The organism is Methylobacterium sp. E-012, assembly GCF_057836545.1.
The window spans coordinates 810,001-865,085 of record NZ_JBYQEY010000001.1 but is presented as its reverse complement, the minus strand read 5'-3'; the positions used below and the strand labels follow the sequence as shown (position 1 = coordinate 865,085).

The following is a 55,085-nucleotide window of genomic DNA, read 5'->3' as shown; positions in this document are numbered from 1 at the left end:
GCCTCGGTGCCGCCGACCCGCCCGGTCAGGGTCACGGGGACCGCCCCCGCCGTGAGCGTCACGGCGATCGCCCGCTCGGACCGGCCGGCCTCCGGGAGGTCGACCCGGCCGCGGATCCCGCTCAGGGGGCCGAGCAGGCGGCGGGCGAGGAACAGGAAGTGCGAGACCACCTCGCGGGTGAAGCCGCCCTCCGCCCGGGCGTCGAGCCAGCGCGCCGCATCGGCCTGCCAGGGACGCGGCCAGCGGGCGAATTCCACCGCGATGGCGAGCCGCCGCGGCGTCCCGACCACGCCCGCGCCGATCCAGCGCTCGAGCGTTGCCACGCCGGGCGACGAGGCGAACGGGAAGTTGACCGCGCCGGCGCTGCCGGCTTCCGCCACGAAGGCGCGGGCCTCGGCGAGATCGATGGCGAGCGGCTTCTCGCAGAAGACGCTCCGCCCGGCCGCCAGCGCCGCCCGGGCGTGGCCGAGATGGGAGGCCGGCGGCGAGGCGACGTAGACGCAGGCGCTCGCCGCCACGACGGCGGCGGCGTCGGCGACGCGCGGCACAGCCGGGAACGCCGCCCCGATCCGGGCCAGGGCCTCCGGGGCCGGGTCCCAGATCGCCGCGACCCGGACGGGCGCGTCCGGGGCCCCATGGATGGCGCCGAGCAGGCGCTCACCCATGATCCCCGCGCCGATGATCCCCAGGGCGAGCGTGGCGTCGGTGGTCGGCATGGGGATTCCCGTGTGGCGGACGGCCGGGCGGCGCGACCCGCCGCCTTTACGGATCCGGAATGGCACGGGAAAGGCCGCCGGCTTCCTCAACCCTGGATAAAGGCCAGCCGGGCCGCCCCCGGGGACGCGGGCGGGGTCAGGCCCGGCCCCGGCGGGCGTCGAGGCTGAACGGGCCCGCGCCGAAGGCCGCCACCTGAAGCAGCCCGCCGGCCATGGCAAGGTTCTTCAGGAAGTGGAACATCTGGTTCTGGTCACCGAGGGCCGCGTGGAAGGTCACGGCGGTGGCGACCGCGAAGACGGCGAGGACGAGGGCGACGAGGCGGGTCCGGTACCCGGCGATCAGCAGCAGCCCGCCGCCGATCTCCACCAGGGTCGCCGCCCCGTAGGAGATCGGGGGCAGCGGCAGGCCGGCGGCCGCGATGGCGGCGCGCGTCGCGGCGGGGGCGGCGAGCTTGCCGGCCCCGCTCACCAGGAAGATCGCGCTCATCAGGACCCGGCCGGTGACCGGCAGCAGGGTTGCGAATGCGGGGCCGGCGGCGGCCGGTGCGGGGGAGATCGAGGCGGCCATGGGACCAGTCCGTCCTGTGCGGTGGGGGGCTAGGCGGCTCAGGCCGCTTGCGGGTGTGCGCGGTCGTGGATCCAGTCCGCCGTGAGGCCGATCTCGGCCTGCGACAGGCCGTGGCCGGCGGGCAGGACCCGGTGCTCGACGCGCGCGCCGGATGCGGCGAGCTGCGCCGCGAGGCGGCGGGCATTCTCCACCGGCACGATCGGGTCCATCGCCCCGGAGAGGATCAGGACCGGCCGGCCCGCGAGATCGGACGCGGGGGGCTCGGCGAAGGGCACCATCGGGCGGATCAGCACGGCGCCGGCCAGGGCCTCCGGCCGCAGCATCAGGAGCGCGGCCGCGATGTTGGCGCCGTTGGAGAAGCCCAGCGCCAGGGGTGCGCTGAGACCGTAGCGCGCCCGGGCCTCGGCCACGAAGGCGGCGAGGTCGCCGGTGCGGCGGCGCAGGTCCGCCTCGTCGAACACCCCCTCCGCGAGGCGCCGGAAGAAGCGCGGCATGCCGTTCTCGAGGACCGGGCCGCGCGGGGCGAGGCGCGCGGCGTCCGGCGCGACCGCCCGGCCGAGGGGCAGGAGATCGCGCTCGTCGCCGCCGGTCCCGTGGAGCAGCAGCAGCGGGCGCGCGGCCTCCGCGCCGGGCTCGAAGCGATGGACGAAACCGAGGGCGTCCCGGGTCATGGCAAGCTCTTGGCGATGCGTTGGGGGTCCCGCCCCGCGGGTGCGGGGCGGGATCGGGGTTCAGGCGACCTTGGGCAGCACCGCCTCGATGGCGGCCCGGTGCGGCTCCAGCCCGGCGGGCAGCTTCAGGGCCTGGCCCAGGGCCTCGACCGGCTCGTCGACCGCGAAGCCGGGCGCGTCCGTGGCGATCTCGAACAGCACGCCGCCGGGCTCGCGGAAGTAGATCGAGCGGAAATACTGGCGGTCGCGCTGCTCGGTGACCTGGAGGCCCCGGGCGGCGAGCGCCGCGCCCATCGCGGCCTGGGCGGCATCGTCCGCCGCCCGGAACGCGATGTGGTGGACCGAGCCGGCGCCCGGCCGGCCGGGGAGGAAGCCCCCGACGGCCCGCAGGGTCACGAAGCCGCCGATCGCGGCGCTGCCCGCGAAGCGGATCAGGTTGCCCTCGCGGCCGGCCTCGGCGAGGCCCAGCACCTCCGTGAGGATCGCGGCCGTCGGCGCCGCCGCGTCGAGGAGCAGCGTCACCCCGTGCAGGCCGCGGATCGCGTGCTCGGCCGGCACCTCGCCCGAGGCCCACCCGGCCGTGTCGTCGCCGTCGACACCCACGAGGGCGAGCAGCATGCCGTCCGGATCGCGGAAGCGCAGGGTCGGCGCGCCCAAGACCTGGACCAGCGGCTCGTGGGCGACGCCCTTCTCGATCAGGCGATGGGTCCACCAGCCGATGGAGGCCCGGGGGATCCGGAAGGCGGTCTCCTGGGCCTCCCCGACCCCGACCCGGCCGGGCGCGGCGCGCTCGACCGGGAAGAAGGTCAGGATCGTGCCGGGGCGCCCGGCCGCGTCGCCGTAATAGAGGTGGTAGGTGCCCGGATCGTCGAAGTTGACGGTCTTCTTGACCAGCCGCAGCCCGAGCACGCGGGTGTGGAAGTCGAGGTTGCGCAGGGCCGGCCCGGAGAAGGCCGTGACGTGATGGAGGCCGGTCTGAACCATGGCGCTGTCTCCTGGCGGGCGCCGCAGGGGGGGCGCGTTCGCGATGACGGCACTATGCCCCTTGCCGTTTGTCCGTAAAACCGAAACGATGGAAACCCATCGTTTCCGGAATTGACCCATGCGGCTCCCCGATTTCGAGGCCTGGGCGGTGTTCGCCAAGGTGGTGGAGACCGGCTCCTTCGGCCGGGCCGCCGCGGATCTCGGCCTCTCGAAGGGCACGGTCTCCAAGGCGGTCGGCCGGCTGGAAGTCCGGATCGGGGCCCGGCTGTTCAACCGCACGTCGCGCAAGCTCGCCCTCACCGAGGCGGGGCAGGCCGCCAAGGCGAGCGCGGCGCGGATCCTGGCGGAGGGCGAGGCGGCCGAGGCGCTGGCCAGCGCGGGCGCCGCGGAGCCGCGCGGTCTGGTGCGGCTCGCCGCGCCGATGACCTTCGGGGTGATGCACGTGGCGGCGCTGCTGCCGGATTTTCTCCGGGAGCACCCGGCCGTCGCGGTGGACCTGCACCTCTCCGACGCGGTCGTCGATCTCGTGGGTGGCGGGTTCGACATCGGCCTGCGCATCGCGGCGCTGCCGGATTCCTCCCTGCGCGCCCGCCGGCTCTGCGGGATCCGCCGCTCCCTGGTGGCCACGCCCGCCTATCTCGACCGGCACGGCCGCCCGCAGCATCCGGACGATCTCGCCCGCCACACCTGCCTCGGCTACGCCTACCTGCCGACCCCCGACCGCTGGCGGTTCAGGGATGCGGCCGGCACGGAGGCCGTGGTCGTGCCCGGCGGCCCCCTGCGGGCGAACAACGCCGAGGCGCTGGCGCCGGCGCTCCGGGCCGGCCTCGGTCTCGCCCTGCAGCCGGATTTCATGATCTGGGACGACCTCGAGGCCGGACGCCTGGAGCGGGTCCTGCCCGACTGGTCACCGCCCCCGATCGCCCTGCATCTGGTGACGCCCCCCGGCGACCCCCGCCCCGCGCGCGTGACCGCCCTGCTGGCGTTCCTCGGCCAGCGCCTCGCCCATGCGCCCTGGGCGGATCCGCACCATCCCGCGGAGCAGCGGGACATCCGCACCCCGGATCCAAACTGACGTCCGGCAATTCAGCACGCCCGCCTGTGGGCTCCACGCCGGCGGTGGACAGGTTTCGGACCCGGCACGCGAGCGCGCGGCACGGTGTTGTATATTAAATTCCGGTGACGCCCACTGTGAAGAGGCCCGACGACGCGCGCGATCACGCGGAGAGACGATTCAAGAGCCGAAAGAACTGTTCGACAAAAGGGGAGTAATCTCAGAATATCGAATTCATCTCGCGATGAAACCGGCATGCGCGAGGACTAGATTTCAGGCCGCAGCGAAAAGACTCCGGCCTTTCGGGATGCTATATCTGCGTATCTACCCTCACGCCGAGGCTTCGACGTTGACAGCGGTCCCCGAACGCCATGTGCCCGAACGGCTGCAGCATAAGACGGTGTCGGCGGCCGTGGCGGATTCGCTGCGGCGGCGGATCCTGAACGGGGAGCTGCGCCCGGGTCTTCAGCTTCGTCAGGATGCCCTGGCCGAGGAGTTCGGGATCAGCCGGATCCCGATCCGGGAGGCGCTCCTGCAGCTCGAGGCGGTCAATCTGGTCAAGATCGTGCCGCATCGCGGGGCGGTGGTGGTGAGCCTCTCCCTCGCGGAGGTGGAGGACATCTTCAAGCTGCGCGCCCAGCTGGAACCGGACCTGCTGGTGCTCTCGGCGCCGCGCCTGACGGCGGAGGATTTTCAGGATCTTTACGCCCTGTCGAAGACGTACAGCGACGCCCTGAAACGGGGCGAGGTGTTCCGCTGGGGCGAACTGAACCGGCGCTTCCACTTCGACCTCCTGCGGCATGCGGGCCGCCCGCGCTCGCTGGATATCGTGTCGCGCCTGCTGCAGGATTGCGACCGTCCGACCTGCCTTCAGCTGTCGGCGACCGGGGATGTCGCCCGCGCCGAACAGGAACACACGCTGATCCTCCGCCTGTGCGAGGCGGGCAGGGTCGACGAGGCGGTGGAGGTCCTGCGGGCCCACATCGAGACCGTCGGGGTCTGCCTCGTGGCGATCTACCGGGACGGGCTGGCCCGCTCCTGAGCGCGGCCGCGCCGGCCCCGTCACGGGGGATCAGCCCTGCTTGTCGGCCCGGCCGCCGAGGCGGGTCAGCCGATCCTTCATCGCCAGCACCTTCTGGACCTTCGCGCCGAGGGTGAGGAGCTGGACCAAGCGCTCGGTGTCCAGGCGGCGCACGTCGGCGTACCAGCCGGCGAAGAGCTCGAACAGGTCGTGCATCTCGCCGAGCCGTGCCTGGGCGTGACGCTCCGCGTCGGTCCCGGCCTCCTGCATCAGCAACTCGCGCAGCAGGGTCAGTGTCGGGTCGATCTCCCGCTTCTTGCGCTCCTCGACCAGGGTGCGGACGATCTGCCAGAGATCCTCGGGGGTGGCGAAGTAGTCCCGCCTGTCCCCGGGTACGTGCTGGAGACGGACGAGGTTCCAGGCCTGCAGCTCCTTGAGGCCCATGCTGACGTTGGAGCGGGAGAGGCCGAGCCGCTCGACGATCGCGTCGGCGTTGAGCGGCCGCTCGGCCACGAACAGCAGGGCGTAGATCTGCCCCACCGTCCGGTTGATGCCCCAGCGCGAGCCCATCTCGCCGAAATGCAGCACGAAGGTCTGGACCAGGGGAGGAAGCTGCAAGGGGGCGATCCGTCGAACGGTGGGCCCCCGGGAAAGCCGGGGGTGTTGGCGGCTTATCAGCTCTTCAGCCAGAGGCGGAGGAGCGTCGCGACGCAGCCGAGGCCGACGATGCTTCCGGCCCAGATCGCCGCGAACCAGGCGAGGCGCTTCCAGAGCGGGAGCGGGGTTGCGGGGGCCATCAGTGATACCCGTGCGCGTCGACCTTGCCGCGGAACACCCAGTAGGAATACGCGGTGTAGATCAGGATGATCGGGACCAGCAAAGCGGCGCCGACCAGCAGGAAGATCTGGCTGGCCGCGGGGGCGGCGGCCTGCCAGATGGTGATCCGCCCCGGCACCACGTCGGGGAAGATGCTGATCCCCAGCCCCAGGAACGACAGGGCGAATAGGCCGAGCGCGATCAGGAACGGGGCCCGCTCGCCCCCGGCCCGCAGGGTCCGCCACAGGGCGACGGCGGCGAGCGCCACGAGCAGCGGCACCTGCGCGGCGAGCAGCACGTTCGGCATCGCCAGCCAGCGCTCGAAATAGCGCCCCTGCAGGAACGGCGTCGCAGCGCTGACCAGGGCGATGGCCGCCACCGTGGCCACGGTCAGCCGCAGGGCGAGGCGGCGCGCCTGGAGCTGGAGCAGCCCGTCCGTGCGCATCACCAGCCAGGTCGCCCCGAGCAGCGCGTAGGCCACCACGAGGCTGACGCCGACCAGCAGGCTGAACGGGGTCAGCCAGTCCCACCAGCCGCCGGCATAGGCCCGGCCCTCGACCGCGATGCCCTGGAGCAGCGCCCCCAGCGCGATCCCCTGCGCCAGGGCCGCCACCACGGAACCGCCCGTGAAGGCGATATCCCAGGCGGCCCGGTGACGGGGATCGCGCCAGCGGAACTCGAAGGCGACGCCGCGAAAGATCAGCCCGAGCAGCATCGCGATGATCGGCGCGTAGAGCGCCGGCAGGATCACCGCGTAGGCCAGCGGGAAGGCCGCGAACAGCCCCCCGCCGCCCAGAACCAGCCAGGTCTCGTTGCCGTCCCAGACCGGGGCGACCGAGTTCATCGCGGTGTCGCGCTCCGGCCCCGGCCGCAGGGTCGGGAACAGGATGCCGATGCCGAGATCGAAGCCGTCCATGACGATGTAGGCGAAGACCGCGAAGGCGATCACGAACGCCCAGACCACGGTGAGATCGACGCTGTCGAGCATGGCTGCCTCACGCGACCGGCTGGAGGTGGCGGTCGGGATCGACCGACGGGGCGGGGGTGATGCCGGCGGTGCGGATCGGCGCGCCGGGCTCGATCCCGGATTCGCCCGCATGCGGCGGCTGGGCCATCAGGCGCAGGATGTAGAGCACCCCCATGGCGAACACGGAGAAGTAGATCACCACGAAGGCGGTGAGCGAGGCGGCCACCGCCGGGGCGTGGAGCGGCGAGGCGGATTGCGCGGTCCGCAGCAGGCCGTAGACCGTGTAGGGCTGGCGGCCGACCTCGGTGGTGATCCAGCCGGCGAGCACCGCCACGAAGCCGGCGGGGCCCATGGCCACCGCGAAGCGGTGCAGCGGACGCCACCGGTAGAGCGCCCCGCGCCAGCGGGCGAGCAGGCTGAGCGCGCCGAGGAGCAGCATCAGCAGGCCGAGCCCGACCATGATGCGGAACGACCAGAACACGATCGGCACCGGCGGCCAGTCCGTCCGGGGCAGGCTGTCGAGGCCGGCCAGCGGCGCGTCGAGGCTGTGCTTGAGCACGAGCGAGGACAGCTTCGGGATCTCCAGGGCGTAGCGGACCGTGCCGGCCTCCTGGTCGGGCAGGCCGAACAGCACCAGGGGCGCCCCGTCCGGATAGCTCTGGTAATGGCCCTCCATGGCCATGACCTTGGCGGGCTGGTGCTCCAGGGTGTTGAGCCCGTGGGCGTCGCCCGCAAAAATCTGGACCGGCGCCACCAGGGCGGCCATCCACATCGCCATCGAGAACATCGTCCGGGCGGCCGGGTTGGCCCGGTCGCGCAGCAGGTGCCAGGCGCCGACCGCGCCGACCACCAGGGCGGTGGTCAGGTAGGCCGCCAGCACCATGTGCACGAGGCGGTACGGGAAGGACGGGTTGAACACGATCGCCCACCAGTCCAGCGGCACGAACTGCCCCTCGGCGTTGGTGCCGTAGCCGGCCGGCGTCTGCATCCAGGAATTCACCGACAGGATCCAGAACGCCGAGAAGAAGGTCCCGAACGCCACCATCAGCGTCGCGGCGTAGTGGAGGCGCGGCCCGACCTTGCGCATCCCGAACAGCATCACCCCGAGGAAGCCCGCCTCCAGGAAGAAGGCCGAGAGCACCTCGTAGGCCATCATCGGGCCGAGCACCGGGCCGGTCTTGTCGGAGAAAACCGACCAGTTGGTGCCGAACTGGTAGGACATCACCAGGCCGGAGACGACGCCCATGGCGAACGCGATGGCGAAGATCTTAATCCAGTACTTGAACAGGTCCATGAAGACCTGCCGTCCGGTGGCGAGAAACAGGCCCTCCAGCACGGCGAGGAAGCTCGCCAGCCCGATCGAGAAGGCCGGGAACACGATGTGGAACGCCACCGTGAACCCGAACTGCATGCGGGCGAGGATCAGGGGATCGAGGTTGGCGAGCACGACGGGTCTCCCGTGCGGGATCTGCGACTCGGCTTATAGCAATTTCAGTAATTTCTGAAAAGTCGATAATGCGCCGGCCGCCGCGACGCCCATGCCGGGCAGCCCGTCCCACAGGGCCTGGACGCGCGGGCCCGGACGCGGCAGGTTCGCGCCGAATCCCCCCGAGACCGGGACCGCGCAGGCACGGCGCCCGCCGCCGCGCCGCGATCGGCCCCGCCCGGACACCCCGAGAGTAGCCGCGCCCCATGGCCGAACCCGCAGCCGCGTCCCTCGATCCTGCCCCCTCCCTCGACCTCGCCGCCGCGCTGTCGGAGCGCATCCGCGGCATCGGCACGAGCCAGATCGGCCTTGTGGCGGATCGCGGGCGGGACGATCCGGAGGTGGTGAAGCTGTGGATCGGCGAGGGCGACCTGGCGACGCCGCCCTTCATCGTCGAGGCGGCCCACCGGGCGATGCTGGCCGGGCATACCCGCTACACCACGTCCCTCGGCCTGCCGGCCCTGCGGGCGGCGCTCGGCGCCTATCACGCCCGCCACTGGGGGGTGGAGATCCCGCCCGACCGGTTCGCCGTCACGGCCGGCGGCATGAACGCGATCATGCAGGCGGCCCAGGCGCTGCTGGAGCCGGGCGACGAGATCCTCATCCCCGCCCCCGCCTGGCCGAACCTCGCCGAGGCGGTCCGCATCACCGGCGGGGTGCCGGTGCCAGTGCCCTACCGGATCGGGCCGGACGGGCGCTTCTCGCTGCCGCTCGCCGATATCGCGGCGGCGCTGACGCCGCGCACCCGGGTGATCATGATCAACTCGCCCTCGAACCCCACCGGCTGGACCATGCCGCTCGCCGAGATGACGGCTTTGCGCGACCTCGCCCGGGCGCGCGGCCTGTGGATCCTGTCGGACGAGGTCTACGCGCATTTCACCTACTGCAACCGGATCGCCCCGTCCTTCCTGCAGATCTGCACGGAGGACGACCGGCTGATCGTGACCAACACCTTCTCGAAGAACTGGGCGATGACCGGCTGGCGGGCCGGCTGGCTGATCTTTCCCCGCGGCCTCGCGCCGACCTTCGCCAAGCTCGGGCAATACAGCACGACCTCGATCCCGACCTTCGTCCAGCACGCCTGCATCGCGGCCTTGGACGAGGGCGACGGCTTCATCCGCACCATGGTCGACCGCTGCGCCGAGGCCCGGGCGATCCTGGTGGAGGGTCTCTCCCGGCTGCCGGGCGTGACGGTCGCCCCGCCGGACGGCGCCTTCTACCTCATGGCCCGGATCGCCGGCGGCGAGCCGAGCCTCGCGCTTGCGTTCCGCCTGCTGCGGGAGGCGAAGGTCGGGGTAGCGCCCGGCACCGCCTTCGGGCCGGAGGGCGAGGGCCTGGTGCGGATCTGCTTCGCCATCAGCCCGGGGCTGGCGCGGGAGGCGGTGGCGCGGCTGTCGGGGGTGTTGGGGAGTCGGGGCTGATCCGGACGCCGCAGACGCGGGCTTCATCTCGGCCGCACAAGGCCGAGACCGGCGATGACGCGGCCCTGCGATCATCCCGCCCGCTCGGGCCACGAAGCGGAGCCTCGAACGGAGCGGCCTACGGGAGGCGGGGCGTCGCGAGCCGCAGACTGCACGGGGCTTGACGCCGTGTGAAGGGCTCATGGCTTCGGATCCGATCGGGCCCTCCGGACGGATGAACACATCGCGCGCGGCGATGATGCCGATCTGGAGATCGGCTGGCTCTCACGAGAGAGCGGACGGGTGCTCCAGGTCGCGACGGTCGGATCGACGACCACCTCTGTTTGAACGCGCGGCGCCTGAAGCAGCGGTTCCACACAAGAAAAACCGGCGACGACGCGAGTATATTTTTCATTATTCTCCGCATTCATCGCTTCAGCGTCTGGTCGATCTTGTTCTACTTTTGCTATTCTTTATATTATATCAATATACTTTACATTGCCGATAAAGCTTCGGGCAAGCTACGCATCTTGCCGATGGCCCAGATCATCTTATAGACGTATGATGTTTCGATCATCGGTCCGCCCATGACGCCAAAAGGGCCAACGCGATTCGAATTATGAACTATGTAATGGCTAAGAGGCAGTAGTGGCTTATATTAGATTTCAAAAAAACTACGTCGCCATGAAAAGTGCGATGACAATGCTCATTGTCCCATTGAGCGCATGCAACAGCGTCAATCCCATCACCTCCTGGGCGACCGCGGCCGTGAACGTGATTGAAGTTACACGGCTTTCTCTATACCGAAAAATCGAAGATCAATGGAAAGGGAAATCAATCGCCGATTTTCAGAATCGGTATGGGCCGCCAACAGGCAAGAACGAAGACGGAGATTCGATCTGGAGAAAAACCATCACCGCGCATATCGCTGCGCATGATGAGTCAAGCTCTACTGGGACCGGTCGGTACAGTGTTACTTATATCTGGTTCGTTCCGGCACACGACGCACAAATAAGCTGCGCAGTGACGCTGCATCGTCAAGACAATACGATCTCCCGTCTGGAAACGATAGAAGATTCGACAATCATACTTGATAATGCCCCATTTATTCACGGGCAGGAATCAACGTGCCAGCGGATTTTTGGTCTCTGACGGACCGGTGCGCCGCGATGTAGAGCATCCTCTCGCGCTCCATCGCGGCGCCGTCGGGTGGGGGGACACCAAATGGACAGGCGTTCTGTCAGGTGCCTCAAGGACGCCGCACCTCGGCATCGTGCCGTTACCGCCCCCAGCGCAGCACCAGCGCATCGTTGCGCCGCGCCAGTTCGATCAGGCCGGCCCGGGTCGCCGGGTGCAGCGGCTGGAGCGGCAGGCGGGCGGTCTCGTGGGCGATCACGCCGCCCTCGGCCATCAGCGCCTTGCAGGCGAGCAGCCCGCATTGCCGGTTCTCGTAGTTGATCAGCGGCAGCCAGCGCGCGTAGGCGTCCAGGGCGTCCGTCCGGCGCCCCGCCGTGTAGGCGTCGGTGATCTGGCGGATGCCGTCCGGATAGGCGCCGCCGGTCATCGCCCCGGTGGCGCCGGCATCGAGGTCGGCCATCAGGGTGATCGCCTCCTCGCCGTCCCAGGGGCCGACCACGGCGTCGCCGCCGAGCGCGATCAGCTCGCGCAGCTTGGCCGCGGCGCCCGCGGTCTCGATCTTGAAATAGGCGACGTTCGCGATCTCCCGGGCCATCCGCGCCAGGAACGCGGCCGGGAGCGGCGTGCCGGCCACCGGCGCGTCCTGGATCATGATCGGGATCGAGATCGCGTCCGAGACCCCGCGGAAGAAGTCGTAGACGCCGAGGTCCGGCACCCGGATCGTGGCGCCGTGATAGGGCGGCATGACCATCACCATGGCGGCCCCGGCGGCCTCAGCCCGGCGGGAGCGCTCGGCGCAGACCTGCGTGGCGAAGTGCGTCGTCGTCACGATCACCGGCACCCGGCCGGCCACGTGGTCGAGCACCGCGTCCATCACGGTCTCGCGCTCGGCGTCGGTGAGGACGAACTGCTCGGAAAAATTCGCCAGGATGCAGATCCCGTGGCTGCCGGCGTCGATCATGAAGTCGATCGCCCGGCGCTGCCCGTCGAGGTCGAGGGCGCCCGCCGCGTCGAACACCGTGGGGGCGACCGGGAAGACACCCCGGTAGATCTGGGCCGTCGAGCTCATGCGCGATCCTCCGCCGAGGCGGGCAACGCGCCCCGGTCCGTCACAGACAATGCCGTTCCGCGCCGGCCCGGGGACAGGGACGCGTCCCCGGATCGGCGCCACGCCGGCACTGTGCCGAAGGATCATCCAAGATCAACAGCCGCTCCGGCGCCCGCTCGACAAAAGCCGCGCTGTGTTTGCGCCGAGCCTGGGCAGCCGCCGCAAGCCTTGATCCGCGGGGATCATCAAAGATCGCGGGGAAAAATCTTAGTCCCGCCCGTGAACTGGACGGCTTGATCACCGCCTGATCACCGATCCCGTCCCCCCAGGGTCGAGAAGCGGAACTGCGCCTCTGGAAACACCAGCCGGTCAAGGATTTGCACCGGGCGTGGATCCGGATCCGCCCACGGCACAGTGGGATGCCGGGCCGCCGCGAGGACCGGGAGGCCGGATCCGCGGGCAACCCGCGGCGCGTTGGAAAACCCTGCGCCCGGCCGATACCCCGGGCGCGGCGCCGGACGGGGTGGCCTTCCTCGAAGCGGGCGCGATCGTGGCGCAGGGACCGCCCGCCGCCCTGTTCGGCCGGCCAATCCGCGCACCCGGCGCTTCGTCCGAACGCTGCGGGGCGAGGACGCGGACCCGCGCCGCTGAGACGTCGGGACAGACGGCTACGGAAAAGCCGGCCCCACCGTCATGCGCGCCGGATCGCTCCGCTCCCAGGCCGCGGAACGCGGTGCCGGAATCCCGGCCAGGCCAAACGTCGCGCGAATCCGGGGGGCTCCAGAGGGGGGGGACGCGCGGGTGGCGGCCGGGTGAAGCCGAGCGGCGGCCTCACTCGGCCGCCACCCGCGCCGGCTCGGGCCGCGCCTCCGCCCGCTCGCCCTCCGCGACAGCCCGGCGGCGGAAGACCCGCATCACCACGACGAAGAACACCGGCACGAAGAACACCGCCAGCACGGTCGCGGTGATCATGCCGCCCATCACGCCGGTGCCGATCGCCTGCTGGCTCTTCGAGGCGGCGCCGGTGGCGATGGCCAGCGGCACCACGCCGAAGATGAAGGCGAGCGAGGTCATCACGATCGGCCGGAACCGGAGGGTCGCCGCCTCGATCGCCGCCCGCACCACGGAGGTCCCGGGCTTCCAGAGGTCGCGTGCGAACTCGACGATCAGGATCGCGTTCTTGGCCGAGAGGCCGATGATCGTGATCAGCCCGATCTTGAAGTAGACGTCGTTGGGCATGCCGCGCAGGTGCACCGCCGCCACCGCGCCGATCACGCCGAGCGGGATCACCAGCAGCACCGAGACCGGGATCGCCCAGCTCTCGTAGAGCGCGGCGAGGCACAGGAACACGATCAGCACCGACAGCGCCAGCAGCAGGCTCGCCTGGCTGCCCGCCTGCTTCTCCTGGTAGGATTGCCCGGTCCAGGCGTAGCCGAACCCCTTGGGCAATTGGAGCATCAGCCGCTCCATCTCGGTGATCGCGTCGCCCGACGTGTAGCCGGGGTTCGGCTCACCGGTGAAGCGCACCGACTGATAGCCGTTGAAGCCGACGATCTGGCTCGGCCCCATGCCCCATTTCAGCTCCGCGAAGGACGACATCGGCACCATCGTTCCGCCAGCGTTCTTCACCGCGTAGTTGAGGATGTCGGACGCGTTCATGCGCTGGAGTTGCTCGGCCTGGACGTAGACCCGCTGCATCTTGCCCCGGTTGGGGAAGTCGTTGGGGTAGACCGAGCCGAGGTTGAGCTGGATCGTGGCGTTGATGTCCTCGAACTTCACGCCGAGCGCCGCGGCCTTCTCGCGGTCGATCACCAGCTCCGCCTGCGGGGTCGGGGGCAGGCCCTCGATCTTGACCTTCTGGAGGACCGGGCTCGCCTGCGCGAGCTTCAGGAGCTGCGCCTGGGCCGAGAGCAGGGCCGCGTAGCCCCGGTTGGCCCGGTCCTGAAGGCGGAACGAGAAGCCCGCGGCGTTGCCGAGGTTGTCCACCGGCGGCGGCTCCTGGGCGTCCACGGTGGCGTCGCGGTAGCTGGCGAGCGCCGCGTTGGTGCCGGCCACCAGGGCGGCGGCCGAGTTCTTCGCGTCGCGCTCGCCCCAGGGCTTGAGGGTGACGAAGGCCTGGCTGGTGCTCGGCGCCTGGCCGGAGAACGAGAAGCCGTTGAGCATCGTCACGGTGGCGACGCCGGGCTGCGCCAGCAGGTGCTCCTCGACCCGGCGGTTGGCCTCCTGGGTGCGGTTGTAGGAGGCCCCCGGCGGCGCCTGGATGTCCACCGTGAAGAAGCCCTGGTCCTCCACCGGCAGGAAGCCCTCGGGCAGGTTGACGAAGGCGTAGGCGGTGCCCGCCACCAGGGCGAGGTAGACCAGCATCACCCGGCCGGATTTCCGGATGAACGCCTGGGTGCCGCGGCCGTAGCGAGCGGTCTCCCGGTCGACGAAGCGGTTGAACAGCCCGAACACGCCGCCCTTCGCGTGGCCGTGGCCCCGGGCCACCGGCTTCAGGAAGGTCGCGCAGAGGGCCGGCGTCAGCGACAGGGCGAGCAGCGCCGAGAACGCGATGGAGGTCACCATGGCGATCGAGAACTGCCGGTAGATGATGCCCACCGAGCCCGGGAAGAACGCCATCGGGATGAACACGGCCATCAGCACCAGGGTGATGCCGATGATCGCCCCGGTGATCTGCTCCATGGCCTTCTTGGTGGCCTCCTTGGGGGGCAGCCCCTCCGCGTTCATGATCCGCTCGACGTTCTCCACCACCACGATGGCGTCGTCGACCAGGATGCCGATGGCCAGCACCATGCCGAACATGGTCAGCACGTTCACCGAGAAGCCCGCGATCCACATCACCGTGACCGTGCCCATCAGGGCGATCGGCACCACGATGGTGGGGATCAGGGTGTAGCGGATGTTCTGCAGGAACAGGAACATCACCAGGAAGACCAGCACCACCGCCTCGACCAGGGTGTGCAGCACCTTCTCGATGGAGGCCTCCACCGCCGGGGTGATGTCGTAGGGGATGTCCCACTTCAGGTCCGGCGGGAAGAACTGGGACAGCTCGACCATCTTGGCGCGGATCGCCTTGGCGGTCTCCAGGGCGTTGCCGTCGGGGGCGAGCGTCACCGAGATGCCGGCGGCCGGGCCGCCGTTCAGCCGCGTCGAGAACTGGTAGGCGTCGCCGCCGAGCTCGATCCGGGCGACGTCGCGCAGGCGCACGTTGGAGCCGTCGGGATTGGCCCGCAGCACAACGGCGCCGAACTCCTCGATCGTGCCGAGCTGGCCCTTCACGATGATCGGCACGGTCACGGCCTGCTTGATCGGGCTCGGCTGCGCGCCGACCGAGCCGGAGGCGACCTGGACGTTCTGGTTGCGGATCGCGTCGGTCACGTCCGAGGCGCTGAGCGAGAGGCCGCGCAGCTTGTCGGGATCGACCCAGACCCGCAGCGAGCGCTCGGTGGAGTAGAGCGTCGCGCGCCCGACCCCGGGGATGCGCCGGATCTCGTTGATGATCGTGCGATTCATGAAATCGCCGAGCCCGATCTCGTCCATCGACCCGTCCGTGGAGACGAGGGTGATGATGTTGAGCGTCGCGGCCGAGGCCTCCTCGACCAGGATGCCCTGCTGGCGCACCTCCGCGGGCAGGCGCGCCTCCACGCGCTTCAGGCGGTTCTGCACCTCGACGGAGGCCAGCGCCGGATCGGTGCCGGGCTGGAAGGTCGCGGTGATGTTGACCGAGCCGAACGAGTCGGTGGTCGACTCGAAGTTCATGATGTTGGCCGCGCCGTTCAGCTCGTCCTCGATCAGCCGGGTCGTGCCGATGTAGAGGCTCTCCACCGAGGCCCCGGGATAGGCCGTCGACAGGGCGATGGAGGGCGGGGCGATCACCGGATACTGCGCCACCGGCAGGTTCGGGATGGCCAGCGCCCCGCCGAGGCAGATGAACAGGGCCACCACCCAGGCGAAGACCGGGCGGTCGATGAAGAAGCGTGCCATGATCGGGTTCTTCCGCGGTCAGTGACGCTGGGCGGCGGCCGCCCGCTGCGCGGCCTCCGCCGGGTCGCCCGCATTCTTGGCGCCCGGAGCGTCCGGGGCCTCATCGGCATCGTGCCTCGGGCCGGCCTCGCCATGGGCCGGGGTCTGATCCAGGGGCTTCACCGTCGCCCCCGCGGTGATCTTCTGGACGCCGTCGATCACGACCTTCTCGCCGCCCTTGAGCCCCTCGCGGATCAGCCAGTTCTGGCCGACCACCGGCCCGACCTCGACGGGCTGGCGCATCACCGTATCGTCGGCGCGCACCACCCAGACCTCGGCGCGGCCGTCCTCGGTGCGCTGGATCGCCTGCTGGGGCACCGCGATGGCGTCGGAATCGATGCCCTGCTTGATCCGGGCGCGCACGTACATGCCCGGGAACAGCTCGTCATGCGGGTTGGGGAACTGCACCCGCAGGGTCACCTGGCCGGTGCTCGGATCGGCGGTGACGTCCGAGAACAGCAGGCGGCCCGCCAGGGGGTAGAGGGAATTGTCGTCCATGATCAGGTGGACGTTGGCGGTGTTCTCCTCCAGCCGGGCGAGCTCGCCGCTGGCCAGATCCCGGCGCAGGCGGTTCAATTCGCCCACCGACTGGGTGATGTCGACGTAGATCGGGTCGAGCTGCTGGATCGTGGCCAGCGCCCCCGTCGAGCCCGGCTCGATCAGGGTGCCCTCGGTGAGCAGCGCCCGGCCGATCCGGCCGGTGATCGGGGCGCGCACGTCGGTCCAGCCGAGGTTGAGCTGCGCCCGGTCCCGGGCCGCCTTGGCGCCGGCGACCTCGGCCTCCGCCTGCTTCTTGCCCGCGAAGGCGGCGTCGTACTGGGCCTGGCTGGCGGTGGCGCGGGACAGCAACTGCTCGAGCCGGTCGGCCTGCTGCCGGGCGAGCACCAGGGCGGCCTCGTGGCGGGCCAGCACGGCCTCCGCGCTGGCCAGATCGACCTGGAAGGGGGCCGGGTCGATCTTGTAGAGGATGTCGCCCTCCTTAACTTGGCTGCCCTGCTCGAACAGGCGCTTGACCACGAGGCCGGAGACCCGCGAGCGGACCTCGGCGATGCGCATCGGGGCGACGCGTCCGGGCAGGTCGCGCAGATAAGGGATCGCCTGCGGCGTCACCGTCACGAAGCCGACCTCCGGCACGGGGGGCGTCGGCGCGGCGGCCTGCTTCGGGTTGCAGGCCCCGAGGGCGAGCAGGAGCAGCGCCGCGGGCAAAGCTGCGGTCGCGCGGCGCGGCGCCCGGATAACGGACAGGGTTCTGGCGGACAGAATGCGGGTCACGGCTACCGACGCTCCTGGAAGCATGCGTCTGATGAGGCTTGCGCGACGCAGAAAGCCGCGCATCGACGGGTCGGATCTCGAACCGGCCCACGGGCCGGCCGGACGGGGATCGGGAGAGGTGCGCGTTCCAGCCGGCCGTCACGGCCGGGCGCGCGTCAGGCCGACCGGGGCGGCCGGTGCGGCGAGCCGTGCGGCACGGCGGCCGGCACGGTGTCGGACCTGTAGGCGAACGCTGCGGACAGGGTGTGACGGGGCCGGGGCGCCTCGACCGGCGCGCGGGGAAGGCCCAGTTCGGTGAGGATCTCGCTGTCGGCGGGGCGGAGATCGGTGCGGTCGAAGGCCGACCGCTCGGCCTCCTGGGCCGCATCCTGCGCACCCGACAGGACCGCCATCCGCGGGCTCTCGACGGCGCAGGCCGGGCCCGCGACCGTCATGGCCTGGGCGGGCACGGATGCCGTGGCGCCGGCCGCCGCCAGGACGAGCAGCGCCAGCACGGCGAAGCCCCGGGCGAGGCGGTCCGGCAGGCCCGCGACACGGCGGGCCAGGAGGGCGGCGGATCGGATCACGGATCCGAGATAAGCATGGCCGTCCCCCGGCGCAATCACCCACGGCGCCGCGCCATGCGGTCGGTGTTGCCCGAAGCCCACAGGGCGCCCCGGATTCATGCCCTCCCCCCGGCCGGCCTCACCCTCGCCGCGAAGTCCGGGCCGGCTCGCCGCAGGGTCGCGGCACCGCCGCGACGACCGACGCCATCGGCAAGAACCGGTCGGAGAGGACCTGACACCATGTCGAGACGGATCGCGCTGCTCGGGATCGCGGGGCTTCTGCTCGCGAGCGCCCCCGCCTCCGCCAACCCGCTGGACAGCGGGCCGCTCGCGGATTTCCTCAACGTCTTCCGCAGCCAGGCGATCCCGCGGGAGACGATCGGCTGGAACAGCACCGAGAAGCCCGGCACGATCGTGGTCTCGACCCGCCAGCGCCGGCTCTATTACATCCTCGGGAACAGCGAGGCGATCCGCTACGGCGTCGGCGTCGGCCGGCAGGGGTTCTCCTGGTCCGGCACCAAGACCGTGACCATGAAGAAGGAATGGCCGGCCTGGCGCCCACCGCAGCAGATGCTGGCCCGCCGCCCGGACCTGCCGCGCTTCATGGCCGGCGGACAGGACAACCCGCTGGGCGCCCGCGCCCTCTATCTCGGCTCCTCGCTCTACCGGATCCACGGCTCGAACGAGCCCGACACGATGGGCGCGGCGGTCTCCTCGGGCTGCATCCGCATGACCAACAAGGACGTGGTCGATCTCTACGACCGCGTCCGGGTCGGCACCAAGGTGGTGGTGCGGGACTGAGTCCGCGAGCGGGACGTTTGCCGGCAGGAGCGGGTGGTGTGTCGGCTTGGCCGCGCGAAGGTTATCGGCGCGCGTCCAGGCCAGCCCGATCACCGCGTTCCGACCCCGCATGCGTGAGGGGGGCTCCTCGCGCCCGGCATCGAACCCGCGCTGGCCAAGCGTGAGGCTCAGGCGCCCGTTCACGACCGGGCCAGCGGACGGCCCGCGGGGGCTCCGGCACCATCGCCACGGGCGGCCGTGTCGGCCATCCTCCACATCGCCCGTGGCGTCCTTCCTGCTCAACAGACCCCACGAAACGGGTTCGCGAGCCTTCGTCGGGACGCTCCGGATCTCCGCGAGGGTCCTCACACCATCTCGAACGGGGAGAGCGATTCGGCGGCGTCCAGGCGTCCGCCACCGTCGTGGGCGGGCCGTCCGCACTCGGCGCTCGACCAGGTTATGGGCGATGGCGGCAGGTCCGTCTCGAACACGGCGCGCCCCGCCACGGCGTTGACGATGACGGCGCTTCGCCAGGCCATCAGGCTGAGCTGCGGCTCCGCGATGCCGTGGCTGATCAGGCCGCCATTGAGCACGAAGACGCGATTCCGCGCCGGCCCGTCCCAGGCCGCGGCGAAGTCGGGACCGATCTGCGGGCGCCCGGTCGCGTCGAGCCTGAGACGGTCGCGCAGCGGGTCGAGGCAGGGCGGCAGCGCGAAGCGGTAACCGGTCGCCAGGATCACGATGTCGGCCTGGGCGACGTCGATGCGCCCGTCGAAGCTGTTGCGCATCAGGAGGCGGTAGGATCCGCCCGCCCGCTCGACGTCCATGACCTCGCGATGCGGCATCAGGCGCGCCGCGACCGGCGCGTCGGCGGCGTGCCCGGCGAGATGCCGCACGGTGTAGAGGCGCTGGTAGAGGGCCTGCAGGGTCGCGGGCGAGATGCCGTCGCCCGCGAGCTTCTGGTGCGCCACGGTCGAGCGGCGGCGCGCCTCCGGGAGGGCGTGGAAGCGTTCGACATAGCCGGGCGTGAACAGCTCGTTGGTGAACGGCGTCGCGTCGATCGGCTGGAAGTTCGGGCGACGGCTGATCCAGTCCACGGAGGCCGGCGCGTCCCGGCTTCGGTTCAGCAGGGTCAGGACGATCTCGGCGCCGCTCTGGCCGCCGCCGATCACCGCGACCCGCCGGCCGGCGGTGCGGTCGAGGCATGAGGCGGCCTGGGCGCTGTGGACGTGATCGCGCGGGTCGAGCTTGCCCGCGAAGGCCGGCAGGTTCGGCTGCAGGCCGACGCCGACGGCGATGGTGCGCGCCCGGACCGTCCCGCCATCGCCGCGCAGGCGGAACCCGTCCGCCGCGCAGCGGACCTCGTGGATCGCCGTGCCGAAGCGCAGGCTCGGGAGCCGGGCCGCCACCCAGGCGAGGTAGCGCGCGAATTCCTGGCGCGGTACCGCCCCGAAGTCGGCGTTGAGGAACTCATAGAAGCGCTTCTGCGCCACCAGATAGGCCATGAAGCTCCAGGGGCTCGTCGGGTTCACCGCCGTGACGAGATCCTTGAGGCAGGAGGTCTGGAGCGCGACCTCCGGCAGCATCATGCCGGGATGCCAGTCGAAGGCCGGGGCCCGGTCGAAGAACCGCGCGTCGATGTCCGCCACCGCGTCGAGCTGCGCCGCGAGGCTCAGGTTGAAGGGGCCGATTCCGATGCCGGCCAGATCGAGCGTATGGTCCGTCATGATGCGAGAAGCCCTGCCTGGGAGCCTGTCCGGGAGGCGGACCCAGGTGTCGCCTGAGCCGCCGCGGCGATGTCTGCGCGGTGGAGGGGGTTGATCAGGTCGCTGCCGAGCCGCGGCACCGGCCGCAGGTTCGAATCGCCGTAGCCGAGGGCGAGGCGGACGCGGTTGATGCAGACCCGCGGCACGGTCGGCGCGAACAGATCGAACAGGCGGAACCGGTCGGCCAGTTCGGGATGCCGGGACTGGTAGCCGCGCAGGGCCCGCGCCAGCGCACCATAGAAGGCGATCTCCGGCACGCCCTGGTCGCGCAGCAGCGCGTCCGAGACGAAGCGCAGCAGGCTCGCGAAATGGCCGGTCTGGAGATGCTGCAGGAGATGGGCGGCCGGGCGGCGCAGCAGCGTCTCCCGCACGCCCGCCGGCAGGTCGCGGCTCTCCGGGAAATCCTGGTCGACGAGGTCGGCATCGCCCTGGAAATCCTTGAGCGCCACGCCGCAGGGCACGCCGTCCCGCAGGATCAGGGTGACGTTCTGGCCGTGGGCGATGAAGCCGACGCCGTAGCGGCAGAGGAAGTGGTAGAGCGGCACCGCCACGTGGTCGAAGAGCCGCTCCAGCCACGCCTCGGCGCCGAGGCCCGAGCGGGCGACCAGGGTGCCGACGAGGGGATGGCCCTGCGCGTCCGCCTTCAGGAGCGCACCCATCATCAGGGCGGAGGTGCCGGGTTCGAGCCGGCCCTCGACGCCGTCCCGCCAGATCACGCCCAGCATCTCGCGATACTGATAGGGGGCGTCGGCGATCCGCTCGTAGACGGGGTGCGGGTAGAAGGCGCCGGCCCGCTCCCGCAGGATCACCGTGCCGCCGAGCGCAGGATCGGCGGCGGCCGTGTCGGCGAGCCAGGCCGAGAAGGCCGGCCCGATCGCCATGTACTGGCCGGGCACGCCCCGCCACGCGGAGGTGTTGAGGATCGTCAGCGCGAGCTTCACGTCGAGGCGGCCGCCGGAGTCTGCGCACGCCAGGGTGCGCAGGGATTGCAGGGGCCTGTAGGCCCGGCCGAAGGTCCCGAGCGGGACGAGGCGACCGGCCGCGATCTCACCCGCGAAATTCAGCGCGATCCGGTTCTGCCACTGCCAGGGATGGACCGGCATCAGCAGGAACCGCGCCGGATCGACGCCGCGCGCGCCGCAGGTCGCCTTCAGGCGGGATCGCTCGGGCTCGTCGAGGGCGTCGGCGAGGAGATCGTCCTCCCTAAGGCCGGGCTCGCGGTCGAAGCGGCAGGCGGCCCGGTCGGCCGCGACCCAGAACAGCTGGATCTCCGGCTGGAATTCCGGCGCGTAGGCCTCGAAATCGGAAAGCCCCCAGCCGATCCGGCCCTTGCTCGCCGGTGCCTTGGGGTGGCCGTCGAGATAGGCCTGCAGGATCCTGTCGCTCAGGGCCAGGAGCGCCGGCCCCGCCCTATCCCGGCCGATCGCCGCGATCCGGGCATCGGCCGTCAGGGTGCTCAGCAGCTCGGCGATGTAGGTGCAGAGCGTCGCGGGCGCGATTGCCAGCCCCCGGCTCGCATCGACCAGGAAGCCGGCGGCGTCGCCGGCCGGGGCCGCGCGATCGCCGGCGACGCGGACCAGGCTTGCGGGATCGATCGCGAGATTGCCCCAGATCCGGCGCTCGGCCCGGAAGCGGTAGGCGACCCCGTCGTCGAGGCGCAGCAGCCACTGCGTCCCGTCGCGATCCGTCGGCTCGGGCGCGAGCGCCTCCTCGAAGGCGAGTTCGGCGATGGCCTTGGCGATGAGCGCGCGGTTCAGGTCGAGCCAGAGCGGCGCGGTCACCGGGCCGCCCCCCGGCAGCGGTCCGGCGCTCACAGGGTCACCTCCCGGAAGAAGCGTTCGCGCTCGCAGCAGACGAGGGCCGCGCGCTTGTGGGGGAAGTCGAATTCCTTGAGCGTCTCGTAGGCCGCGTCCGCGCAGTAGCTCAGCATCTTGCGGTGCGAGGCCCGCGGCTCGCCCATGATCCGCCGGGTGCGGGGCTCGTCCAGGAACAGGTAGTGGGTCACGGCCTTAAACCACGCCAGCGTCTTCGGTCGGCCGAGATGGGCGGCGTTGCCGATGAGCCCGTGCCAGCCGCGGTCGAAATCCTCCGCGTCGTAGTAGGGGCCGAGCCGGTCCTCCTTGGCCCAGTAGAACTCGAAATAGCCGACCGGCACGTCGTCGAAGCTGCCGATCACCCCATACAGGTGCGGGTCGGCCTCCTGGTCGGCGAGGTAGCGGTCGAGCTCCGCCGCGCCCTGCGCCAACTCCCAGTAGTAGGCGACCCGGGGCTGATTCATCCATTCGTGGAACAGCGGGAGGTCGCGCCGCCGGTCGATGGAGCGGAACGACAGGGTCGTGCCGAGATGGGGCAGCCAGCGCCGGTACAGCGTGCCGTTCGGCTGGGGCGGCCGCAGGGGCGGAAGGCGGTCCTGCGGCCCGACGCGCGACCGGATCAGCGGGTAGGCGGCCCGCGTCCCCGGGCTCAGCCACAGCAGCGGAAGCTGGTGGAACTGCGCGCGCTCGATCAGCGCGTCGGGCGCGGCGCCCGCTTCCGAATGACTCTCGTCGGCTCGAGCGCTCTCCGCCGAGGTGGACGCCGGCTCGGCGCAAGAGAGCGCGTCACGACGAAGGCCTGGAGTCGTTCCCGATTGCGGTGCGATCGGGAACGACTCCAGGGCGAGCAGCGCCGGGGCACCCCCGAGACCGGCGACGCGCAGGCGTGGCACGTCCGGGCAGCGCTGGAACGCGGCCTCCACCAGGGCAGCCACGATCGCGGTCTCGCCGGGATGCAGGCCGTCCGGGTGCAGGATGTCGAGGATCGCCGTGTCGGCGCCGGCCGGCCTGCGCAGTTCCGCCTCGGCGACCGTCGCGCCGTTGCGCATCGCCTGGAGCCGGGCGGTGTGGGCGTCGCGGGGCAGGCTCTCCACCGTGAGACTCTCGCCGGCGACAGGCCAGTGCCGGCTCGTTCCCGTCCAACCGTCGAGGGGGATGCCGACGAAGCTGTCGGCGCGGGCGCGCAGGGTCATGGGCGGACCTCCGCGGGGGCGGCGGCGAGCGGATTGGGCAGGCCGGCATAGTGCGCCAGGGGATCGGTCACGTCCGTGTTCTCGTTGATGTTGCGGAAGCAGATCATGAAGTTGCCCTTGCTCCCGAGGGTGGGGGCATCGAGCAGGAGGCGCAGGCAGGTCTTGTCGGGGAGATCCGTCCCGGCCAGCGCCTCGACGAAGCGGCGCACCTGCCGGATGAGCACGGCCTCCCGTGCCAGTCCCGCGATGGCGATCGCCCCGATCACCGCGAAGACGCTGTTGACGACGAGGTAATAGGCCATGATCCGCGCGGCTTCTCCGGCGGTGAAGCGGTGGCCGGATCCGAGGTCGAGCCCCGGCGCGGCCTCGGCGAGGACGGGCAGGAATTCGCGCACGAAGCCCGTGCCCTGGCAGTCGCGGAAGAACGCCTCCGCCGGCCAGCCGTCGTCGAGGCCGAGGACGAGGTTCTGCTGGTGCGCGCCGAACAGCAGGCCGAACGCGCATTGCATGCCGAGGAGCGGCCCGACCACGAGGTCGAGGAAGCGGTCGAACCAGCGCAGGGCCACGGTCTCGGCCCCCTGCGCGCGGCCGCCCTCTCGCTCGGCGATGCGCAGGATCGTGTCGGCGAGCGCGCTGCCCCGCCCGTCCGGATCGATCTCGCACAGGGCGGCCAGGACCGCCGCGGGGCGCTGCCCGGATCCGCGGAAGGGGTTGTCGCGCAGCGCGACGATCGTCTGCGGTAGCACCGCGCCGTCGGCGCCGCGCAGGGCGAGGTAGCCCGGCTCGCCGAGGATGTGGAAGCGCGGCCAGCGCGCGGCGATCGCCGCCCCGATCGGCCCCTGCAGCAGCACGTCGACCGCGAGGCCGCGCGCGCACTCGACCGGCTTGATCAGTCGCAGCGAGTTGGTGAGCCGGAGGCTCAGCGAATGCTTGAGCATGACGCGCGCGTGCGGCGCGTAGAGGCTGCGCAGGGAGGTCGTGGCGAACCAGGGGCTGCCGCCGGACCCGTGGTCGATCAGCTGGCCTGCGCGGAACAGGGTATCGACCGCCGGATCGAGGGTGAGCCGGGCCGCCTGCCAGGGATGCATCGGCAGGAGGACGCGGCCCTCCGCCGCCGCCAGGATCCGCCGGTCGAGGGCGGGATCCTCCGCGGCCAGGCCGGCGCTGAGATCCGCCGCGGTCTCCGCCCGCGAACTGCCCTGCACGACCGCGTCGGGCGCGGCCGACCACCAGCGCAGGGGAAAGCCCCGTCCGTATTCGGGCGCGAAGGTGCGCGCATCCTCGGGCGTGAACCCGTCCCGGCTGCGCGGGGTCGGGTGCACCGCATGGCCGAAGCGCAGGGCCCGCTCGGCCTCCTGGAAGCTCGGGTCGGCATGCAGGCCGAGGCCGGGCGCGGGGGCGCGGGCGAGCGCGTCCTCGATGGCGGACAGGCTCTGGAAGACCCGGCCCAGGAAGGCCGGCGCGGCCCGCGCCGCCTCCGGGCCGACGATGGCCGGCTCGTGGGCGACCGCCGCGGCGAATTCCGCGAAGGCCATGATCCGGGCGGGCGCGCCGGCGCGGTGCTCCCGGAACGGGAGACGGAACACGTGGAGGCCGACCGAGGAGCGGTGAACGACCGCGATCTCCACCACGGAGCCGCGGCTCGGCAGCGGGATGCGCAGCCGCCGTGCGCCGGGGCCGGCCTCCATCTCCGCCTCGGCGGCCGGGGCGAGCGACCAGCCCGTCCACTCCCGCAGGAGGCTGTTCAGGAAGCCGCGCGCCGAGATCTCGCAAGCAACGTCGGCAAAGCAGAGGCCCGGATCGACCATACTCCCATCTCCATCCCGCGATTTATGTCAATAGATGAAGACAGATTGCGAAGCAATCCCGTTTATATACTATGGAATTATTTCAAAACTACACAACATGCTTTGCAACCACGCCGGCCGATGCGCTAAGACGGCGCCTCTCGACGAGGCGCCCATGGTCCCACACCCGATCGGCACGTCCGGACGCGCGGCGGCGCGGCTCTCCCTCGCGGCGGCCTCCGTGGGCTTCGGTCAGTCGGCCGTCCTGGCGCTGGTGCCGGTGACCGCCGCGCGCACCGGGCTCGACCCGGCCGCGATCGGGGGCGTCGCCCTGCTCGGATCGGTGGTGTTCCTCGTCTGCGCACCGGCCTGGGGGCATTGGGGCGGCGCGTGGCGCCTGCGGCGCCTGTTCGGGGGCCTCACGGCGCTGATGGTGCTCGGCCACGGCCTGTTCGGCCTGGCTCTGGTGCTGCCGGGCCTGCCCGCGGCCGCGGCGCTGGGCCTGCTCGCCGCGTCGCGGATCGCCTACGGGGCGGGCGCAGCCGGGGTGATGCCCCATGCCCAGGCCGCGCTGGTGCGCGGCCTGCCGGAGGCGCTGAGCCCGGCGGCCCTCGGGCGGCTCGGCGCCGGTCTCTCGGTCGGCCGCATCCTCGGCGCGCTGGTGATGGCGGCCGGCCTGTTCGGGGCGGTCGCGCCGCTCCTCGCGCTGGCCCTGAGCCCGCTCCTGCTGCTCGCGGCGCCGGACCTCACCGGCGGGCCCCGGCCTGAGCGGGGCGGGGCCGGGCGGGCCTTCCTGCGCGCCGCGGCGCCGCTCCTGGCGATCGGCTTCGTGCTGACCGTCGGCCTCGGGCAGATCCAGATCGTGCTCGGCCTGTTCCTGCAGCGGCGCTTCGGTCTCGGCGCCGAGGCAGCCGCCGGGCTCGCCGGGGTGAACTTCGCGCTGGTGGCGGTCGCGACGATCCTGACGCAGCTCCTCGTGGTGCCGCGCCTCGGCCGGCACCTCGGGCGCAACCTGTCCCTGGGGCTCGCCGGGTTCGCGGCCGGCTGCGGCCTGATCGCCCTGGCGCCGGCCCCGTGGCTCGCCGGGCTCGGCGCGGTCCTGGCGGGCGCCTGCCTCGCCGTCGCGACGCCGACCTACACCGCGGCCCTCGTGGCCCGGGTGCCGGAGGGCGCCCAGGCCGCCGCGGCGGGCTGGCTGGCGAGCGCGCACGTGCTGGGTCAGGGGATCGGCGCCCTGAGCGGCGGCGCGGCCTTCCGGATCGCCCCGACCCTGCCGCCCTGGCTCTGCGCGGCGCTCGGCCTCGCGCTGATCCCCGCGGCCCTGCGGCTCGGCAGGGGACCGGGCCATCAGGACGGCCCCCGGCCGGTGCCGAGCAGCCGCACGGTCGCCACCGTGGCGGCGCCCGAGAGCAGCGTGGCGAGCCCGAACAGGGCCCCGTAGCCGAGGAGGTCGGCGAGCTTGCCCGAGATCAGCGCGCCGACGAAGTAGACGATGAGCTGCGCGCAGGCGAGGATCGTGAAGTCGGTGCCGGGCTGGTCGGTCGAGGAGACCGCCATGAACAGGCTGTAGAGCGCCACGATCTCCATGTAGCGGATCAGCGTCTGGAACCCGGCCGCGCCGAAGAGCGGCCACAGGCCGACCACGGCGCCGAAGGCATGGGCCGCGAACAGGGCGAAGCACAGGGTGCGCGCGGCCCCGAGCAGGCCGAGCGTGGCGGCGGTGCCATAGCGGCGCACCAGCAGTGCGGCGATGCCCGAGCCGGCGAGCCCCGCCGTCGCCGCCGAGAGGCCCGACAGGTAGCCGATCCGGTCGAGCGGCACGCCGGCATCGACGAGGTAGGGGCCCTCCATCGCCTTCACGAGACCCTCGCTGACCCGGTAGGTCAGGGCGACCCACAGGATGGTGCGCACCTCCGGCCGACGCAGGAAGGCGCGGATCGAGGGGCGCGGCGCGCTCCGGCCGGGCGGGGGATCGCCCTCGCGCATGCAGAAGGCGGCGGCGAGCGGCGGCAGGCAGAAGGCGGTGGCGGTGAGCAGCATCACCGCCCAGCCGGCATGGTGGTAGAGCACGAGGCTCAGCGTCCCGCCCACCACCACGCCCAGGGCGACCGAGCCGCCCTGGATGGCGTTGCCGATGGCGCGGTCCTCGGGCCGCAGCCGCGTCACGGCGTAGCCGTCGGTGGCGATGTCCTGCGTGGCGATCAGGAGCGCGGCGACGAAGCCGATGCCGATGAGGCCGGCGACATCGGTGGGGCCGAGCGGCAGCATCGCCAGGATGCAGCCGATCACGCCGACCTGGGTGACGATCACCCAGCCCGCCCGGTGCGCCCGCGCGAAGGGCCGGACCCGGTCGACCACCGGCGCCCAGAGGAACTTCAGCACCAGCGGCAGGAACAGCAGGCTGAGATAGCCGATCGCCGCCCGCGAGACGCCGGCCTCGCGCAGGATCGGCGGCAGCGCGGCCGCGATCAGGTAGGAGGGGATCGCCTGCGCCATGTAGAGCGCGGCCAGCACGGCGAAGAGCCGCAGCCGCTCGGACCGGGCGGCGCTCACGTGCGGAAGTCCTTCACCGTCACCCGGGCGACCGCCTCGTCGGGCGCGATCCGGATCGGGAAGCGCCAGAGCCGGCGGAACACGTCCGCGCCCGCTTCGGTGAAGCCGGGCCGCACGAGGACGAGGCCGCGGCAGAGCCGGTCGAGGTCGGCGCGGGTGCGCTTGAACCACAGGTTCTGGGCGCGTTCCCCGGCCGGCGAGAGCTTGCCGATTCCGCCGAGCACCAGGATCAGCGCGAAGGGCCGGGCCTGCGCGCCGATCCGCTCCAGGGCGTCGAGATAGGCGGCCTCGTCGCCGGGTTGCGGCGGCCCGAGCCAGCGCAGGACGACGAGGCCGTCCGCCTCCTCCACGGCGACCATCGGCTCAGAACGTCTTGCGGTAGCCGACCGTGACGGTGCGCCCGAGCCCGTAGACGGTCAGGTTGCGCACCGAGGTCGCGGTGGGGTTCCAGTAGGCGGCGTCGAACAGGTTGTCGACGGAGGCGTAGAGCTCGCCGCCGGCCAGGGGCGCGCCGACGGAGGCGTTCACCGTGAAGGCGTCCTTGAGGCGGTAGCGGGTGCCCACGAGGTCGATGCGGGCGTCGCGGCCGCTGAAGCCCTCCCCCTCGAGGCGGACCGAGACGCCGTTCGCGAACAGGTAGGTGCCCGAGACCGTGGCGCGGAAGGGCGCGCCGATGCGGTTGTTGGGCAGAGAGCTGTCCAGGCGCCCGTCCTTGTTGGTGTCGTAGCGGCCCTCGCGGTAGCCCAGCACGGTGCCGAGGCTGAGCTGCTCGGTCACCTGCGCGTTGCCGGTGAACTCGACGCCGTAGATCATCTCCTTCTGCTGGCTGAGCCGGCTGGTCAGCGGATCGAAGGTCGTGCCCTCGTCCGAGGTCGAGACGAAGCCGCCGAGGGAGCCGGAAAAAATCCCCACCCGGCCGCGGATGCCGAAATCGTAGGAGTTCACGATCTGCGCCTGCGGGGCGATGCTGGAATACGCGATGGTGGTGCCCGCCGGCAGGCAGAAGGGCCGCGCCACCGGGCAGGCATAGGCGAGCGACAGGCCGGCCCGCCGGGTAAAGGCGCCGATATCGGCGAGCGCGTAGCCCTGGCTGAAGCCGCCGTAGAGATCGATGCCCGGCAGGAGGTTGAAGGTCGCGCCCGCGTTGAAGGTCGGGGCCGCGTAGGAGAAGCGCCCGCCCGTGACGGCGAGGGCCGGCAGCACGAAGGTCGAGTAGCCGAGGGCGTTGCGGGCGGCGGTCGCCGCGAAGGTGGTCGGCCGCGTGTAGCCCGCCACGTCGAGGTCGAAATGCTCGTAGCGCATGCCGGCCCGCAGGGTCAGCCGCTCGCCCAGGGGCAGCTGCAGCAGGGCGAAGCCCGCATAGCTGTTCTGCTGGAGGGGCGTGAACACGTCCGCGCCGTCGCGGGACCGCTGGCGCGTGAATTCCGCGATCACGTCGGTGCCCCAGGTCAGCTTCATCCCGGGGAGGAGGACGCTCAGGTCCGTGTCGAGGGTGAGGTTGATGCCGCCGCGCTCGGTCGCCAGCGCGGACTGGTTGGCGAGGCTCGTGGGCGCCGTCGGCCTGAGCGAGTAGGTGACGAACGGGTTCGCCGGATAGGCGAATTCCGTATAGTTGAAGCGCTTGTTGATGTCGTTGAAGAATCCGAGCAGCGACAGCGACCCGAGCGGGGTGTCGCGGTCGGTGTAGCGCAGGTACAGCGACCGGGTGTCCTCGGCCACCGGCAGCCCGGGGTAGAGCCGCGCATAGTTCGGGCGCGCGTAAGCGCCGGTGTAATCCGTGAGGTAGCGCGGGTCCTGGTTGAGCAGGATCTGGGTGAGGCCGAACTCCACGCGCTTGGCGAGGTCGAGGTCGTAGCCGAGCCGCAGGTTGATGTTGCCGAGCTGGAAACGGTCGCCGCCGCCCTGGCCGAGCTGCCCGTCGGAGGGCATCTCCCGGCCCTTGCCGTCATAGGTGCGGCCGGCGAAGCGGCCCGATCCGGTGAAGGCGTAGTCGACCCCGTCCGGCACCTTGCCGGTCACGCTGATCGAGGTCTCCGGCGCGAGCCCGTGGACGGGATCGGCCGTGAAGGTCCGCAGGGCGGTGTTGACGGTGACGACCGGCTTCCCGTCGGTGGGGCGGCGGGTGATGAAGTTGACCGTGCCGCCGGTGGCGCCCGCGCTGTAGAGGCTGGAGGCGCCCGCCACCACCTCGATCCGCTCCACGCTGTTGAGGTCGATCAGGTTGAGGATGCGCGAGACGTCGCGCAGGGGCGTGTTCACCGGCACGCCGTCGATCAGGACTAGGAGGTTGCGCCCGCGAAAACTCTCGGACGCGCTGGAGATCGTGCCGTTCGGCGCCGAGAATCCCGGGACCAGCTTCGCCAGCACGGAAGAGGGGTTCGACGTCAGGGCGAGCTGCTGGCGGATCTGCTCCCGGTCGACCACCTGGACGCTCTGCGGCACGTCCTCGATCCGCCGCGGGGCGCGGGTGGCGGTCACCGAGATCTCGTCGAGGGCGACGGTCGGCCCGGCCGTCTGCGCGGAGGTCTGCGCGGCGGTCTGCGCCTGGGCCGGACCGGCCAGGATTGTCCCCGCACCGAGGATCGCGACGAGACCGACATACCGCATGACGCTCACACCCACCCCTGTGCGCCTTGGTCGAGGCGCCCCGTTGCCGCCGCGCCCGCCGTAGCCGCCCGTGTAACGCGGACGCCAGACCGGCACGGATCGCAGTTTAAAATTCGTCTAATTTGAGAACTACGAGATCATCGATCCGGGATCGAAAGTAGAAAATCGCAAATCCTCTCGAAATCGTCTTGGGCCTCTAGCATGGTGACTGCCCGCCCGCTTGGACTCAGGCGAGCAAGAGTTCGGACTGCTGCGCAGGATCCGGCCGCATTGGGCGTATGATGACGAAGCGGACGGATCCGGCGGGCGCGTGCTCCGCCGAGGGGGAGACCGGTTCGGCGCAGGTGCGCGCGTCGGACCGGGGATTGCGGGCCCTGCCCGATCACAGCCCGGTCGAGCCGGTTGGCAGCGCGCCCCCGCGGATGATCGCGGAGCCGGATGCGCTCCCCTTCCGGGGACGGACCGCGATCCGCCTGGACCCCGATCTCGGCATCGCCTCGGTGTTCGGCCCGTCCCGGACCTGGTGCGACGAGGCCCCGGTCGAGCGCCTCCTCCTGGTGCGGCCCGCGGCCGGGCGTCTCCAGGTGACGCAGGGCGGGCGCACCCTCGCCTGCTGCTCGCGCGATGCGTTGCTCGTCGCGGCGAGCCGGGGGGCCGTGTTCGCCGCGACGGGCGTCGAGCGGATCGACGTCCTGGCGATCGAGCGGACCCGGCTCGCGGCCCCCCTCGCCGCCCTCGACGCCGGCGTCCTCCGGCGGATCGGGCGGGACCATCCGGGCCTGCAGACCCTGACCGCCTATGCCGCGGGCCTGCTGCGCGGGCTGATTCCGGCCGCCACCGCGGGGCTCGCGGAACTCGCCCGGGCGCACCTGGCCGATCTCCTCGCCCTCATCGTGCGCGAGCCCGACCTTCAGCCGAACGGGCCCGTCCCGAGCCGGCGCGACCTGCGGATCCAGGTGCTCAAGGCCGAGGTCGAGCAGCGTCTCGGCAGCCCGGACCTGAGCCTGGACGCCGTGGCCCAGGCCCAGGGGATCTCGAGCCGGCTGATCCAGGCGCTGTTCCAGGCGGAGGGCGAGACCTTCTCGGGCTTCGTCCTCGCCCGCCGCCTCGACCGGGCGATGCAGCACCTCACGGCTGGCGACGAGGCGCGGCCGATCGGCGCCATCGCCTTCGATGTCGGCTTCGGCGACCTGTCCTACTTCAACCGGACCTTCCGCAGACGCTTCGGCCTCACCCCCTCGCAGGCGCGACGGTTGCCGCGGAGGGCGGACCGGTTCCAGGCCCTCGCTGCGGAGCGCGTGTAGGGCCTGGTCTCGATCACGGCCAGACGGCGATCTCCGCCCGGCATGGCGGGCCAAGCGCTCCGAACGCCGCGCGCCCGTCACTCCAGAGGCGTATGAACGACGCGTGTGGGTGCTGTGCTCCCACCGGCAAAGGTGGATTCCAAAGGGATCCTCCCTTTGGCGGGGTCCTTGGCGCAGAGCCCCGGGGCTTTCGCAGGGCTTGCGCCCCGCACCCGCGACAGGTCTCGGACCTTTCGAAACCATCGCGGGCCACAGACAGGATCCGTCGCGTCGGCCGGACCCTGTCCCGGTCCGGCGCCTTCGGCTATCCTGGCCGCATGAGCAGACGCGCCGATTCCCGTTCGCTCCGCCGGATCGCGGCGGGTCTGGTGCTCGGCGCCGGGTTGCTGCCGGCCGGCCCCGCCGCGGCCCAGGCGCTGCTGTGGCCGGCGGTCGGCTTCGCGCCCTTGCCGTCCTTCGCCTGGCCCGGGCCGCTCGCGGATACGGACAGCCGCTGGACGGGCAGCTACGCCCGGCTGTCGACCGGCTACGCGGTCGCGTCGTCCCGGCACGTCGGCAGCTATGGGGGTCCCACCCTCGGCTTCGAGGGCGGCCGGATGTGGCAGGCCGGCCCGATCCTCTACGGCATCAGCGGCGGCCTCGACTACCTGGCCGGGCTCGACGGGACCCTGACCCCGGGCTACGGGCGGCTCGCCTATGCGCAGGACTTCGCCGGCACCCTGGAGATGAAGGTCGGGACCCTGCTGTCGCCGGATGTCCTAGTCTACGCCAAGACCGGCGCGGTGGCCGTCCACGAGACGCTGCGCGTCGGGCCGCGGCCGGGGGCGCTTCCGTTCAGCCGCCAGGACATCGCGGTGCGGCCGGTAGCGGGCGTCGGGGTCGAGTGGGCGGTCACGGATCGCCTGACGCTGGCCGTCGAGGCGGGGGTGGTCGGGGCGGGGATCCGCTGAGGGGCGTTCAGCGTCTGTCCCGCCCCCCGCGCGGGCGGCAGGACGCTGCCAGGGCGGCGAGGTCGCGCCACCCGTAGGCGATCTCCGTGAAACGGCCATGCCCGCGGGACGCTTCGGGCGCGTCGAGCCGGGTGCCGTCGAGACCTTCGAGGAAGCGGCGGCCCGGCGCGTTCGTGCGCAGCACCCAGGCGCTGGCGGCACGGTACCCGGCCTGCCGGAGCTCCGCCGCCGTCGCGGCGACCAGGGCCCGGCCCGCTCCGCGCCCCTGGGCGGCCCGCAGGACGTAGAGATCCCGGATCTCGCCGTCGAAGCCCGCCGCCTTCAGGGTCTCCGCGCGCTGGGCGTTGCCGGCGCCGAAACCGACCGGCTTGCCATCCGTCTCGGCCAGATAGACCGCCTCGCCGGGGCCCGGCTCCAGGCCGCTGAGAACCTGCGCCCACCAGGCCTGCCGTACCGCGACCGTGAGGGCGGCGATCATCTCGGCGGGCAGGAGGCCACCATAGGCCTCGTGCCAGGTCGCCACGTGGATCGCCGCGAGGGCGGCCGCGTCCTCCGGCCGCGCGGGCCTCACGACCACGCCGCTCGTCGTCGGGATCCGGATCGTGGCCATACGCTCAGGTCCGATCGCACGGCCTCCCGGCCCCGCTACTTCGGCACGAACGCCCAGTAGTCGAGATCGAGGATCACGGCGGGGTCGTAGCCCTCCCCGGCGCGGTCCGGGAAGGCGCCGCAGGGCTGGTTCTTGGTGGCAACCGTGCGCAGGCGCAGGAGCCCGACATCGGCGCGGCCGACATCGGCCGCCGCCAGCACCTCGCTCCAGGCATAGACCGTATCGCCGGCAAACAGCGGCGCCACGTGGCGGCCGGCATTGATGCCGGCGAGCGCGAAGGCGTTGGCCAGCCCGTTGAAGCTGAGCGCCCGGGCCAGCGAGATGACGTGGCCGCCATAGATCAGGCGCCGGCCGAACCGGGTGTCCTTCGCGGCCAGCCCGTCGAAATGCACCTTGGCGGTGTTCTGGAACAGCCGCGTGGCGATCTGGTGCTCGGCCTCCTCGACAGTCATGCCGTCGACGTGGTCGATCTTCTCCCCGACCGCATAGTCGGCGAATCGGTGCGGGCTGCCGGCGAGTTCCGAATCGTAGGCGGCGGCCGAGAGGGGCGGCAGGGCGCCGGCGAGATCCCGCGGGTCGACGACCTTGGCGAGGGTCGGCACGTGCGCCTCGGCGATCGCGGCCGCGGGGTCGCGCTTGCGCACCAGCACCCAGCGGCAATAGCTCAGCACGGTCTCGCCGGCCTCGTCGGACCCAACCGAGCGCACGTAGACCACGCCGGTCTGGCGGTTCGAACTCTCCTTGAGGCCGATCACCTCGGAGACGGTGGAGAGGGTCTCCCCCGGATAGACCGGCCGGCGGAAGCCGCCCTCCGCGTAGCCGAGATTGGCGAGCGCGTTGAGGGAGACGTCCGGCACGGTCTTGCCGAACACCATGTGGAAGGTGAGCAGGTCGTCGAGCGGGCTCTTCGGATACCCGAGGGCGCGGGCGAAGGCGTCCGAGGATTGCACCGCGAAGCGCGGGCCGTAGAGGCCGGTGTAGAGCGCCACGTCGCCCACCGTCACGGTGCGCGGGGTGGCATGGCGGGTGGTCTCGCCGAGGCGGAAATCCTCGAAGAAGCGGCCGGGATTCGTCTTCACGGGCGGGCAGTCCTACTGCGCGTAAACGTAGGTTGCGGGCACGGCGTATTCGTGCAGCAGGCGGCTGATGAACAGCAGCAGCAGGATCAGGATGATCGGCGAGATGTCGACGCCGCCGAGATTGGGCAGCAGGTTGCGGATCGGCCGCAGCACCGGCTCGGTGATCCGGTAGAGCACCTCGCCGACCTGGGCGACGATGGGATTGCGCACGTTCACCACGTTGAACGCCACGAGCCAGCTCAGGACCGCGCTGGCGATGAGGACGTAGATGAAGAGCTGGACGACCGTGTCGAAGAGCCAGATCAGGGCGTTCATGCGGGTCCGCGTACTATCCTCGGGGCACCCGCGTCCCAGCGCCGGATCGGCGCGCGGCGGGCGACGGTGAAACAGGAATTGACAGGCTGAGCCGCCCGCGCCTACAAGGCCGGCGCCTCGACGGGGCTGTAGCTCAGATGGGAGAGCGCCGCAATCGCACTGCGGAGGTCAGGGGTTCGATTCCCCTCAGCTCCACCAGGCCTTCCTGGTGGTCCATAGCGTTCGGTGCTCAGCGGCGATCGAGCGGCTGCGAGTGACGGTGCGCAGCTGATATTGACCCGCTCTCGTGGAGCCCTTCAGGCTTTTCCACGGGGTGCCACCGATGCCCCACCCACGTCCGCCCTATCCCGCTGCGTTGCGCCGTCGGTTCGTCGAACGGGTCCGTGCCGGACGTGACCCCGCAGACCTTGCCCGTGGGTTCGAAGCTTCGGCTCGGGCCCTCCGGAACTGGGGCGCGGAGGCTGACCAGAACGAGGATCGCCGGGGGGCAAGGACCGAGACCCTCACGGCCGCCGCACGCGAGGCCCTGATCCGTATCTTTTGGTTCACGAGCGCCGACCGGGCATCTGTCCCATCGCCGTCATGGCCCGCGGGCCCGGCGTCTCGGAAGCAGGCTACCATGCCTGTCGGAGGCGGGAGCCCTCGGCCGACGCCGAAGGTCTGCGCGGCGCCGGTACCGCATTCGCGGTGACCGGCCTCGACGAGGTCCTCGTCCCCGCGCGGTCGGCATTCACCCCGCGATCGGCCCGCTTGGCGGGTGGCGCGCGTGAGGCCTCGGAGCCGGCTGGGCGAACCGCGAGACCCCTCCGCAAAAAAGATGCGCGCCTCGCTAGACGACCGGTCTAATCAGGTCTATCTGATCCTCATGACACGCGCCACCGCACACACCGACACCCGGCAGGATATCCTCGACACCGCCTACGGCCTCGTGGGCGCGAAGGGGTTCTCCGGGGTCGGGCTGAACGAGATCCTGACCTCTGCCGGTGTGCCGAAGGGGTCGTTCTACCACTATTTCGGCTCGAAGGAGGCCTTCGGCGAGGCCCTTCTGGCAGACTACTTCGAAAGCTATCTCGCCGATCTCGATACGACGCTCGCCGAGCCGGGGCTGAGCCATGCCGAACGCCTGATGAACTATTGGCGGAAGTGGCAGGCGACACAGGGGAACATCGACTATCAGCGCAAGTGCCTGGCTGTGAAGCTCGCGGCGGAGGTCTCGGACCTCTCCGAAACGATGCGCCTCGCCCTCAAGGGCGGCACCGCCGGCATCATCGACCGCGTGTCGCGGGCGATCGCGGCCGGCGTGGCGGAAGGTTCGCTCAAGGTCGAGAGCGAACCGCACACGGCTGCAGAGGATCTGTATCACATCTGGCTCGGTGCGAGCCTGATGGCGAAGATCGTGCGGACCGACGCACCGTTCGAGGCCGCCATGGGAACGACCCGGCGCATCCTCGGGCTCGCTTCGAACGGACCGAGCCCTTCGAACTGATCGACCCCTCGGCGTTGGCGATACGACGCCGAAATGGCCAAAAAACGAGACGACCGGTCTACTCAAGACGACAGCCATCACGTCCCCCGGGCCGGCGGGGGACAGGATCGGAAAGGAGAGAACCATGTCTCACCGCACGAAGACGTTCGCCGCCGCCTCCCTCGCAGCCGCCGGCCTGATGGCACTCCTGGGCACGCCGGGCGCGTCGGCTCAGGAGCGCATCACCCTGGAGACCATCGGCGCCGTCCGCATGGCCAGGGTCGAGGAGGCCCGCAGGGCGGACCTGGAACGCCAGCCTGCGAATGCGGCGTCGGCGCGCGACCAAGCCGCGGGACGCACCACGAAGGCGCGATAGCGCCGATCCGCCATCCCCACGCTGGCGCCCTGCACGCAGGCTCGGCGCCTCGACCCCCCTGCCACCGAAGCAAGAGACCCCGGAGACCGACGATGAAGATCCTGATGGTACTGACCTCGCACGACCAGCTCGGCGACACCGGCCGGAAGACCGGCTTCTGGCTGGAGGAGCTGGCGGCCCCCTATTACGTGTTCAAGGATGCGGGTGCGGAGGTGGTCCTGGTGTCGCCCAAGGGCGGCCGCCCGCCGCTCGATCCGAAGAGCGCCGAGCCGAACTTTCAGACCGATACGACACGCCGCTTCGAAGCGGACGCGGCGGCCATGGCGGTGCTGGCCGATACGGCGCGGCTCGATGCCGTCAGCCACGCGGGCTTCGACGCCGTCTTCTATCCTGGCGGGCACGGCCCCCTCTGGGATCTCGCCGAGGACCCCGCCTCGATCGAGCTGATCGAGACGACACTCGGGGCCGGCAAGCCCCTGGCCCTGGTCTGTCATGCCCCCGGCGTCCTGCGCCATGCCAAGACGCCTGATGGGAAGCCCCTCGTCGAGGGCCGGAACGTCACCGGTTTCGCGAACACGGAAGAGGAGGCCGTCGGCCTCACCCGGGTCGTTCCGTTCCTGGTCGAGGACGAACTCAAGCGCAACGGCGGCACGTACGCCAAGGCCGCCGACTGGGAGCCGTACGTCGTCACCGACGGCCTGCTCATCACCGGCCAGAACCCTGCCTCGTCCGGACCCGCCGCCGAGCGTCTGGTCGCACGCCTCGCGAACCGCTGAGGGCAGCCCCCGCGTCGTCCTCGCACATCATCGCCCAGGATCGTCGCCTGGCCAAGCCACGGCGATCCACCCGCATCAGCGGTCTCGAAGGATCTCAGCCCATGACCACCGACATCGTCTTCTCGGACGCGACCCGGCTCGCCGATCTGATCCGCACACGGCAACTCTCGCCCGTCGAGGTCGTGCGGGCCCACCTCGACCGCATCCGGGCGGTCGACCCCAAGGTCAATGCCATCGTCACCGTCGCCGAGGGGGCGTTGGCCGCCGCGCGGGAGGCCGAGGCGGCCGTCTTGGCGGGCGAGGCGCTCGGCCCCCTGCACGGCGTCCCGTTCACCGTGAAGGATTCCATCGATACGGCAGGCGTCCTCACCCAGCGCGGCTCGCCCATCTTCAAGGGGCGCCGGCCGGATACCGACGCGACGAGCGTCGCCCGCATGAAGAAGGCCGGCGGCATCCTGCTCGCCAAGACCAACCTGCCGGAGTTCTCCTACTGGATCGAGAGCGACAACCTGCTCTCCGGCCGGTCGAACAATCCCTGGGACCTTTCGCGCACGCCGGGGGGCTCGAGCGGCGGCGAGTCGGCGGCCATCGCGGCGGGCATGTCGCCGCTGGGCCTCGGCACCGACCTCGCCATCTCGATCCGGGGGCCGGCCGCGCAGACCGGCATCGTCTCGCTCAAGGCGACCCACGGGCGCGTGCCGATGACCGGGATCTGGCCGCGGGCGCCCCGGCGCTTCTGGCACGTCGGTCCCATGGCACGCTCGATCCGCGACCTCGCGCTGGCCTTCTCGCTGCTCTCCGGCCCCGATGGCGAGGACGGCTTCGCGTCGAGCGCCGGCCCGTTCAACGCGAGTTCGGCAGCCGTGCCCGATCGTCCGCTCCGGGTCGGCTGGCTGGTCGAGCCCGGCTTCGGACCCATCGACACGCAGGTCGCGGCGACCGTCCGGGCGGCGGCCGAAGCCCTCGAGCACGCGGGCTGCGTCGTGGACGCCGTGCGCATCCCGGCCCTGGAGCGCGACTCCGCCCTGGACGTGTTCAACAAGCTCCACGTCATGGAGATGAAACCGGCATTCCGGGAGGCGACCGCCGGGCGCAGCCCGGACGAGATCTACAGGATGGCCAGGACCATGCTGGCGCTGCCCGACACGTCCATGGCGGATTACATCGCGGCGGAGCAGGCCGCGGAACGGCTCCGCGACGGATACGCCGCCTACTTCCGGGATTACGACCTGCTGCTGACGCCCGTGCTGCCGGTCCCGGCGCACAAGCACGGCCTCCAGAAGCTTGTCGTCAACGGGGAGACGGTCGACCTGACCTTCCTCCAGGGTGCGACCGTGCCGCTGAACGTGACGGGCCTGCCGGGCCTGTCGATGCGGTTCGGGACGAGCCGCGAGGGGTTGCCGATCAACGTACAGGTGGTGGGTCGCTGGCAGGCGGAGGCGACGATCCTGCACGCCGCCGCGCTGCTGGAAACGGTCAGCCCGGTCCGCGACCTTCATCCGAGCCTGTAGGCGGTTCGCAGGGCACCGGGCGGGCCGGACCCGGGCGCAGAAGGCCAGGATGCTCGAACGCATCATGGCGGAGACGAGCGCGATCCTCGGCATCTCGGATCAGGACGTCTGGGTCGACATCTCCGACATCCCGGCCCACCCTGTCCTGGAATTCGGCACCGTGCTGCCGGAGCCGGGTCAGGCGGATGCGTGGCTCGGATCACGCCCCGACGCCTTGCGTGAGACGCTCGGCCGGGTCGCCTGAATCGCGGTTCGCCCCGTCTCCCACCGTTTCGGATCCGGACGTCCGATGCGTTTCGACCTCGACGGCGGAAAAATGGTTTTCCGGCCTCGCGGCCGGGGATAGACCAATCGCATATCGTCAGAGATGCCGGTTCATCGCCTCCGATCCATCGCCGTCCCTGGGACAGGCGGGCGACGTCGCGGCTCGGAACCTCTGCCGTCCTCCGCGAAGGCTTGGCCAGCCCGATCCGCAACGGGCCCACGGAGCGCTTGCGATGAACGCGCACAGGCCTCGGCGGAGACGCTCGTGACCGGCGATCCGATGCCGTCCGGCCCCCCACCGGCCGTCTCGACCCTGGCGGCGACGGCGCTCGTGGTCGCCGACATGGTCGGCATCGGCGTCTTCACCAGCCTCGGGTTCCAGGTGAGCGACATCCAGTCCGGCTTCGCGCTGCTGCTGCTGTGGTTCATCGGCGGCATCGTCGCGCTGTGCGGGGCGTTCAGCTACGCCGAGCTCGCCGCGATGTTTCCCCGCTCGAGCGGCGAGTACAATCTCCTCACACGGGCCTACGGTCCGGCAATCGGGTTCATGGCGGGCTGGCTCTCGGCCACGGTCGGGTTCAGTGCGCCGGTGGCGCTGGCCGCGATGGCGTTCGGGCAATACGCCGAGGCGATCCTGCCGGGGGTGCCGCCGCTCCCCCTCGGCCTCGCGGTCCTGTGGGTCGTCACGGCCATCCGATTGCGCGGGGGGCGCCGCGGCGAGGCCATCCAGGTCGGCTTCACCCTGCTGAAGCTCGCGCTGATCGTGGCGTTCATCGTCGCGGGCTTCGCCACCGGCGGCGACCAGCCGATCAGCTTCACGCCGCGCGCCTTCGACCCGGGGCAGATCTTCAGCGCCGGCTTCGCCGTGAGCCTCGTGTTCGTGATGTACGCCTACTCGGGCTGGAACGCGGCGACCTACATCGTCGGCGACCTGGCCGATCCGCCCTACAGCCTGCCCCGGGCGCTGTTCGTCGGGACGGGCCTCGTGGTCGTGCTCTACGTCGCGCTGAACGCGGTGTTCCTCTACACGACGCCGCTGGCCGAACTCGCCGGACAGGTCGATGTCGCCCTGATCGCGGGGCGGCACGTCTTCGGCGAGACGGGCGGCCGCCTCGTCGGCGCCCTGATCTGCGCCGGCCTGATCCCGAGCCTCGGCGCGCTGATGTGGATCGGCCCGAGCGTCACGGTGGCGATGGGCGAGGACGTGCCGCTGCTGCGTCTGTTCGCGCGCCGCTCCCGTACCGGCGCGCCCGTGGCCGCGATCCTCCTCCAGGCCGGCATCGCCAGCCTCCTGCTCCTCACCCGGAGCTTCGAGGCGGTGCTCGATTTCATCCAGTTCGGCCTGACCGTCTGCGCGTTCCTAACCGTGCTCGGGCTGATCAAGCTGCGCATCACCCGGCCCGACCTGCCGCGGCCCTGCCGGGCCTGGGGCTATCCGGTCACGCCGCTGATCTTCCTCGCCGTCACCCTGTTCATGCTGGTCCACCTCGTGGCCGTCCGGCCCCTCCAGTCGCTGGCGGGCCTCCTCATGATGCTGGCCGGCCTCCTGCTGTACGGCGTCACGACCGCGCGGGCGCGGAACGCGGCGGACCGGTCACAGCGCTGACGCGGCGGCCTGCGGTCAGCGGACGGGGGGCGCCCCGGACGCGAGCCCCCGCAGCACATCGAGCCGGTATTCGGCGGTTCGCGACTGGGTCAGCACCTGCGCGAAGTCGCGCGCGCCCGCGATGAAGCCTTCGGCGGCCTCGTCGCCGGAGAGCGGATAGTGGGTGACGCCGAGCCAGTGGACCAGCACGATGTCGCCGCCGGGCAGCAACGCGCCCGCGACCCGCGCGACGAGGCGGGCGAGATCGGCGCGGTCGAGATAGTAGGCGACCTCCGAGATCACGATCAGGTCGAACCGCCCGTCCGGCCACTTGCCGGGCACGGCGGCCAGCATGAAGTGCACGTTCGGGCAATCGGCGCAGCGTGCCCGGGCCGCCTCCAGCACCGACGGCACGACATCGAGGCCGATCAGCGCGTCGCACCGGGTGCAGAGCTGGTGGGTGAACACGCCGATCGAGCAGCCCACATCCAGACCGGACGTGTAATGGGACCGCGGCAGGCTCGCGAGCGTCGCCGCGTACTTGTCGCGCTCGTAGGGGCTGGTGGCGAAGTGCCAGGGGTCGGTTTCGGTGGCGTACATGCCCTTGAAGTAGTCGGGATCCAGGGTCGTCGATCGACGGCCGGTCTGGGTTCCGCCCGGCGCGCCCGGGCCTGTCTCGGCGCCCTCCGCCCAGCGCGTCCCGAGCATCATGCCCGTGACGATGGCGCTCCCGGAGCGCAGCAGGCGGCGGCGTGACGGTCGCTCGCGGTCGCGCACGATAAGCCTCTCCGCGTCCGTGAGTGCAGGCCGGTGCAACGGCGCCCGGTGACGACGGTTCCGAAGTTCGACCTGGGATCGGGTGAGCGCGCCCATGGTGGTGCTGCTGCGCGCCAGAGGCGGCCGGCAGGAGCCGGCCGGGCCTCAGCGCAGCCGCGTCGCGTCGATCACCAGGAAATACTGGCAGGCGTCCGGGCCGAGATTGGTGAAGGCGTGCCCGGCATCGGCCTCGAAATACAGGCTGTCGCCCTCCTCGACCACGAGGGCGCGGTCGCCGATCGTGGCGCGCAGGCGTCCCTTCAGCACGAAGATGTATTCCGACACGCCGCGGCGATGGGCGACGAACTCCCCCGTGGTGGCGCCCGGCGGCAGCGTGTTGAGCACCCAGTCGATCCCCCGCCCGGGCAGGACCGGAGAGAGGCAGCGGCGCAGGAAGCCCGACGCCTCGTCGCGCAGCACCGGCTGGCGGGACGCCGGGATCAGCAGCACCTCCAGGTCGGTGGCGGGCGCCATCAGCCGGGAGAAGGTCACGTCCAGCGCTTCGGCGAGGCGCGACAGGACCGCCGTCGACGGCACGGCCTCGCCGCGCTCGATCTTCGAGATCATCGAGCGGCTGACCCCCGACACGGCCGCCAAGGCCTCGAGGGAGAGATCGCGCTTCTTCCGCCGGCGCCGGATCTCCTCGGCAAGCACCTGAATCTGGGAGCGCGCCTCGGCCTCGATCTGGACGCGCCGCACCTCTGTCGTGACCGTCATTCGCGTTTCGTCCTGGTCCTCCGGCTGACGCGTCATCCCTGAGCGCCCGGGGCTGATCGGTCGGGTGCTTAGCATAGGTCGCGTGGGAGCGCCCCCGCGACCGGAGCCCGCAATTGGCACGCCGCTTGTATGAGACGGAGTGGAAATTCCTCCTGCAAAGTGGATGCCCCCCCATGCCCAACGCCGCAGCGCCGTTGGATGCGACACGGATCGCCGAGCCGGGCGCGGTGACGCACGCGGACAGGCGCCAGATCGTCTGGTCGAGCGTCATCGGCACCACCGTCGAATGGTACGATTTCCTGATCTACGGCACGGCCAGCGCGCTCGTCTTCAACAAGCTGTTCTTTCCCAGCATCGACCCCGCGGTCGGCACGATCGCGGCGTTCGGCTCCTATGCCGTCGGGTTCCTCGCCCGGCCGCTGGGCGGGGCGGTCTTCGGCCATTTCGGCGACAGGATCGGCCGGAAGGCCATGCTGTCGCTGACCCTGATGATCATGGGGCTCGGCACCTTCCTGATCGGGTGCCTGCCGACCTACGGGCAGATCGGCCTCCTCGCGCCGATCCTCCTCGTGGCCCTGCGCCTCGTCCAGGGGATCGGCATCGGCGGCGAGTGGGGCGGAGCCGTGCTGATGGTGGTGGAGAGTGTGCCGGCGGACCGGCGCGGGTTCTTCGGGAGCATCGTCCAGCTCGGCTATCCCATCGGCGTGATCCTCTCGATCGGCGCGTTCGCGCTGACCGGCCTGATGCCCGAGGCGGCGTTCCAGGCCTGGGGCTGGCGCATCCCGTTCCTGGCGAGCGCGCCCCTGGTCGGGGTCGGCCTGTTCATCCGCCTGCGGCTTCACGAGACCCCGGCGTTCCGGCGCATCAAGGAACGGGCGGTGACGGCGCGGCTGCCGGTGATGGAGATCCTCACCGAGCATCCCGGCATGTTCCTGAAGGCCGTCGGCCTGAAGGTCTCCGAGATCGCCTATGTGAGCGTCGTCACCGTGTTCTCGATCTCCTACGTCACCGGCCAGCTCGGCCTGTCGCGGGGGGTGATCCTGAACGGCATCCTGGTCGCCGCCATCATCGAGCTCTTCACGATCCCGGTCTTCGGCTGGCTGTCCGATCGCTACGGGCGCAGGACGCTGTTCATCGCCGCCTGCCTGTTCTCGATCGCCTTCGCGTTCCCGATGTTCCGGCTCCTCGATACCCGCGACCCGACGATCATCACCCTGACCGTCGCGGTGGCCCTGAGCTTCGGGCAGGGCATCATGTTCGGGACCGGGGCCGCGTGGATGTCCGAACTGTTCGATGCCCGCCTGCGCTACAGCGGCGCCTCGCTGGGTTTCCAGGTCGGCGCGGCGCTGAGCGGCGGCTTCACGCCGCTGATCGCCGCCGCCCTGCTCGCCTGGAGCGGCGGCGCGACGTGGCCGATCTCGGCCTACCTGATCGCCCTCGCCTGCGTGACGCTCGCGGCGACCTTCGCGGCGCCGGAAACCGCCCGCCGGCAGATCGACTGAACGCCACACCGAAATACGGTTCAGGGAGTGGACGTGCATCCACTGCAATGGAATACTCCCGACAGCCCTCACGCGACAGGACGACGGATTTGAACAGGACCATCATCGCCACGGCGGCGGCAGCCCCGGCCGTCGGCCCCTACGCACAGGCGACCCGCGTCGGCGACCTCGTCTTCGCCTCGGGGCAGCTGCCGATCGACCCGGCGACGGGGGCGTTCCCGGAGGGCATCGCGGCGCAGACCCGCCGCGCGCTGGCCAACCTCGCCGCGGTGCTGGAGGCCGGAGGCGCCAGCCTCGCGAGCGTGGCCAAGACCACCGTGTTCCTGAAGGACATGAACGACTTCGCCGCGATGAACGCGATCTATGCCGAGCATTTCCCCGGCGCTGCGCCGGCGCGCTCGACCGTCGAGGTCGCGCGCCTGCCCCGCGACGCGCTGGTCGAGGTCGAGGCGATCGCGCTGGCGACGGGGCCGGTCCGATGAGCGCGCCATCCGCACCGCGCCACGTCGAAGCCTTCGCCCACGCGGCCGGCTCGGTGGCGGTCGCCGTCCCCGGCGGCGCGACCGGATGGCGGGGCACGCTGCTCACCATCCACATCGCGTCGGCGGCGAGCTACGAGATGGAGGAACTGGCCGAGGCCCACTGCGTCGCCGGCCGCGGCATCGAGGGGGACCGCTACTTCCTCGGGACGGGGACCTACTCGCCCAAGCCCGACACCCGCGAAGTGACGCTGATCGAGCAGGAGGCGCTCGACGCCCTCGCGCGCAACGACCCGCCGCTTCAGGGCGGCCCGATCCAGCTCGCGCCGGTCGACCACCGCCGGAACCTCACGGTGCGCGGCGTGCCGCTCAATCACCTCGTCGGCCGCCGGTTCCGGGTCGGCGAGGTGATCCTGCGCGGCGGGCGCCTCAACTTCCCGTGCAAGTATCTGGAGGAACTGCTCGGCCAGCCGGTCTACCTGCCGCTCTACAACCGCTCGGGCCTGAATTGCGGGATCGAGCGCGGCGGGATCATCCGCCCGGGCGACGCCATCGCGCTGGTGGATTGAGCCGGTGTCCGCGCGCATCGTCATGAAGCTGACGGTGGTGGAGGCCGTCGCCACCACGCCGGAGGTGCTGCGCCTGACGCTGGTCCACCCGCAGCGCCCCGAATTGCCCGCTTGGGAGCCCGGGGCGCATGTCGACCTGCGCCTGCCGGACGGGCGCATCCGCCAATACTCGCTCTGCGGCGATCCGGCCGACCGGAGCCGCTATGTCCTGGCGATCAAGCGCGAGGATGCGGGCCGCGGCGGTTCGCTGTGGACGCATGCCAACCTGGTCGCGGGCGCCGTCGCCCACGTCTCCCACCCGCGCAACAATTTCGGTCTGGCCGTCGGCGCACGGCGCCATGTCCTGATCGGCGGCGGCATCGGCGTGACGCCGCTCGCCGCCATGGCCCGGCGCCTGACTGCGAGCGGCGCCGACTTCACGCTCCACCTGTGCGCGCGTTCGGCCGAACAGGCGCCGCTGCTGTCCGAGTTGCGGACGCTGTGCGGCGACCGGCTGCGCTGCTGGTTCTCTTCGGATGGCGGACGCTTCGATCCCGCTTCGCTCGGAGCGCCGGGCGCGGGCATCCATGCCTATGCCTGCGGGCCCCAACGGCTCACCGACGCCGTGCAGGCCGCGCTGACGGCCGCCGGATGGCCGGCGGAACGGGTGCATGTCGAGCACTTCGCGCCGATGGCCGACGAGACCTACAAGCCCGAACCCTTCGACGCGCTGATCGCCTCGACGGGGGCGGTCATCCACGTGCCGGCCGATGCCTCCCTGCTCGAGGTTCTGCGGCGGCACGGCTTCGCGATGCCCTCGTCCTGCGAGATCGGCGTGTGCGGCTCCTGCGAGTGCGGCTACCGGGACGGCACCGTGATCCACCGCGACGTCGTGCTGCCGGTCGCCATGCGTCAGGATCGGATGATGCCCTGCGTGTCCCGCGCCCGCGTGAAGGTCACCCTCGCGCTCTGAGAGTCCGCTGCTGATGCCGTCGAGCCCTTCCCCCCGGGGCCGTCGTCAATCCCGGGATCGGCCTGCCGGGTCTCGTCGGACCCCATGTCGAGCCGGGCCGGGATATCGTCCTGCACCGTTCGTCAATGCTGCCGAATGGACAAAACAGCACCCGTGCCGCTCTGCGCGTAGACCGCCGTCTGATGCGTGCCGGTCTGTATGACGACAGCTCTCTCGCCGGAGCCCGTCTGCGCACCGGATACCAGGTTGTACGCGCCACTCTACTCGATCGTGGCCCTGTTATCTCGCCCGGCTTGGAGCGCCTGGATGACGTTTTGGTCCCCGCGCTGGCTGACGCGGAGCATGGCGAGATCGCCCTGGGTGCCGGTCATGCGGTTATCCGCGCCCGATTGAACGCCCGTGAGGACGGCCGCTTTTCCGTTCTGATCGACGCTCACGGTGTTGTCTTTGCCGGACTGCGAGATGCTCGACGTCTTGCCGGCCTCCGCGTCCGTCGTGAACAGCCGGTTGTTGGCGCCGGGCGTATTGACGGTCAGGTCGCTGTACGTGGCTGTTGCCGATGATCCAGCCGGATCGGCCGATCGGTGATACGCGTCGATGAGGCTGAGGCTATCCGGATTACCCCCGCCAGCGGCGCAGGCAAGCGGATGCACGGCGGATATCAGGACGCTCAGCAGCGCCGTACTTGTCGTCCTGCCGACCCGTCGAGCAGCGATGTGACACGACATGAGTCGTAGCTTCAGTTCATCGATTCGCATTGCCGCGAGCTTGGGCGCGAGCGTTTAAATCGCGATCAATCTCAGCTCCATGATCGAAAAATCTAGCCGGTTATGGTTTCGAATTGACATACACCTTGTATCAACCCCGGGCGAACGGCCGCCGATTTCGTACGCCCGCGGTGAAGGCCGCGCTCGTCGTTGCAATGGGGCGTCAGACAGCGATCATCCGGGGCCGGAGCTGAGTCCAATTCCAGGGGTGGCAGATCGTCGATGCGCCGGGCGGGCGGGGGCAGGCGGACACCCGAGGACGTCGGCGAGCCAAGCCTGCGGGTCGAGGCCGGTGCGCTCGGCGTTTTCGATCCACGTGGAGGATGCCGGGCGACGCGGCCGCCGCCCTGGCTGAAGCCCGCGTCGCCCAGGGGCCGAGCCCCGTCCCCGGTCAGGCCAGCCGCTCGATCCAGCCCTGCGCCTGCTGGCGCACATTATCGGGCGCGGTGCCGCCGTAGCTAGTGCGGCTCGCCACCGAGTTCGCGACGCCGAGCACGGCATAGACCGCCTCTGTGATGCGCGGCTCGGCCTCCTGCATCTCGGGAAGCGACAGATCCTCCAGCCCGACGCCCTTGGCGGAGGCCGCGCCGACCAGGCGGCCGGTGACGTGGTGAGCCTGGCGGAACGGCAGGCCGAGCTCGCGCACCAGCCAGTCGGCGAGGTCTGTGGCGGTGGCGTAGCCGGAGCCGGCCGCTTGGCTGAGCACCGCGGCGTTGGGCTCCAGATCCTTCACCATGCCGGTCAGGGCGGCCAGGCACAGGGACAGGGCCTGGAGGGCGTCGAACGTCCCCTCCTTGTCCTCCTGCATGTCCTTGGAATAGGCGAGCGGCAGGCCCTTCATCACGATCAGCAGGCCGGTCAGCGCGCCGATGATCCGGCCGGACTTGGCCCGCACCAGCTCGGCGGCGTCGGGGTTGCGCTTCTGCGGCATGATCGACGAGCCGGTGGTGAACCCGTCCGACAGGCGGACGAAGTTGAACTGCGCCGAGGTCCAGACCACCAGCTCCTCGGCGAAGCGCGACAGGTGCACGGCGCAGATCGAGGCGGCGGCCAGCGATTCCAGGGCGAAATCGCGGTCGGCGACCGAATCCAGGGAATTGGCGGTGGGCCGGTCGAATCCGAGGGCCGCAGCGGTGGCGTGCCGGTCGATCGGGAAGGAGGTGCCGGCCAGCGCCGCGGCGCCCAGCGGGCACTCGTTGAGCCGCGCCCGCGCATCGCGGAACCGGCCCCGGTCCCGGGCCAGCATCTCGACATAGGCCAGGCAATGGTGGCCAAAAGTCACCGGCTGGGCCGACTGGAGATGGGTGAAGCCCGGCATCACCGTGCCGGCATGCTTGAGCGCCGTCTCGGCCAAAGCGCGTTGCAGGTCGGCGGCCTGCTGGTCTAGGGAGTCGAGGGTGTCGCGCACCCACAGCTTCATGTCGGTGGCGACCTGGTCGTTGCGCGAGCGCGCCGTGTGCAGGCGCCCGGCCGCCGGGCCGACGATCTCGGTCAGCCGGCTCTCCACCGACATGTGGATGTCCTCGAGCTCGCGCTTGAATACGAAGCGCCCGGCCTCGATCTCGTCGCGCACGGACTTGAGCCCGGCCTCGATGGCCGCCACATCCTCCGCCGGGAGGATGCCGGCCTGGCCCAGCATCGCCACATGCGCCAGCGAGCCGCGGATATCCTGGGGCGCAAGGCGCTTGTCGAATCCGATGGAGGCGTTGATCTCCTCCATGATCTCCGCCGGGCCGCTCGCGAAGCGGCCGCCCCACATCCGGTTGCTCATGTCGATCCTTCCGCGCCCTGACCATCCCGGCAGGCAAGCCTGATGCCCGGCCGCACCACAATCGCGGCCGGCGCGGGCCTCGCCGCGCTCGCCGCCCTCGGGCTCGCCCTATACGGGAGCGGTCTCCTGCCCGGCAACACGGACGGGGCACCGGGCCCCTGCGCCGGCTCCGATCCGGCGCTGGCCCGGGTCGACGCCGCCGCCAAGGGCGAGGTCGCCGCCATGCAGGCCCTGAAGCGGGCTCGGCCGGCGCCCGAGATCCGGTTCAAGGGTCCGGACGGCGCCGAGACCGGGCTGTCCGACCTGAAGGGCCGGCTGCTGCTGGTCAATCTCTGGGCAACCTGGTGCGCCCCCTGCAAGGCCGAGATGCCGGCCCTCGACCGGCTCCAGGCCCAGCTCGGCGGCCCGGATTTCCAGGTGGTCGCCATCAACGTCGACACCCGCAACCTCGACAAGCCGCCGGACTGGCTGAAGCAGGCCGGCATCCACGACCTCGCCTTCTACGCCGATCCCGGCGGCCGCGTCCTGCCGACGATCCAGCGCGACACGCAATCGCCCGGCCTGCCGACCACGATGCTGATCGACGCGAAGGGCTGCACCCTCGGGGTGATGAAGGGCCCGGCCGCGTGGTCGAGCCCGGACGGGCTGGCGCTGATCCGCGCGGCCCTGGGGCAGGCGTCGTGAGCGCGGGGGCGCGCTACGGATCGCGCAGGACCTTCCGCAGCGGCTTGAGGGTGATGAAGCGGGCGGGATGCAGTCCGGGCCGGTCGTCGACCTGCCAGACGGTCCGGATGTTCGCCATGGTTCCGCCGGGACAGCGCATCGGCCCCTCGAAATGGTACCGCAGGCCGTAGGGCACCGGATAGGTCCTCGTGAGCGTGGACGGCGTCGGATGCCCGACGAGCGCCGTCATCAGCGATACCGGATCGCCGATCGAGAAGCCGACGCTGAGCAGGAAGGCGCATTTCGGGCCGCCATCCTCGTGACCCGGATCGAGCAAGTAGCGCCGCACCTTGTCGTCATCCACCCGGAACTGCGCCGGGTAGTCGACTCGGCCGATCAAGCGCCGGCGCGCTCCACGAGGACGAGAACCTCCGGCGCGATGGCGGCGAGCGCCTCGACCGGCCGCGTGAACTCGACATCGAAGGCGGCACCCGCGCCCCAGACGGCGACGATCGTCCCGGTGCTGCCCGTGGGCACGCGTTCTCCATCCTCGCCGATCACCTCGGCGAGGGTACGAACGCGGTCGAGTTCCCGGAACGCAGCGCCTCCGGGCGTCCGATCCGCTGCGGACCGGCTGTCGACCACCAGCGAGAGCAGCCGGTCTGACATGGTGTGAAGATACGGGACAGGCGATCCGCATTGCAAGGCGCGGCGCCCGGCGCTTGCCCCCATCGCCGATGCGCGGCAAGGCCTGCCCCGATGAAGCCGCCCCCGTCCCCCGATCGCCCCGCGCCGAAGCGGGGCCGGCGCCCGCTCTCGGCCATCCGCAGGATGCTCGCCAGCGAGGCGGCGGGCGGGCTGATCCTGATCGGCGCGGCGGCGCTGGCACTCGTCATCGCCAATGGGCCCCTGTCCGAGGCCTACGCCCATGGGCTCCACGCCGCCCTCGGCCCGCTGAGCGTGCAGCACTGGATCAACGACGGCCTGATGGCCGGGTTCTTCCTGCTGGTCGGGCTGGAGATCAAGCGCGAGGCGCTCGACGGGCGGCTGCGCACCTGGCCGGACCGGGCGCTGCCCGGCTTCGCGGCCTTGGGCGGCATGGCGGTGCCGGCCCTGGTCTACGCCCTGTTCAATCTCGGCGCCGACACCCTGCGCGGCTGGGCGATCCCGGCGGCCACCGACATCGCCTTCGCCCTGGGCGTCCTGGCGCTCCTCGCCCAACGGGTGCCGGTCTCGCTGAAAATCTTCCTGAGCGCGGTGGCGATCATCGACGACCTCGGCGCCGTCCTGGTCATCGCGCTCTTCTACAGCGCCGGTCTCGACACGACGATGCTGGGTCTCGCCGCCCTGGTGCTCGCCGCCCTCTACGGCCTCAACCGGGCGGGGATCGGGTGGCTCCCGGCCTACGGGCTGCTCGGCCTCGTGCTCTGGGTACTCGTGCTGCGCTCCGGGATCCACGCCACCATCGCGGGGGTGCTGCTGGCGCTGACCATCCCGATCCGGGTCAGCCCCGGCCGGCCGGAGGCGGCGGAGTCGCCGCTCCATCGGCTGGAGCATGCCCTGGCACCCTGGATCACCTATGGGGTGGTGCCGATCTTCGGCTTCGCCAATGCCGGCGTGGACCTGACCGGCCTGACCGGCGACGCGCTGCTCCAGCCCGTGACGCTCGGCATCGCGGCCGGCCTGTTCCTCGGCAAGCAGGCCGGTGTGTTCGCGAGCCTGCGGCTCGCCGTCGCACTCGGGTTCGGACAGCGCCCGGCCGGAGCCGGCTGGGGGCAGGTCTACGGCGTCGCCGTGCTCTGCGGCATCGGCTTCACCATGAGCCTGTTCATCGGCGGCCTCGCCTTCGCGGATCCGCAGCACGAGACCGCCGTGAAGCTCGGCGTGCTGGCGGGCTCCGCCCTCTCGGGACTCGCGGGGGCGGGGATTCTCGTGTTGGTGCGGCGCCCCGCAGCAATCCGGTAGCCGCCGCGCCCGGCTGGGCTCCGTTGCGCGGAAAAATGCGCTACCGCGCTTGCGTATGCGCTTCTATCTCGGCCTCGCCACCACCTTCCACGATCCCGCCCTGGCCCTGGTCGGGCCCGACGGCAGCCTGCTCTTCGCCGAGGCCGCGGAGCGCGACCTCCAGTACAAGCGCGCCCCGAACTGCGAGCCGGACGCCCCGGGCCGGATGGCGTCCCTCCTGAAGGCGCATGTCCCGCCGGGTTCCGAGCTGGTCATCGCCTCGACCTGGGGACCGCAATTCACCGATTTCCTGCGGGGCCAAGCCGGCGCCGGCGCCTTCGACCTGATGGCGCTCGCCGCCCACGGCACCGCGCTCAACCGCTCCTTCGTGCCCGAGCAGGCGGAGCGGGTGTTCATCGCCGATCTCCACGGCGCCCAGGAGCGGGCCGGCCACGGCACCTTGCTCGCCCTCAACCAGGAGGCGCGGATCACCGGCGCGGCGCCCCGGGCGGCGATCGCCGGTCAGCGGCGCTATCCGCACCACCTCTGCCATGCCGCCTACGGCCTCTGGGGCAGCCCCTTCGAGGAAGCCACCGCCCTGGTGGTCGACGGCATGGGCGAGACCGGCGCGGCGGCGCTCTACCGGCTGAACGGCGGCCGGATCACCGAGCTGCGCCGCCACCGGGGGCGCGGGTCGCTCGGCTTCCTCTACGGGCTGATAACCGACCTCGCCGGCTTCGACCAGGTGAAGGGCGAGGAGTGGAAGATCATGGGGCTCGCCCCCTACGGACATCCCGATCCGGACCTCGCCGCCCTGCTGGGCCGGCTCTGCACGGTGGAGGGCGGCCGCCTGCGCTACGCCGACGCGGACACGATCCGGGCGGTCGCCGGGGCGATCCGCGGCCGCCGTCCCGCGGACGCCCTGGAGAACGGCTGGGCCGACCTCGCCCGCTGCGGCCAGGATTTTTTCGCGACGTTGATGGACGTCCTGGTGGCCGAGGCCCGGGCATTGGCGCCCAGCGAAAATCTCGTGATCGCCGGCGGCTGCGGCCTCAACTCCTCCTATAACGGCCGGGTGCTCGCCCGCTCCGGGTTCCGCCGGCTGCACGTCCCCTCCGCCCCGGCCGACGACGGCAACGCCGTGGGCGCCGCGTGGCTCGCCTACGCGGAGGACCATCCGGACTGGGCCGGCCCGCCCGCCGCCCAGCGCCCGCTGACGCCCTATCTCGGCTCCCGGGTCTCGACGCTGCCGATGGAGCGCCTCGCCGAACAGGAGCCCCGGGCCAGGCGGGTCGGCCACGCCGAGGCGACCCGCGCGGCGGCGCGAATCCTGGCCGCCGGCGGCCTCGTCGGCTGGGTGCAGGGCCGGGCGGAGTTCGGCCCCCGGGCCCTCGGCAACCGCTCGATCCTGGCCGATCCGCGGCCGGAGGGCGCCAAGGACGCGCTCAACGCCAAGGTGAAGTACCGGGAGGCGTTCCGGCCGTTCGCGCCCTCGATCCTGGCCGAGGCCGGTCCCGACTGGTTCGAGGACTACGCCGACAGCCCCTACATGGAGCGCACCCTGGTCTGGCGGGAGGCGGTCCGCGCCCGCGTGCCGGCGGTGGTCCATGCGGACGGCACCGGCCGGCTCCAGAGCGTCACGCCCGCGCGCAACCCGGCCTACGCGGCCCTGATCGCGGCCTTCGCGGACCTCACCGGGGTGCCGATCCTGCTCAACACCAGCTTCAACGTGATGGGCAAGCCGATCCTCCACGGCGCGGAGGACGCGATCCTGATGTTCTACACCACCGGCCTCGACGCCCTCGTGGTCGAGGACTGGCTGGTGGTGAAGTGAGCGGCCGGGCGTCGGGGCGTTCCAGGCGGGGGATTTCGGACCCGGACGCCACGGCTCAGACGAGATGCGCGGCGCCCGGCCGAGGATCGGTGGGCCAGACCTCCGCGAGGATCGTCCGCAGGGCGGCCGGCATGAAGGGCTTGACCAGGCAGGCGTTCACGCCGGCCCGGCGTACCGCCGTGAAGGCATGGGCGTGCTCCTTCGTGGTCATCATCACGAACAGCGTCTCCCGCAGGCGGCGGTCGTCGCGGATCCGGCGGAGCAGCTCGAAGCCCGACATCGGGAACATGTGCAGGTCCGAGATGACGAGGCCGTAGGTGTGCTCGTTCAGCATGGCGAGCGCGGCGGCGCCGTCGGGCGCCTCGCGCACGTCGTGAACCCCGATCTGCTCGAGGACGGCCCGGACCACCGTGCGGATCAGGGGCACGTCGTCGACCACGAGAACCGGCATCTGGCGCGGATCGGGACCCGCCGTTCCCCCTGTCTTCGGACGGGGCCGGGGCGAGGACGATCCGCGCTCGGGCGGTTCGCGCACGTCGCGCCCGGATCTGTCGGCTTCGTGAGTCTGCTGCACTTCGTTCACGACACTGCTCTCACTCCAACTGTAGTGATATGAGCCGAGCTTTTTGTGAAAACATCGTTGCTGCTTAGTTCACGAATAGCCACGCTAGACCTACAGCATCCGCACAAGATCGTGTGCGGCCGCATCCGGAGCGTCGATCCCCCGCGCCTCCGGTCCCCGAACCGGGCCCGCCGCCGATCCCGGGCTTCATCCCGCGTTCTGAGATCAGAGGGCTGTCCGCCGATGTGGATGCCAGTTCGGCGCAACACAGCACGGTCCAACATGGAGCCGGAGCCATTCCCCGTGGCAACGCGACGGGGAACGGCTCTGAGGCGCGGCCGGTCGAAGCGGGTCGGTACGGGCGGACCTGTTAAGCTTCGATCTGTGCGCAGGGAATACCGATTCCAAGCGTCACGGAGCCAATATGGTTGGCCGTTATAGTTAACATGTCGATAAATATGTGAATCCATTAAACCGAATTCACTTGTTGCTTGCATCGAATGCGGATTCGATTTCTTTCTCTCAATAGCTTTGTGAGGGAGGGAATACGCAGATGAAATACGTAGGTCTTGTCGGTTGCGCGGTGGTGGCGGCCGGATTCTGCAGTCCCGCCCTGGCCGGGCGCGGAAATGCGCTGGCGGGTGGCTGGGACAGCACGCTGTCGAGCGGGGCACAGCACACCGCGCCGGCGCCGGCCCATTCGGGCACCGCCCCCTCCGTATCGCTCTTCAGCGGCGGCTTCTTCGGCGGGTCCGGCTACGGCTCGGGGAGCGGGTCGAGCCAGAATGCCGGGGGCGCCCCGTCGCCGGAGGTCAACGCCGCCTGTGGTCTGATCCTCGTCGGCGGCACCGTCGCCTTCCTGCGCCGCCGCAGGACCCGCCGCGCCGAGCCGCAGGCCTGACCGGCTGATCCGTCATGGTCGGCTTCGCGCGGCGCGGGATGCGCGGTTGGTCGGACGCGGCGCGGGGCGCTGGCCGCGCTGACCGGGCCGCGTCCTGGATCCTTCTGGTCTTCTCCGGGGGCACCGTGCTCTCGGCCGCCCTGCAGCGCCACCTGTTCGAACAGACACAGACCGCCCAGCATCTCGTCGAGTTCAACATCGGCGAGGCATTCGCGCTGGCCGCGCTTCTGTCCTTGATCCGCGCCGCCGGTCGAAGCCTGACGCTGGCCAGATCGGAGTGCGCGGTCCTGGCGCTCTCCGCGCTGGCCTGGTTCGTCCCGGAGCAGCACGGGATCTATCTGGCCATGACGCTCGGCGGGGTCTGGGTCCTCCTCCGGAGGCGCTCCGACCGGAACCTGGTCGGAATCGGGCAGGTCTGGCTCGCCCTGTCGGTCTACGAATTGTGGGGCAAGCTTCTCTTCAAGCTCGTCTACCAGATGATCGAGGGGATCGAGGTCGGCCTGATCTACGGGGTCGGCCGTCTGCTCTATGGCGGCCTCGGGATCGAGGGGGCGAGCCTCAGCGTCCGCGGCGACTGGTCGATCGTGATCCTCGAAGGCTGCTCGTCGTTCCACAACCTGTCGCTGGCCGTACTGATCTGGCTCTCGATCTTGAAGATCGCCGGTCACGGGGCGGACCGCGGGGCGTTCGGCGCGCTCGCGGCGGGCGCCGGCCTGGTGGTGACGATCAACGTCGCCCGCATCCTGGCGATGCTCCCGTCCCGGGAGGCCTACCACTTCTGGCATGAGGGTTCGGGGTCGTCCCTGGTGGCCTTCGCCTCCGTGGCGGCGATCATCGGTCCCACGCTGCTCCGAATCGAGGCCCCCGCCTGCGTGCCGAGCCGGCCATGCTGACCGCCCCGGCCCGGTGTCTCACGCTCCTGTGCGTCCTCCTGGGGGCCTCGATCGCCGTCCGGGCCTACGCCTACGGCCATGCCCCGGAGACCGGTGGCCCCCTCGCCCCGGCGGCCACGCGCCCAGCGGTGGATCTCGGGGCGGGCGCCCTGGTGCCGCACGCCGTCGCCGGACGACACCCCGTCCCGGTCGGCACCTGCCCGCGCCCGGCCGTCGTGACCCTCGTCTGGGTCGGTCCCTACGGATCGGATCCCGAGCTGGGGGACGCGCCG

The 55,085-nt window shown here is 71.2% G+C and carries 53 protein-coding genes and 1 tRNA gene (2 of these 54 only partly in view); 25 read left to right on the top strand and 29 right to left on the bottom strand.

Translation table 11 applies throughout. The features are described from left to right. From AC3IF1_RS04040 to AC3IF1_RS04025, 4 genes are all read right to left on the bottom strand, one after another. A protein-coding gene (locus AC3IF1_RS04040) for a Gfo/Idh/MocA family protein (protein WP_489216039.1) crosses the window boundary here: on the bottom strand, positions 1–716 show its 5' portion. 262 nt of this gene lie to the left of the window's left edge; only the first 716 of its 978 coding nucleotides appear in the window; the start codon lies at positions 714–716; its stop codon lies beyond the left edge, outside the window. 136 nt (positions 717–852) lie between these two features. Beyond that, entirely contained in the window at positions 853–1,284 is a 432-nt protein-coding gene (locus AC3IF1_RS04035) for a DoxX family protein (RefSeq protein WP_489216037.1), read from the bottom strand. A gap of 38 nt (positions 1,285–1,322) precedes the next feature. Beyond that, the gene (locus AC3IF1_RS04030) at positions 1,323–1,955 is read right to left on the bottom strand and encodes an alpha/beta hydrolase (RefSeq protein WP_489216035.1); all 633 of its coding nucleotides are present in this window, start codon (positions 1,953–1,955) and stop codon (positions 1,323–1,325) included. Between the two features lie 60 nt (positions 1,956–2,015). After that, positions 2,016–2,939, bottom strand: a complete 924-nt coding sequence (locus AC3IF1_RS04025; protein ID WP_489216033.1) for a VOC family protein — start codon at positions 2,937–2,939, stop codon at positions 2,016–2,018. A 118-nt stretch (positions 2,940–3,057) separates the two neighbouring features. On the opposite strand from AC3IF1_RS04025, the gene AC3IF1_RS04020 reads away from it, so the two are divergent. Further along, positions 3,058–4,014: a LysR family transcriptional regulator gene (locus tag AC3IF1_RS04020; RefSeq protein ID WP_243965416.1), complete on the top strand. Its 957-nt coding sequence runs from the start codon at positions 3,058–3,060 to the stop codon at positions 4,012–4,014. A gap of 328 nt (positions 4,015–4,342) precedes the next feature. Next, complete coding sequence (locus AC3IF1_RS04015; RefSeq protein ID WP_489216031.1) at positions 4,343–5,035, top strand: GntR family transcriptional regulator; 693 nt, start codon at positions 4,343–4,345, stop codon at positions 5,033–5,035. Positions 5,036–5,065: 30 nt separating this feature from the next. On the opposite strand, the gene AC3IF1_RS04010 is transcribed toward AC3IF1_RS04015, so the two are convergent. The 4 genes from AC3IF1_RS04010 to AC3IF1_RS03995 are packed head-to-tail and all read right to left on the bottom strand — an operon-like array spanning position 5,066 to position 8,244. Next, positions 5,066–5,632: a GbsR/MarR family transcriptional regulator gene (locus AC3IF1_RS04010; protein ID WP_243965418.1), complete on the bottom strand. Its 567-nt coding sequence runs from the start codon at positions 5,630–5,632 to the stop codon at positions 5,066–5,068. A 56-nt stretch (positions 5,633–5,688) separates the two neighbouring features. Next, complete coding sequence (locus AC3IF1_RS04005) at positions 5,689–5,811, bottom strand: DUF2474 family protein (protein WP_243965419.1); 123 nt, start codon at positions 5,809–5,811, stop codon at positions 5,689–5,691. Continuing rightward, positions 5,811–6,818, bottom strand: a complete 1,008-nt coding sequence (cydB, locus tag AC3IF1_RS04000) for a cytochrome d ubiquinol oxidase subunit II (RefSeq protein ID WP_489216028.1) — start codon at positions 6,816–6,818, stop codon at positions 5,811–5,813. The genes AC3IF1_RS04005 and cydB overlap by 1 nt, the downstream gene beginning before the upstream one ends. A gap of 7 nt (positions 6,819–6,825) precedes the next feature. Then, positions 6,826–8,244, bottom strand: coding sequence for a cytochrome ubiquinol oxidase subunit I (locus AC3IF1_RS03995; protein WP_489216026.1), 1,419 nt, complete (start codon positions 8,242–8,244; stop codon positions 6,826–6,828). Between the two features lie 245 nt (positions 8,245–8,489). Between AC3IF1_RS03995 and AC3IF1_RS03990 the strand changes: the two genes are divergently transcribed. Both AC3IF1_RS03990 and AC3IF1_RS03985 read left to right on the top strand, forming a co-directional pair. Further along, positions 8,490–9,704 carry a pyridoxal phosphate-dependent aminotransferase gene (locus tag AC3IF1_RS03990; protein WP_489216024.1) on the top strand — a complete coding sequence of 405 codons (1,215 nt, stop codon included), beginning with the start codon at positions 8,490–8,492 and terminating at the stop codon, positions 9,702–9,704. Positions 9,705–10,379: 675 nt separating this feature from the next. Beyond that, positions 10,380–10,835, top strand: a complete 456-nt coding sequence (locus AC3IF1_RS03985; protein ID WP_489216022.1) for a hypothetical protein — start codon at positions 10,380–10,382, stop codon at positions 10,833–10,835. A 127-nt stretch (positions 10,836–10,962) separates the two neighbouring features. On the opposite strand, the gene AC3IF1_RS03980 is transcribed toward AC3IF1_RS03985, so the two are convergent. From AC3IF1_RS03980 to AC3IF1_RS03965, 4 genes are all read right to left on the bottom strand, one after another. After that, complete coding sequence (locus tag AC3IF1_RS03980; RefSeq protein WP_489216020.1) at positions 10,963–11,889, bottom strand: dihydrodipicolinate synthase family protein; 927 nt, start codon at positions 11,887–11,889, stop codon at positions 10,963–10,965. 810 nt (positions 11,890–12,699) lie between these two features. Continuing rightward, entirely contained in the window at positions 12,700–15,852 is a 3,153-nt protein-coding gene (locus tag AC3IF1_RS03975) for a multidrug efflux RND transporter permease subunit (protein ID WP_489216018.1), read from the bottom strand. Between the two features lie 18 nt (positions 15,853–15,870). Continuing rightward, entirely contained in the window at positions 15,871–17,163 is a 1,293-nt protein-coding gene (locus AC3IF1_RS03970) for an efflux RND transporter periplasmic adaptor subunit (protein ID WP_489216016.1), read from the bottom strand. Between the two features lie 155 nt (positions 17,164–17,318). After that, a complete protein-coding gene (locus tag AC3IF1_RS03965; protein WP_489216014.1) occupies positions 17,319–17,729 on the bottom strand; it encodes a hypothetical protein in 411 nt (136 codons plus the stop codon). A gap of 219 nt (positions 17,730–17,948) precedes the next feature. Here AC3IF1_RS03965 and AC3IF1_RS03960 point away from each other — a divergent pair, with 219 nt between their 5' ends. Further along, positions 17,949–18,509, top strand: a complete 561-nt coding sequence (locus tag AC3IF1_RS03960) for a L,D-transpeptidase (RefSeq protein ID WP_243965431.1) — start codon at positions 17,949–17,951, stop codon at positions 18,507–18,509. Positions 18,510–18,853: 344 nt separating this feature from the next. On the opposite strand, the gene AC3IF1_RS03955 is transcribed toward AC3IF1_RS03960, so the two are convergent. The 4 genes from AC3IF1_RS03955 to AC3IF1_RS03940 are packed head-to-tail and all read right to left on the bottom strand — an operon-like array spanning position 18,854 to position 25,069. Next, positions 18,854–20,215 (bottom strand): lysine N(6)-hydroxylase/L-ornithine N(5)-oxygenase family protein, encoded by a 1,362-nt coding sequence (locus tag AC3IF1_RS03955; protein ID WP_489216012.1) that lies wholly within the window; start codon positions 20,213–20,215, stop codon positions 18,854–18,856. Next, positions 20,212–22,068 carry an IucA/IucC family protein gene (locus tag AC3IF1_RS03950; RefSeq protein WP_489216010.1) on the bottom strand — a complete coding sequence of 619 codons (1,857 nt, stop codon included), beginning with the start codon at positions 22,066–22,068 and terminating at the stop codon, positions 20,212–20,214. The genes AC3IF1_RS03955 and AC3IF1_RS03950 overlap by 4 nt, the downstream gene beginning before the upstream one ends. Then, positions 22,065–23,261 (bottom strand): GNAT family N-acetyltransferase, encoded by a 1,197-nt coding sequence (locus AC3IF1_RS03945; protein ID WP_489216008.1) that lies wholly within the window; start codon positions 23,259–23,261, stop codon positions 22,065–22,067. The genes AC3IF1_RS03950 and AC3IF1_RS03945 overlap by 4 nt, the downstream gene beginning before the upstream one ends. Continuing rightward, a complete protein-coding gene (locus AC3IF1_RS03940) occupies positions 23,258–25,069 on the bottom strand; it encodes an IucA/IucC family protein (RefSeq protein WP_489216006.1) in 1,812 nt (603 codons plus the stop codon). Before AC3IF1_RS03940 ends, AC3IF1_RS03945 begins: the two co-directional genes overlap by 4 nt. Before the next feature lie 154 nt (positions 25,070–25,223). On the opposite strand from AC3IF1_RS03940, the gene AC3IF1_RS03935 reads away from it, so the two are divergent. Continuing rightward, a complete protein-coding gene (locus AC3IF1_RS03935; protein WP_489216004.1) occupies positions 25,224–26,489 on the top strand; it encodes an MFS transporter in 1,266 nt (421 codons plus the stop codon). On the opposite strand, the gene AC3IF1_RS03930 is transcribed toward AC3IF1_RS03935, so the two are convergent. From AC3IF1_RS03930 to AC3IF1_RS03920, 3 genes are read right to left on the bottom strand one after another with little or no spacing between them, the layout of a single operon-like run. Continuing rightward, entirely contained in the window at positions 26,396–27,601 is a 1,206-nt protein-coding gene (locus AC3IF1_RS03930) for an MFS transporter (RefSeq protein ID WP_489216002.1), read from the bottom strand. The genes AC3IF1_RS03935 and AC3IF1_RS03930 overlap by 94 nt on opposite strands. After that, positions 27,598–27,960 (bottom strand): hypothetical protein, encoded by a 363-nt coding sequence (locus tag AC3IF1_RS03925; protein WP_489216000.1) that lies wholly within the window; start codon positions 27,958–27,960, stop codon positions 27,598–27,600. Before AC3IF1_RS03925 ends, AC3IF1_RS03930 begins: the two co-directional genes overlap by 4 nt. 4 nt (positions 27,961–27,964) lie before the next feature. Then, complete coding sequence (locus AC3IF1_RS03920; RefSeq protein ID WP_489215998.1) at positions 27,965–30,208, bottom strand: TonB-dependent receptor; 2,244 nt, start codon at positions 30,206–30,208, stop codon at positions 27,965–27,967. Positions 30,209–30,486: 278 nt separating this feature from the next. Here AC3IF1_RS03920 and AC3IF1_RS03915 point away from each other — a divergent pair, with 278 nt between their 5' ends. Both AC3IF1_RS03915 and AC3IF1_RS03910 read left to right on the top strand, forming a co-directional pair. Beyond that, entirely contained in the window at positions 30,487–31,512 is a 1,026-nt protein-coding gene (locus tag AC3IF1_RS03915) for an AraC family transcriptional regulator (protein ID WP_489215996.1), read from the top strand. Positions 31,513–31,829: 317 nt separating this feature from the next. After that, positions 31,830–32,462, top strand: coding sequence for an outer membrane protein (locus AC3IF1_RS03910; protein ID WP_489215994.1), 633 nt, complete (start codon positions 31,830–31,832; stop codon positions 32,460–32,462). Positions 32,463–32,469: 7 nt separating this feature from the next. Here the strand turns inward: AC3IF1_RS03910 and AC3IF1_RS03905 are convergent, their stop codons facing one another. The 3 genes from AC3IF1_RS03905 to AC3IF1_RS03895 are packed head-to-tail and all read right to left on the bottom strand — an operon-like array spanning position 32,470 to position 34,466. Further along, complete coding sequence (locus AC3IF1_RS03905) at positions 32,470–33,072, bottom strand: GNAT family N-acetyltransferase (RefSeq protein ID WP_489215992.1); 603 nt, start codon at positions 33,070–33,072, stop codon at positions 32,470–32,472. A gap of 35 nt (positions 33,073–33,107) precedes the next feature. Further along, on the bottom strand, positions 33,108–34,151 hold the full coding sequence (locus AC3IF1_RS03900) for a MaoC family dehydratase (RefSeq protein ID WP_489215990.1): 1,044 nt from the start codon (positions 34,149–34,151) through the stop codon (positions 33,108–33,110). 12 nt (positions 34,152–34,163) lie between these two features. Next, positions 34,164–34,466 (bottom strand): YggT family protein, encoded by a 303-nt coding sequence (locus AC3IF1_RS03895; RefSeq protein ID WP_243965451.1) that lies wholly within the window; start codon positions 34,464–34,466, stop codon positions 34,164–34,166. A 122-nt stretch (positions 34,467–34,588) separates the two neighbouring features. Here AC3IF1_RS03895 and AC3IF1_RS03890 point away from each other — a divergent pair. The 7 genes from AC3IF1_RS03890 (at position 34,589) to AC3IF1_RS03860 (ending at position 40,464) form a co-directional block, all read left to right on the top strand. Beyond that, positions 34,589–34,664 (top strand) — tRNA-Ala (locus AC3IF1_RS03890). Between the two features lie 667 nt (positions 34,665–35,331). Further along, positions 35,332–35,952 carry a TetR/AcrR family transcriptional regulator gene (locus tag AC3IF1_RS03885; protein ID WP_489215988.1) on the top strand — a complete coding sequence of 207 codons (621 nt, stop codon included), beginning with the start codon at positions 35,332–35,334 and terminating at the stop codon, positions 35,950–35,952. Positions 35,953–36,076: 124 nt separating this feature from the next. Continuing rightward, a complete protein-coding gene (locus AC3IF1_RS03880) occupies positions 36,077–36,307 on the top strand; it encodes a hypothetical protein (RefSeq protein ID WP_489215986.1) in 231 nt (76 codons plus the stop codon). Between the two features lie 92 nt (positions 36,308–36,399). Beyond that, a complete protein-coding gene (locus AC3IF1_RS03875) occupies positions 36,400–37,083 on the top strand; it encodes a type 1 glutamine amidotransferase domain-containing protein (RefSeq protein WP_489215984.1) in 684 nt (227 codons plus the stop codon). Positions 37,084–37,184: 101 nt separating this feature from the next. Continuing rightward, on the top strand, positions 37,185–38,594 hold the full coding sequence (locus AC3IF1_RS03870) for an amidase (protein WP_489215982.1): 1,410 nt from the start codon (positions 37,185–37,187) through the stop codon (positions 38,592–38,594). Between the two features lie 49 nt (positions 38,595–38,643). After that, complete coding sequence (locus tag AC3IF1_RS03865; RefSeq protein ID WP_489215980.1) at positions 38,644–38,838, top strand: hypothetical protein; 195 nt, start codon at positions 38,644–38,646, stop codon at positions 38,836–38,838. A gap of 300 nt (positions 38,839–39,138) precedes the next feature. Beyond that, positions 39,139–40,464: an APC family permease gene (locus tag AC3IF1_RS03860; RefSeq protein WP_489220312.1), complete on the top strand. Its 1,326-nt coding sequence runs from the start codon at positions 39,139–39,141 to the stop codon at positions 40,462–40,464. A gap of 15 nt (positions 40,465–40,479) precedes the next feature. Here AC3IF1_RS03860 and AC3IF1_RS03855 read toward each other — a convergent pair whose 3' ends face one another. Further along, positions 40,480–41,043 carry a class I SAM-dependent DNA methyltransferase gene (locus AC3IF1_RS03855; RefSeq protein ID WP_489220311.1) on the bottom strand — a complete coding sequence of 188 codons (564 nt, stop codon included), beginning with the start codon at positions 41,041–41,043 and terminating at the stop codon, positions 40,480–40,482. A 321-nt stretch (positions 41,044–41,364) separates the two neighbouring features. Beyond that, a complete protein-coding gene (locus tag AC3IF1_RS03850; RefSeq protein ID WP_243969835.1) occupies positions 41,365–41,976 on the bottom strand; it encodes a helix-turn-helix domain-containing protein in 612 nt (203 codons plus the stop codon). Between the two features lie 173 nt (positions 41,977–42,149). Between AC3IF1_RS03850 and AC3IF1_RS03845 the strand changes: the two genes are divergently transcribed. The 4 genes from AC3IF1_RS03845 (at position 42,150) to AC3IF1_RS03830 (ending at position 45,478) form a co-directional block, all read left to right on the top strand. Continuing rightward, positions 42,150–43,478, top strand: a complete 1,329-nt coding sequence (locus tag AC3IF1_RS03845) for an MFS transporter (protein WP_489215977.1) — start codon at positions 42,150–42,152, stop codon at positions 43,476–43,478. 89 nt (positions 43,479–43,567) lie between these two features. Continuing rightward, positions 43,568–43,960, top strand: a complete 393-nt coding sequence (locus tag AC3IF1_RS03840) for a Rid family detoxifying hydrolase (protein WP_489215975.1) — start codon at positions 43,568–43,570, stop codon at positions 43,958–43,960. Beyond that, positions 43,957–44,526: an MOSC domain-containing protein gene (locus AC3IF1_RS03835; protein WP_489215973.1), complete on the top strand. Its 570-nt coding sequence runs from the start codon at positions 43,957–43,959 to the stop codon at positions 44,524–44,526. Before AC3IF1_RS03840 ends, AC3IF1_RS03835 begins: the two co-directional genes overlap by 4 nt. Positions 44,527–44,530: 4 nt before the next feature. Further along, positions 44,531–45,478 carry a PDR/VanB family oxidoreductase gene (locus AC3IF1_RS03830; protein WP_489215971.1) on the top strand — a complete coding sequence of 316 codons (948 nt, stop codon included), beginning with the start codon at positions 44,531–44,533 and terminating at the stop codon, positions 45,476–45,478. A 260-nt stretch (positions 45,479–45,738) separates the two neighbouring features. Here the strand turns inward: AC3IF1_RS03830 and AC3IF1_RS03825 are convergent, their stop codons facing one another. Both AC3IF1_RS03825 and argH read right to left on the bottom strand, forming a co-directional pair. Then, positions 45,739–46,236 carry a hypothetical protein gene (locus AC3IF1_RS03825; protein ID WP_489215969.1) on the bottom strand — a complete coding sequence of 166 codons (498 nt, stop codon included), beginning with the start codon at positions 46,234–46,236 and terminating at the stop codon, positions 45,739–45,741. A 400-nt stretch (positions 46,237–46,636) separates the two neighbouring features. Next, the gene (gene argH, locus AC3IF1_RS03820) at positions 46,637–48,016 is read right to left on the bottom strand and encodes an argininosuccinate lyase (RefSeq protein WP_489215967.1); all 1,380 of its coding nucleotides are present in this window, start codon (positions 48,014–48,016) and stop codon (positions 46,637–46,639) included. 42 nt (positions 48,017–48,058) lie between these two features. Between argH and tlpA the strand changes: the two genes are divergently transcribed. Then, on the top strand, positions 48,059–48,700 hold the full coding sequence (gene tlpA, locus AC3IF1_RS03815; protein WP_489215965.1) for a thiol:disulfide interchange protein TlpA: 642 nt from the start codon (positions 48,059–48,061) through the stop codon (positions 48,698–48,700). A 13-nt stretch (positions 48,701–48,713) separates the two neighbouring features. Here the strand turns inward: tlpA and AC3IF1_RS03810 are convergent, their stop codons facing one another. Together AC3IF1_RS03810 and AC3IF1_RS03805 are read right to left on the bottom strand one after the other, a co-directional pair. Then, a complete protein-coding gene (locus AC3IF1_RS03810; RefSeq protein ID WP_489215963.1) occupies positions 48,714–49,079 on the bottom strand; it encodes a DUF6883 domain-containing protein in 366 nt (121 codons plus the stop codon). Next, positions 49,076–49,348: a DUF4926 domain-containing protein gene (locus AC3IF1_RS03805; protein WP_489215961.1), complete on the bottom strand. Its 273-nt coding sequence runs from the start codon at positions 49,346–49,348 to the stop codon at positions 49,076–49,078. The genes AC3IF1_RS03810 and AC3IF1_RS03805 overlap by 4 nt, the downstream gene beginning before the upstream one ends. 90 nt (positions 49,349–49,438) lie before the next feature. Between AC3IF1_RS03805 and nhaA the strand changes: the two genes are divergently transcribed. Next, entirely contained in the window at positions 49,439–50,644 is a 1,206-nt protein-coding gene (gene nhaA / locus AC3IF1_RS03800; RefSeq protein ID WP_489215959.1) for a Na+/H+ antiporter NhaA, read from the top strand. A gap of 55 nt (positions 50,645–50,699) precedes the next feature. Next, complete coding sequence (locus AC3IF1_RS03795; protein WP_243970012.1) at positions 50,700–52,457, top strand: carbamoyltransferase family protein; 1,758 nt, start codon at positions 50,700–50,702, stop codon at positions 52,455–52,457. Positions 52,458–52,512: 55 nt separating this feature from the next. Here the strand turns inward: AC3IF1_RS03795 and AC3IF1_RS03790 are convergent, their stop codons facing one another. Then, positions 52,513–52,908: a response regulator gene (locus AC3IF1_RS03790; protein WP_489215957.1), complete on the bottom strand. Its 396-nt coding sequence runs from the start codon at positions 52,906–52,908 to the stop codon at positions 52,513–52,515. Positions 52,909–53,572: 664 nt separating this feature from the next. On the opposite strand from AC3IF1_RS03790, the gene AC3IF1_RS03785 reads away from it, so the two are divergent. The 3 genes in view from AC3IF1_RS03785 to AC3IF1_RS03775 are tightly spaced (at most 14 nt apart) and all read left to right on the top strand, a layout consistent with a single transcriptional unit that may run on beyond the window. Next, positions 53,573–53,920: a hypothetical protein gene (locus AC3IF1_RS03785; RefSeq protein ID WP_489215955.1), complete on the top strand. Its 348-nt coding sequence runs from the start codon at positions 53,573–53,575 to the stop codon at positions 53,918–53,920. A 14-nt stretch (positions 53,921–53,934) separates the two neighbouring features. After that, the gene (locus AC3IF1_RS03780; RefSeq protein WP_243970002.1) at positions 53,935–54,813 is read left to right on the top strand and encodes a hypothetical protein; all 879 of its coding nucleotides are present in this window, start codon (positions 53,935–53,937) and stop codon (positions 54,811–54,813) included. Continuing rightward, on the top strand, positions 54,807–55,085 hold the 5' portion of the coding sequence (locus tag AC3IF1_RS03775) for a hypothetical protein (RefSeq protein WP_489215953.1). 234 nt of this gene lie beyond the right edge of the window; the window shows 279 of its 513 coding nt (coding positions 1–279); its start codon is at positions 54,807–54,809; its stop codon lies beyond the right edge, outside the window. Before AC3IF1_RS03780 ends, AC3IF1_RS03775 begins: the two co-directional genes overlap by 7 nt.

Coding starts and splice junctions, on each gene's coding strand:
- AC3IF1_RS04035 (WP_489216037.1), bottom strand. CDS start 1,284: ATGGCCGCCTCGATCTCCCCCGCACCGGCCGCCGCCGGCCCCGCATTC.
- AC3IF1_RS04030 (WP_489216035.1), bottom strand. CDS start 1,955: ATGACCCGGGACGCCCTCGGTTTCGTCCATCGCTTCGAGCCCGGCGCG.
- AC3IF1_RS04025 (WP_489216033.1), bottom strand. CDS start 2,939: ATGGTTCAGACCGGCCTCCATCACGTCACGGCCTTCTCCGGGCCGGCC.
- AC3IF1_RS04020 (WP_243965416.1), top strand. CDS start 3,058: ATGCGGCTCCCCGATTTCGAGGCCTGGGCGGTGTTCGCCAAGGTGGTG.
- AC3IF1_RS04005 (WP_243965419.1), bottom strand. CDS start 5,811: ATGGCCCCCGCAACCCCGCTCCCGCTCTGGAAGCGCCTCGCCTGGTTC.
- cydB (WP_489216028.1), bottom strand. CDS start 6,818: ATGCTCGACAGCGTCGATCTCACCGTGGTCTGGGCGTTCGTGATCGCC.
- AC3IF1_RS03990 (WP_489216024.1), top strand. CDS start 8,490: ATGGCCGAACCCGCAGCCGCGTCCCTCGATCCTGCCCCCTCCCTCGAC.
- AC3IF1_RS03985 (WP_489216022.1), top strand. CDS start 10,380: ATGACAATGCTCATTGTCCCATTGAGCGCATGCAACAGCGTCAATCCC.
- AC3IF1_RS03980 (WP_489216020.1), bottom strand. CDS start 11,889: ATGAGCTCGACGGCCCAGATCTACCGGGGTGTCTTCCCGGTCGCCCCC.
- AC3IF1_RS03975 (WP_489216018.1), bottom strand. CDS start 15,852: ATGGCACGCTTCTTCATCGACCGCCCGGTCTTCGCCTGGGTGGTGGCC.
- AC3IF1_RS03960 (WP_243965431.1), top strand. CDS start 17,949: ATGTCGAGACGGATCGCGCTGCTCGGGATCGCGGGGCTTCTGCTCGCG.
- AC3IF1_RS03955 (WP_489216012.1), bottom strand. CDS start 20,215: ATGACGGACCATACGCTCGATCTGGCCGGCATCGGAATCGGCCCCTTC.
- AC3IF1_RS03945 (WP_489216008.1), bottom strand. CDS start 23,261: ATGACCCTGCGCGCCCGCGCCGACAGCTTCGTCGGCATCCCCCTCGAC.
- AC3IF1_RS03940 (WP_489216006.1), bottom strand. CDS start 25,069: ATGGTCGATCCGGGCCTCTGCTTTGCCGACGTTGCTTGCGAGATCTCG.
- AC3IF1_RS03935 (WP_489216004.1), top strand. CDS start 25,224: ATGGTCCCACACCCGATCGGCACGTCCGGACGCGCGGCGGCGCGGCTC.
- AC3IF1_RS03925 (WP_489216000.1), bottom strand. CDS start 27,960: ATGGTCGCCGTGGAGGAGGCGGACGGCCTCGTCGTCCTGCGCTGGCTC.
- AC3IF1_RS03920 (WP_489215998.1), bottom strand. CDS start 30,208: ATGCGGTATGTCGGTCTCGTCGCGATCCTCGGTGCGGGGACAATCCTG.
- AC3IF1_RS03915 (WP_489215996.1), top strand. CDS start 30,487: ATGATGACGAAGCGGACGGATCCGGCGGGCGCGTGCTCCGCCGAGGGG.
- AC3IF1_RS03910 (WP_489215994.1), top strand. CDS start 31,830: ATGAGCAGACGCGCCGATTCCCGTTCGCTCCGCCGGATCGCGGCGGGT.
- AC3IF1_RS03905 (WP_489215992.1), bottom strand. CDS start 33,072: ATGGCCACGATCCGGATCCCGACGACGAGCGGCGTGGTCGTGAGGCCC.
- AC3IF1_RS03895 (WP_243965451.1), bottom strand. CDS start 34,466: ATGAACGCCCTGATCTGGCTCTTCGACACGGTCGTCCAGCTCTTCATC.
- AC3IF1_RS03885 (WP_489215988.1), top strand. CDS start 35,332: ATGACACGCGCCACCGCACACACCGACACCCGGCAGGATATCCTCGAC.
- AC3IF1_RS03880 (WP_489215986.1), top strand. CDS start 36,077: ATGTCTCACCGCACGAAGACGTTCGCCGCCGCCTCCCTCGCAGCCGCC.
- AC3IF1_RS03875 (WP_489215984.1), top strand. CDS start 36,400: ATGAAGATCCTGATGGTACTGACCTCGCACGACCAGCTCGGCGACACC.
- AC3IF1_RS03870 (WP_489215982.1), top strand. CDS start 37,185: ATGACCACCGACATCGTCTTCTCGGACGCGACCCGGCTCGCCGATCTG.
- AC3IF1_RS03865 (WP_489215980.1), top strand. CDS start 38,644: ATGCTCGAACGCATCATGGCGGAGACGAGCGCGATCCTCGGCATCTCG.
- AC3IF1_RS03860 (WP_489220312.1), top strand. CDS start 39,139: ATGCCGTCCGGCCCCCCACCGGCCGTCTCGACCCTGGCGGCGACGGCG.
- AC3IF1_RS03855 (WP_489220311.1), bottom strand. CDS start 41,043: ATGTACGCCACCGAAACCGACCCCTGGCACTTCGCCACCAGCCCCTAC.
- AC3IF1_RS03850 (WP_243969835.1), bottom strand. CDS start 41,976: ATGACGGTCACGACAGAGGTGCGGCGCGTCCAGATCGAGGCCGAGGCG.
- AC3IF1_RS03845 (WP_489215977.1), top strand. CDS start 42,150: ATGCCCAACGCCGCAGCGCCGTTGGATGCGACACGGATCGCCGAGCCG.
- AC3IF1_RS03835 (WP_489215973.1), top strand. CDS start 43,957: ATGAGCGCGCCATCCGCACCGCGCCACGTCGAAGCCTTCGCCCACGCG.
- AC3IF1_RS03825 (WP_489215969.1), bottom strand. CDS start 46,236: ATGCGAATCGATGAACTGAAGCTACGACTCATGTCGTGTCACATCGCT.
- argH (WP_489215967.1), bottom strand. CDS start 48,016: ATGAGCAACCGGATGTGGGGCGGCCGCTTCGCGAGCGGCCCGGCGGAG.
- tlpA (WP_489215965.1), top strand. CDS start 48,059: ATGCCCGGCCGCACCACAATCGCGGCCGGCGCGGGCCTCGCCGCGCTC.
- AC3IF1_RS03805 (WP_489215961.1), bottom strand. CDS start 49,348: ATGTCAGACCGGCTGCTCTCGCTGGTGGTCGACAGCCGGTCCGCAGCG.
- nhaA (WP_489215959.1), top strand. CDS start 49,439: ATGAAGCCGCCCCCGTCCCCCGATCGCCCCGCGCCGAAGCGGGGCCGG.
- AC3IF1_RS03795 (WP_243970012.1), top strand. CDS start 50,700: ATGCGCTTCTATCTCGGCCTCGCCACCACCTTCCACGATCCCGCCCTG.
- AC3IF1_RS03790 (WP_489215957.1), bottom strand. CDS start 52,908: ATGCCGGTTCTCGTGGTCGACGACGTGCCCCTGATCCGCACGGTGGTC.
- AC3IF1_RS03785 (WP_489215955.1), top strand. CDS start 53,573: ATGAAATACGTAGGTCTTGTCGGTTGCGCGGTGGTGGCGGCCGGATTC.
- AC3IF1_RS03780 (WP_243970002.1), top strand. CDS start 53,935: ATGGTCGGCTTCGCGCGGCGCGGGATGCGCGGTTGGTCGGACGCGGCG.